The sequence below is a fragment of the Caenibacillus caldisaponilyticus genome, assembly GCF_002003465.1.
Lineage (GTDB): Bacteria > Bacillota > Bacilli > Bacillales > Sporolactobacillaceae > Caenibacillus > Caenibacillus caldisaponilyticus.
In genome coordinates, this window is record NZ_BDDQ01000002.1 from 115,343 (window position 1) to 173,013 (window position 57,671).

Annotated in this window: 38 protein-coding genes and 2 pseudogenes (1 of these 40 cut by a window edge); 12 read left to right on the forward strand and 28 right to left on the reverse strand. The window is 48.5% G+C overall.

Annotation, left to right across the window (positions count from 1 at the left end; translation table 11 throughout):
* Window positions 1-459: 459 nt before the first annotated feature.
* Both CCB157_RS00785 and CCB157_RS00790 read right to left on the reverse strand, forming a co-directional pair.
* Window positions 460-1,146: a response regulator gene (locus CCB157_RS00785; RefSeq protein ID WP_077614067.1), complete on the reverse strand. Its 687-nt coding sequence runs from the start codon at window positions 1,144-1,146 to the stop codon at window positions 460-462.
* Window positions 1,147-1,157: 11 nt separating this feature from the next.
* Window positions 1,158-2,327: a sensor histidine kinase gene (locus CCB157_RS00790; RefSeq protein WP_077614016.1), complete on the reverse strand. Its 1,170-nt coding sequence runs from the start codon at window positions 2,325-2,327 to the stop codon at window positions 1,158-1,160.
* 523 nt (window positions 2,328-2,850) lie between these two features.
* On the opposite strand from CCB157_RS00790, the gene CCB157_RS00795 reads away from it, so the two are divergent.
* Both CCB157_RS00795 and CCB157_RS00800 read left to right on the forward strand, forming a co-directional pair.
* Window positions 2,851-3,498: a YigZ family protein gene (locus CCB157_RS00795; protein WP_077614017.1), complete on the forward strand. Its 648-nt coding sequence runs from the start codon at window positions 2,851-2,853 to the stop codon at window positions 3,496-3,498.
* 168 nt (window positions 3,499-3,666) lie between these two features.
* Window positions 3,667-4,755 carry a glycosyltransferase family 4 protein gene (locus tag CCB157_RS00800; protein ID WP_077614018.1) on the forward strand — a complete coding sequence of 363 codons (1,089 nt, stop codon included), beginning with the start codon at window positions 3,667-3,669 and terminating at the stop codon, window positions 4,753-4,755.
* A gap of 756 nt (window positions 4,756-5,511) precedes the next feature.
* On the opposite strand, the gene CCB157_RS00805 is transcribed toward CCB157_RS00800, so the two are convergent.
* From CCB157_RS00805 to CCB157_RS00815, 3 genes are all read right to left on the reverse strand, one after another.
* Window positions 5,512-6,588 (reverse strand): LCP family protein, encoded by a 1,077-nt coding sequence (locus CCB157_RS00805; protein WP_158077154.1) that lies wholly within the window; start codon window positions 6,586-6,588, stop codon window positions 5,512-5,514.
* Window positions 6,589-7,171: 583 nt separating this feature from the next.
* On the reverse strand, window positions 7,172-8,311 hold the full coding sequence (locus CCB157_RS00810) for a glycosyltransferase (RefSeq protein ID WP_077614020.1): 1,140 nt from the start codon (window positions 8,309-8,311) through the stop codon (window positions 7,172-7,174).
* Window positions 8,308-9,744 (reverse strand): O-antigen ligase family protein, encoded by a 1,437-nt coding sequence (locus CCB157_RS00815; RefSeq protein ID WP_077614021.1) that lies wholly within the window; start codon window positions 9,742-9,744, stop codon window positions 8,308-8,310. Before CCB157_RS00815 ends, CCB157_RS00810 begins: the two co-directional genes overlap by 4 nt.
* Window positions 9,745-10,228: 484 nt before the next feature.
* Here CCB157_RS00815 and CCB157_RS00825 point away from each other — a divergent pair, with 484 nt between their 5' ends.
* A complete protein-coding gene (locus CCB157_RS00825; protein WP_077614023.1) occupies window positions 10,229-11,422 on the forward strand; it encodes a glycosyltransferase family 4 protein in 1,194 nt (397 codons plus the stop codon).
* Window positions 11,423-11,802: 380 nt separating this feature from the next.
* The gene (gene murJ, locus CCB157_RS00830; RefSeq protein WP_077614024.1) at window positions 11,803-13,464 is read left to right on the forward strand and encodes a murein biosynthesis integral membrane protein MurJ; all 1,662 of its coding nucleotides are present in this window, start codon (window positions 11,803-11,805) and stop codon (window positions 13,462-13,464) included.
* Between the two features lie 195 nt (window positions 13,465-13,659).
* Here the strand turns inward: murJ and CCB157_RS00835 are convergent, their stop codons facing one another.
* On the reverse strand, window positions 13,660-15,888 hold the full coding sequence (locus CCB157_RS00835) for an N-acetylmuramoyl-L-alanine amidase (protein WP_077614025.1): 2,229 nt from the start codon (window positions 15,886-15,888) through the stop codon (window positions 13,660-13,662).
* 1,312 nt (window positions 15,889-17,200) lie between these two features.
* On the opposite strand from CCB157_RS00835, the gene galU reads away from it, so the two are divergent.
* Window positions 17,201-18,103, forward strand: coding sequence for a UTP--glucose-1-phosphate uridylyltransferase GalU (galU, locus tag CCB157_RS00840; protein ID WP_077614026.1), 903 nt, complete (start codon window positions 17,201-17,203; stop codon window positions 18,101-18,103).
* Between the two features lie 82 nt (window positions 18,104-18,185).
* Here galU and CCB157_RS00845 read toward each other — a convergent pair whose 3' ends face one another.
* The 14 genes and pseudogenes from CCB157_RS00845 to CCB157_RS00910 all read right to left on the reverse strand — a co-directional run bounded on the left by CCB157_RS00845 (window position 18,186) and on the right by CCB157_RS00910 (window position 37,540).
* Entirely contained in the window at window positions 18,186-21,491 is a 3,306-nt protein-coding gene (locus CCB157_RS00845) for a CDP-glycerol glycerophosphotransferase family protein (RefSeq protein ID WP_077614027.1), read from the reverse strand.
* Window positions 21,492-21,578: 87 nt separating this feature from the next.
* Window positions 21,579-22,349: pseudogene (gene tagH / locus CCB157_RS00850) on the reverse strand (teichoic acids export ABC transporter ATP-binding subunit TagH); the annotation flags it as partial.
* Window positions 22,350-22,367: 18 nt separating this feature from the next.
* Window positions 22,368-23,177, reverse strand: coding sequence for an ABC transporter permease (locus CCB157_RS00855; RefSeq protein ID WP_077614029.1), 810 nt, complete (start codon window positions 23,175-23,177; stop codon window positions 22,368-22,370).
* Window positions 23,178-23,190: 13 nt separating this feature from the next.
* A pseudogene (locus tag CCB157_RS00860) lies at window positions 23,191-24,405 on the reverse strand (CDP-glycerol glycerophosphotransferase family protein); the annotation flags it as partial.
* Window positions 24,406-24,452: 47 nt separating this feature from the next.
* Window positions 24,453-25,661, reverse strand: coding sequence for a CDP-glycerol glycerophosphotransferase family protein (locus CCB157_RS00865; protein ID WP_077614031.1), 1,209 nt, complete (start codon window positions 25,659-25,661; stop codon window positions 24,453-24,455).
* Window positions 25,654-26,052, reverse strand: a complete 399-nt coding sequence (gene tagD / locus CCB157_RS00870; RefSeq protein WP_077614032.1) for a glycerol-3-phosphate cytidylyltransferase — start codon at window positions 26,050-26,052, stop codon at window positions 25,654-25,656. The genes CCB157_RS00865 and tagD overlap by 8 nt, the downstream gene beginning before the upstream one ends.
* A gap of 462 nt (window positions 26,053-26,514) precedes the next feature.
* On the reverse strand, window positions 26,515-28,605 hold the full coding sequence (locus tag CCB157_RS18175; RefSeq protein WP_274519602.1) for a glucosaminidase domain-containing protein: 2,091 nt from the start codon (window positions 28,603-28,605) through the stop codon (window positions 26,515-26,517).
* Between the two features lie 410 nt (window positions 28,606-29,015).
* On the reverse strand, window positions 29,016-30,884 hold the full coding sequence (locus CCB157_RS00880) for a CDP-glycerol glycerophosphotransferase family protein (protein ID WP_143286868.1): 1,869 nt from the start codon (window positions 30,882-30,884) through the stop codon (window positions 29,016-29,018).
* Between the two features lie 82 nt (window positions 30,885-30,966).
* Entirely contained in the window at window positions 30,967-32,130 is a 1,164-nt protein-coding gene (locus CCB157_RS00885; protein WP_077614033.1) for a CDP-glycerol glycerophosphotransferase family protein, read from the reverse strand.
* Window positions 32,131-32,177: 47 nt separating this feature from the next.
* Complete coding sequence (locus CCB157_RS00890) at window positions 32,178-33,203, reverse strand: ribitol-5-phosphate dehydrogenase (RefSeq protein ID WP_077614034.1); 1,026 nt, start codon at window positions 33,201-33,203, stop codon at window positions 32,178-32,180.
* On the reverse strand, window positions 33,200-33,913 hold the full coding sequence (locus CCB157_RS00895; RefSeq protein WP_077614035.1) for an IspD/TarI family cytidylyltransferase: 714 nt from the start codon (window positions 33,911-33,913) through the stop codon (window positions 33,200-33,202). The genes CCB157_RS00890 and CCB157_RS00895 overlap by 4 nt, the downstream gene beginning before the upstream one ends.
* A gap of 421 nt (window positions 33,914-34,334) precedes the next feature.
* Complete coding sequence (locus CCB157_RS00900; RefSeq protein WP_238594542.1) at window positions 34,335-35,066, reverse strand: WecB/TagA/CpsF family glycosyltransferase; 732 nt, start codon at window positions 35,064-35,066, stop codon at window positions 34,335-34,337.
* A 145-nt stretch (window positions 35,067-35,211) separates the two neighbouring features.
* Window positions 35,212-36,342: a non-hydrolyzing UDP-N-acetylglucosamine 2-epimerase gene (gene wecB / locus CCB157_RS00905; protein ID WP_077614037.1), complete on the reverse strand. Its 1,131-nt coding sequence runs from the start codon at window positions 36,340-36,342 to the stop codon at window positions 35,212-35,214.
* Window positions 36,343-36,535: 193 nt separating this feature from the next.
* Window positions 36,536-37,540, reverse strand: a complete 1,005-nt coding sequence (locus CCB157_RS00910; RefSeq protein WP_158077155.1) for a processed acidic surface protein — start codon at window positions 37,538-37,540, stop codon at window positions 36,536-36,538.
* Between the two features lie 199 nt (window positions 37,541-37,739).
* Here CCB157_RS00910 and CCB157_RS00915 point away from each other — a divergent pair, with 199 nt between their 5' ends.
* Window positions 37,740-39,005: an aminopeptidase P family protein gene (locus CCB157_RS00915; RefSeq protein ID WP_077614039.1), complete on the forward strand. Its 1,266-nt coding sequence runs from the start codon at window positions 37,740-37,742 to the stop codon at window positions 39,003-39,005.
* A gap of 48 nt (window positions 39,006-39,053) precedes the next feature.
* Complete coding sequence (locus CCB157_RS00920; protein ID WP_077614040.1) at window positions 39,054-39,998, forward strand: aldo/keto reductase family protein; 945 nt, start codon at window positions 39,054-39,056, stop codon at window positions 39,996-39,998.
* A gap of 247 nt (window positions 39,999-40,245) precedes the next feature.
* Here the strand turns inward: CCB157_RS00920 and CCB157_RS00925 are convergent, their stop codons facing one another.
* A complete protein-coding gene (locus CCB157_RS00925; protein ID WP_077614041.1) occupies window positions 40,246-40,605 on the reverse strand; it encodes a VOC family protein in 360 nt (119 codons plus the stop codon).
* A 365-nt stretch (window positions 40,606-40,970) separates the two neighbouring features.
* On the opposite strand from CCB157_RS00925, the gene CCB157_RS00930 reads away from it, so the two are divergent.
* Window positions 40,971-41,813 carry a DUF2785 domain-containing protein gene (locus CCB157_RS00930; protein WP_158077156.1) on the forward strand — a complete coding sequence of 281 codons (843 nt, stop codon included), beginning with the start codon at window positions 40,971-40,973 and terminating at the stop codon, window positions 41,811-41,813.
* Window positions 41,814-42,093: 280 nt separating this feature from the next.
* On the opposite strand, the gene CCB157_RS00935 is transcribed toward CCB157_RS00930, so the two are convergent.
* The 4 genes from CCB157_RS00935 to CCB157_RS00955 form a co-directional block, all read right to left on the reverse strand.
* On the reverse strand, window positions 42,094-42,909 hold the full coding sequence (locus tag CCB157_RS00935; protein WP_077614043.1) for an SGNH/GDSL hydrolase family protein: 816 nt from the start codon (window positions 42,907-42,909) through the stop codon (window positions 42,094-42,096).
* 707 nt (window positions 42,910-43,616) lie between these two features.
* Window positions 43,617-44,339, reverse strand: coding sequence for a C40 family peptidase (locus CCB157_RS18180; RefSeq protein WP_077614045.1), 723 nt, complete (start codon window positions 44,337-44,339; stop codon window positions 43,617-43,619).
* A 290-nt stretch (window positions 44,340-44,629) separates the two neighbouring features.
* Window positions 44,630-45,385 carry a flagellar motor protein MotB gene (locus tag CCB157_RS00950; protein ID WP_077614046.1) on the reverse strand — a complete coding sequence of 252 codons (756 nt, stop codon included), beginning with the start codon at window positions 45,383-45,385 and terminating at the stop codon, window positions 44,630-44,632.
* On the reverse strand, window positions 45,378-46,184 hold the full coding sequence (locus CCB157_RS00955) for a flagellar motor protein (RefSeq protein WP_077614047.1): 807 nt from the start codon (window positions 46,182-46,184) through the stop codon (window positions 45,378-45,380). Before CCB157_RS00955 ends, CCB157_RS00950 begins: the two co-directional genes overlap by 8 nt.
* A gap of 467 nt (window positions 46,185-46,651) precedes the next feature.
* Here CCB157_RS00955 and CCB157_RS00960 point away from each other — a divergent pair, with 467 nt between their 5' ends.
* Entirely contained in the window at window positions 46,652-51,286 is a 4,635-nt protein-coding gene (locus CCB157_RS00960) for a S8 family serine peptidase (protein WP_158077157.1), read from the forward strand.
* Between the two features lie 201 nt (window positions 51,287-51,487).
* On the opposite strand, the gene CCB157_RS00965 is transcribed toward CCB157_RS00960, so the two are convergent.
* Both CCB157_RS00965 and CCB157_RS00970 read right to left on the reverse strand, forming a co-directional pair.
* Window positions 51,488-51,973: an acyl-CoA thioesterase gene (locus CCB157_RS00965; RefSeq protein WP_077614071.1), complete on the reverse strand. Its 486-nt coding sequence runs from the start codon at window positions 51,971-51,973 to the stop codon at window positions 51,488-51,490.
* 354 nt (window positions 51,974-52,327) lie between these two features.
* Window positions 52,328-53,293 carry an ABC transporter substrate-binding protein gene (locus CCB157_RS00970; protein ID WP_143286869.1) on the reverse strand — a complete coding sequence of 322 codons (966 nt, stop codon included), beginning with the start codon at window positions 53,291-53,293 and terminating at the stop codon, window positions 52,328-52,330.
* Window positions 53,294-53,648: 355 nt separating this feature from the next.
* On the opposite strand from CCB157_RS00970, the gene CCB157_RS00975 reads away from it, so the two are divergent.
* From CCB157_RS00975 to CCB157_RS00985, 3 genes are all read left to right on the forward strand, one after another.
* Window positions 53,649-54,656 (forward strand): FecCD family ABC transporter permease, encoded by a 1,008-nt coding sequence (locus CCB157_RS00975; RefSeq protein WP_238594543.1) that lies wholly within the window; start codon window positions 53,649-53,651, stop codon window positions 54,654-54,656.
* On the forward strand, window positions 54,657-55,709 hold the full coding sequence (locus CCB157_RS00980; protein ID WP_077614049.1) for a FecCD family ABC transporter permease: 1,053 nt from the start codon (window positions 54,657-54,659) through the stop codon (window positions 55,707-55,709).
* A gap of 133 nt (window positions 55,710-55,842) precedes the next feature.
* On the forward strand, window positions 55,843-56,700 hold the full coding sequence (locus CCB157_RS00985) for an ABC transporter ATP-binding protein (protein ID WP_077614050.1): 858 nt from the start codon (window positions 55,843-55,845) through the stop codon (window positions 56,698-56,700).
* A gap of 771 nt (window positions 56,701-57,471) precedes the next feature.
* Here the strand turns inward: CCB157_RS00985 and manA are convergent.
* Window positions 57,472-57,671, reverse strand: the final stretch of a protein-coding gene (gene manA / locus CCB157_RS00995) for a mannose-6-phosphate isomerase, class I (RefSeq protein WP_077614052.1). Its footprint extends 751 nt past the window's final position; the window shows 200 of its 951 coding nt (coding positions 752-951); its start codon lies beyond the right edge, outside the window; the stop codon is at window positions 57,472-57,474.

Consider the following 57,671-nt stretch of genomic DNA (forward strand, 5'->3'; position numbering starts at 1 on the left):
GGAAAAAAGTGATTCTCCGATATCAACGCGACGACACATGCACTATAAAACGGTTTTCTTGATGATTGCTCTTGCCCCTTACCATTATCCGGAATATAAAGCCATTCGCCTACTTGCCATGGACATGCCGATCTGCTGAAAAAGACGCCATAAAAAACTCCGTTGCTATCCCCTCGAATCCGTGTACAGCATCTCTACCAGCAGGTCAGTGGAGAAACGCACACCAAAGGGGAACGAACGGAGCGATTGAGGGATAAAGCATTCACACATTCTCTTTTGTCATCCTTACGGAGGGAGATCGGGTATTTTTCCAACTGCTTCCCGAAAACCGCTCGTGGACGGTCACGGCCGCAGCGCGAGACGCTCGGCCCTCGGTAAAGCCTGTTCGGTAGATGATCGGAGGATTAATACAAAAAAAAGCTTGCCCTCCGAGAGAGCCAAGCTTGCCAAAAAGCGGGATCAGCCTACGCGCACCCAGCCGTTTTTTATGGCTTCCACAACCGCTTGCGTCCGGTCTTCGACATTCATTTTTTGCAGGATGTTGCTCACGTGGTTTTTCACCGTTTTTTCGCTGATGTAAAGCGCATCGCCGATCGCCCGATTGCTTTTGCCATCGGTCATCAATTGCAGCACTTCGCACTCCCGTCTCGTTAAAATATGCAGCGGCTTGCGGTATTCCACGTCTCGGAATCCCGATGACACTTGTTTGTTGCCGTTCGTCGCAAGGCGTCGGTATTCCTTGATGAGATTATGCGTGACCTTCGGATGGATGTATGCGCCTCCTTCGGCGACGACTTTCACGGCCTCGACGAGCGAATCCGCGTCCATCTCTTTCAGCAAATATCCCAAAGCACCGGTCTTCAACGCGTGCGTGACGTAGTTTTCATCATCATGGATGGATAAAATGATGACTTTCACATCGGGATAGCGGTTGATCAGGCGGCGGGTCGCTTCGACGCCGTTTAGCCCCGGCATGTTGATATCCATCAGCACGACATCCGGCTTCGCTTCCGTCACGATATTTTCCGCGTCGAGCCCGTCATCGGCTTCCGCGACCACTTCAAAATAATCCTCCATTTCGAGGATGCGTTTAACCCCTTCTCGGAATAGCCGGTGATCGTCAATGATGGCAATCTTCGTCGTCATTTGTCGGATGTTCATCGAACACCATCCTCCTCAAGAATCGGAATTTGGATCAAGATGGTTGTCCCTTTGTTAGGCGCTGAACGAATGTCCATTTTTCCTTCCAAAACTTCCGTGCGCTCCTTCATTCCGATCAATCCAAAGGTGTTTTCCGGAATATGGTTGGGATCAAAACCGATGCCGTCATCCCGAATCAATAAGATGACCGCTTTCAGGCGAAATTCGATGACCACATCCACTTGTTTCGGCTTGGCGTGCTTGCAAGCGTTTTGCACCGCTTCCTGAACGAGGCGAAACAGCGCCGCTTCCATTTTCCCCGGCAGGCGTTTTTCTTCCCCCAACCGGCGAAACTCAACGCGAATACCGGGATATTGTTCTTCGATCCGCCGCAAATATTTCTCCAACGTCGGCACCAAGCCGAGATCATCCAAGGACATGGGGCGCAGATCATAAATGATGCGGCGAACCTCATAAAGCGCGGATCGGATCATTTCCCTAAACTTAGAAATTTCTTTGGCCGATGCTTCCGGACCTTGATCCCGATAAACGCGCTCTACGATTTCAGAACTGAGCAAAACATGAGCCAAAACCTGAGCCGGACCATCATGGATTTCGCGCGAGAGGCGGCGCCGCTCTTCTTCTTGAGCTTCGATGATTTTCAGCCCGAAAGCTTGTTTCTGCTGTGCGTCCTCGATGAGTTCCCCCATCTTTTTTAAATCCCCGTTTAAATAATTGAGCACGACCGATGTTTGCGCAGCCAGCTTATCGGCTCTTTCCACCGTTTCCTTTAAACCTTTCAAACGGCGTTCGAGTTCATCGCGACGCTCCCGCAATTGCTTCTCTTTTTGGGCAACGATCGAGAGCTCCACTTGGATTTCATTGGCCTTTTCGTAAGCTGTTCGGATGGTTTCCTCGCTGTATTTTTGAAAATGTTTGCTGACTTCGGCAAGCCGAGATCGTGCCAATCTCGCCCGCTCTTCCAGCCGGTCATGGAGATGAATGGTTTCCGCCACTCTAAATTTTATGTCCGCCAATTCCCGCGATAATTCTTCGTATTCAGTGCGAGCCCGTTCGCCAATTTCAAAAATCTCCCTTTTGCTGCTGGATACGGTTTCAATCATTGTATTTAAGATGGTATACAAGCGTTTCACGTCCAATTTTGCGCGTTCGGGATTGGAAATCATCATAATTCCCCCAATTACAATTTACAAAAACGGCGACGGTCGGACTAGTTCCTCCATACCTATTTCTGAATAGGACTTCATCTCTAATTAATCGGGCGAAACCGAACTTCCCCACCTTGCTGCCGGCCCTGTCTGGTCGGCTACAAGTCCGGCCGGAGGCGACACTTTTATTGTATATGATTATACAACCCATTCGCGTAATTTTTAACCTGTGTTGCGGAAATAAACCTGCACGGGATAAATTTTCCTGGCTCGTATAAGGCAAAATCCTTCGCAGAAAAAACGCAAAAACGTTTTGGACAAGAATAAGTCGTTAATACATAAGCCCGCTCAACAAAGCATCTTTATGTGACGCATCCTTATCGCTTGACTAATAGGAACCGGCTTCCCCTTTTTTCAACGATTTTTCATAAATCCTGTTCAAAATAGGTGTGCTATGGGACAGGATCGTTCGCAAAAAAATTGAAAGTCGCTTCTATTCGACGTATGATGAAAGGAGATGCATTTGACGAGGCGAGACAGAATGAAACCTCATTATTCCGTAAAACAATCGGCCATCACCGAAATCGAAATTCAAAAATCACGGTTCATCGGCCGCGCGGAACGCGTCACATCGGAGGAAGAAGCGCGCGCCATCATCGAAAAGGTGACAAAAGAACATTGGAAGGCCACGCATAATTGTTACGCCTATGTCGTCGGGGAGAACGCCCAGATTCAAAAATCGAGCGACGACGGCGAACCGGCGGGCACAGCCGGCATTCCGATGCTCGAAGTCATTAAGAAAAAGCAACTTCGCGACACGCTCGTCATCGTCACCCGCTATTTCGGCGGCATTAAACTTGGAGCCGGAGGCTTGGTACGCGCCTATTCCAAAACGTGCGCACAGGCGATCGCCGCAGCCGGCATCGTTGAACACGTCCCCGTCAAAATCTTTGATGTCGTCATTGATTACGCCTTGTACGGCACGGTCGACAACGCCTTGAAGCATACCGGCTATCTCGTCCGCGACACGCAATTTACCGAAAACGTGACGATAAAAATCGCGGTTCGGCTCGAAGACATTGACACATTCACCTCCTGGATGACGAATATCTGTAACGGCCAATGCCAAATCATCCCGGTTGAAGAAACCTTTTTGGAAATGGACGTCAAGGATCAGGAAACCGGATGACCTTCACGCATAAATGATGTAAAAAATTTGACACCCTATGTACAACCAAGCCGTTTTGGTATTATGATGATTAAGAGCGCAGCATAACATAGGAAAATTCTTCAAAACATGAAGCAAGCGGATTTTACCCATCCTTATTTATAAGATGGATCGCAGGAAGGTGAAGGTATGAATGCGCTTGAGGTGTCCCGCTACGCCATTGCTTTTCTCCTCGCATTGGGCGTAACAGTGGCTGCCACACCGATCGTCAAAAAGATCGCCTTAAGGCTTGATATAGTAGACAAGCCGACCGGAGGAAGGAAAATCCATAAACGCACGATGCCGTACCTGGGGGGCGTAGCCATCGCGCTCGGTTTTTTTGTGGGCTACTTTTACATAAAACCGGACATCCCGGCGGCCGGAGCGTTTTTGACCGGAGCCGTTCTGATCCTCCTCACCGGCATCATCGACGATAAATTCACGCTGCCCGCCAGATACAAACTGCTCGGACAGCTGGCCGCCGCCGTTCTTGTCGTTGCGAGCGGCATTACGGTCGATTTCATTCAATTTCCCGTTATCGGGCGCGTCGAATTCGGCCTCTGGGCTTATCCCATCACGGTCTTGTGGATCGTCGGCATCACCAACGCCATCAACCTTATCGACGGTTTGGACGGCCTGGCCAGCGGCGTCTCATCGATCGCATTGAGCACGATGCTCATCGTCGGCATTCTTGAGAACCAATATGCGGCCATGGCGCTGTCGGTCATCCTTCTCGGCGGAACCATCGGGTTTTTGTTTTTCAATCTGCATCCTGCCAAAATTTTCATGGGCGATTCCGGAGCCATGTTCATCGGCTATACTTTGGCGATCATATCGATCATCGGTTTGTACAAAAGTTTAACCATCTTTTCTTTGATCATTCCGATCGTCATCTTAGCCGTTCCGATTTTTGATACATCGTTCGCCATCATCCGCCGCCTTGCCAAAGGCCAAAAGATTTCGACGCCTGACCGCATGCACTTGCATCACTGCTTGCTGAACATGGGCTTCAGCCATCGCACGACTGTCTTTATCATCTATACGATCAGTCTTTTCTTCGGCGTTTCCGCCATCGTTTTCTCGCGTTCCGTTCTTTGGGGATCGCTGCTCATTCTCATCCTTTGCATCGGATTGATCCGCTTTACCGTCGAACTTCTCGGCGCCTGGAACAACAAGCGGAAACCGCTCGTCAACGCGGTGAAGAAAATCGTCGTTCAAGGAAGCAAAAGCAAAGGATAACCCCCTCGTGACAGGATCTAATGAAGAAAGGAAAAGGCGTCGGAACCGTCGCTGCGAGAACCGAGCCGTCATTGATTCGCAATCATTTAAAACCGTCCCTTCCTAACGTGAAGGAACGGTTTTTTTATTGCGTTTGGCCGTTACAGCCGTCAACGCTCCGAAGCGCGGTAAATAAGACCTCATAAAGAACAAAAAACGGATCAGATCCTAACCTTTATGATGGTTTTAATGACTGGTAATCCTTTCGCCCAAGCGGGATGATGTTGGATTTTATTCTTGATACGAAAAGAGCTTATTGGCCGTTTTATAAATTCCAATAACGGCTTTAAAAATTGATTTACCGTCGATTCGCATTGAATTGTTCATCATCGTTGCCGTTGAATTCATCCGTTTTTCATTGAACGGTTAAAAAAGCGCCTTCGTCGTTCTATGACGCGGATTGAAGGGCGAAAAGAGTTAAAATAACTCATAAAAAAGCCGATCCCGCAAAAAGCAGGCCCGATAAAACGGCGGCAAAATCGCCCCTTTTATGAACGGCCAACCGCGCTCACGCCCCATTTTTTAAACATGATGATGCTCCATCGATCAGGAGCGTCCTCCGGCCATCTGCCGATACCGTTCGATCGCTTTCTTACCTTCCCAAATAACGTTGAACAGCCGATCATTTTCCTTCGCAGTGCATTTGATCATAAAAAACCGCACCTCAAACTGTTAGTGGCATCTAACAATTGAGGTGCAGCTCAGAAATTCGGGGCTTTACGGATTGGTTGCAGTGCCAACCGATCCGTTCCAGTTTTGTCCCGCATTTTCGTTTCCGGTCGTGCTGTCCGTGATTTGGCTTAAGCCCAGCTCCTGCCTGATTTTTGCGGTAACCTCCGCTACCCCCGCTTGATCGGGGACAAAATACCAGACACCATTGATCGTCTCGCCGCGCCCTTTATCATCGAGCCGGATCGATTCGATGTTCGAACTGCTGATGTTGGCATACGCCCGCTCCAGAGCATACATATCCGACGGTTTCAAGTTCGTTTCCACGTTTTTGCCGAAAATGTGCGAGAGCTCGTCCACCTTAAAGATCGTTTTCGCGCTGACCGCTTGGCTGATCGCCGCTTTGATCACTTGGCGTTGCCGGTCATTGCGGCCGAAATCGCCGCGCGGATCGCGCTTGCGCATGCGAACGTAAGCCAGGGCTTGTTCGCCGTTCAAATGCATCGGGCCTTTCTTGAAATAAATGGGCTTATTGTGGTTAAAAATATCTTTTTCCCAGAAGTCAAACGGGACGTCGACGGTGACGCCGCCGATTTCATCGATCGCTTTCGCGAATCCATTAAACCCGATTTTCACATAATAATCGACGGGCACTTGCAAAAAGTTTTCGACCGTTTCGATCGTCGCTCTTGTCCCGCCGTAGCCGCTCGCGGAACCATAGGCATAGGCGGAATTGATTTTATCGAGCACACCGTTGCGCCCAGCGATCGGCACCCGCGTATCCCTCGGAATACTCGTCATGGTCATCTTATGGGTATGCGGGTTTAACGTCACAAGGATGAGCGTGTCGGTCCGGCCGTTTTTCCCCCCGGTGGAATAATCTTCTACGCCCATCAATAGAATGGAAATGGGATTTTTTCCGATCGTTACGGAGCTTTCACGGTATTTGGAGTGATCGCGGCCAAGCGGTGTATAGGACTCTTTAGCCGCTTTGTATACATTATAAAAACCATAAGCTACGTAACCGCCGATAAGCAATATGATGAAAAGCAAAACGAAGGCAACGACTTTCAAGCGCCGTCTCCGTTTTTGCTTCTTTTTTACAGCCTGTCTTGTGATCCCCATGTTTTTCCCCTTTTCAACAGTTGGACTTACAACCTTTAATATATCACAAAAGACCCTCAACATGAGAATTAAATTTTAGTTATTTTTACGAACTGATTGTAACATTTACCGTAATTCTTCTATATATTACAAATATTGTTTGCGTGATGTATAAAACAATGGCATGGGCGCCGCGACAACCATTGATTAATCGCTAATATAGAGGCGGTATAGCCAGAGGAAATTCCGCCGCTCACCCTATCTTGTATTTTGCGGATGAAGCGATCGACGGATAAGGCGAGATTTCATGTACGGATGAGACCTGGATGCATAAATAGCGATGAAAAATGTAGTGAAAAGGACAAATATGCCGGCATCCAACCAACCGCTATGGATCGCCGGTAAAAATAAAAATCTTGGTTATTGCGATATCCCTCTTATTTGCGAAATTCTTGGGAAACCATGGCGGTTCATGCGAATGGTCGCTTCCGGCATGGTCCCGAATCTCCCCATTCGCTCTGGCACTCCACCACATCACGCCGCGATTCTCATGGCATACGTCAATCCTTTAGGCGCCGTCCCATATATGCGCCTATTCACCACATCACCGGCCTGTATGAGGCTCCGCTCGCCCCCCGAACAAAAGGTAGGTCTTGTTGATCCTTTCGACAAGGTGTTCGAGAGAAAAGTTTTGGCCGACTCTTTCCGCCAACCGGCTCCCCCGTTGCTTTAATATGCCCTGCTCCTTTAATGCGACGGCTTCTACGATCGCTTGATAAAGGGCCTCCGCATCTTTTGGCGGGACAAGCCACCCGTAACGGCGATCAATGATCAAATCCCCGACACCGCCGACATCGGTGGCGATGACGGGCACGCGGGCTTTGGCCGCTTCCAAAATCACGAGGGGAAAGCTTTCGCTGAGCGACGGCAGCACCATCACGTCGGCCAATTCATAAAAAGGCTGCGCATGTTTCTGATGCCCGAGCAAGATCACGCGTTCACCGAGCCCCCGGCGCCGCGCCTCATCGGCCAAGCGCTGTTTGAGCAATCCATCCCCGATGATGAGCCACTTTACCGAAAGATGCGGGCGGACGTCGACGACTTTTCGCAGCGCTTTCAATAAATACATATGGCCTTTGATCGGATGAAGCCGGGCCACGGTCAAGAGCACAAAGTCTTCATCGGACAAGCCGATGTCGCCCCTATGGAGGGGGGCAAAATTTTCATCCTCATTTTTAAAGGAAATGCCGTTGTAAATGACGGTAATCTTTTGAGAAGAAACGCCGAGGCTTTCCAATATGTTTTTAAAACGGCCAGAGATGGCAAAAAGATGATCCGCCTTTTTTAAAACGTGGACATTCATCCGGGTGAACAGCTGGCCTTTTAAGCCGCGGCCGATGAAATCGAGCCGGGGATCGCTGTGCACCGTTGTCATCCATGTGAAGCGGATGAACGGTTTCAACAAGAACCCGTACACGTTGGCGCGGGCACCGTGGGTATGCAGAATGTCGATGCGTTGGCCGCTTATGATTGCTTTCAGCCTGAAGAGCGCCGTCGCGTCATAGCGCGTGTTTTGTCGAAGCCAAAATACTTTGATGCCCAATTGTTTCGCCTCATCGTAGATTTCCCCGCGTTCGAAGACGCATAAATACACATTCTGCTTATCGAATCGCTCTAAAAGCGGGAGCAAATGATTTTTCGAACCGGCCGATTCCTTCCCGCCGATGAGATGCAAAACCTTCATGGCTTCGCCTCCTCACGCGCGCGCCGGATCGCCCCAGCCGCAAGGAAAAAGAAAAACGTGAACACCTTGTCTTCCCATATGTTGTAATACAAGCCTGCGAAAGAAGCGCCGAACAACAGCCCCAATAACATGACGGCGGAGCGGGCGCCGCTTTTTTTGATCTCCAAGATTTTCACCATGAATCCGAGCAAATATACGGCAAACAGTAGAACGCCCGCCGCACCGGTCTCCACGAGGATCTGAATGTATTGGTTGTCGGCGTACATTGACGCGGGAAGATGATAGCGCGGATAAAGCGGCGAACCGTACGCGTGGGCGGCGGAATCGCCGAACGTGCCAAAGCCGGCGCCGACCAACGGATGATCGCGAAAGACTTCCATCCCCTTTTTAATAATGAAAAGCCGTCCGCTGTCCATGCTTTGCGCGACCTGATTCCGGTCGAACGCGGAAGTGAACCGTTGCGGCCCCTGCGCCTGCTTCATTTTCGTTATTTCATATTCACCCATATGGCTGGCCGCGAGATGCACCGGGTAAGCGACGAGCACGATCCCTAAAAAGAGCGGAAGCAGCGCAGACAAGAGCGCCCGCTGCGGGCGGTACCAGAGCCAACAAGTGATAAACACGACGAAAAAGCTGATCACCGAACCGCGGGAAAACGTCAGCACAAAAACGCCCGCCATCCCGATAAGCCCCAAAAACAGGCCGCGACGCGTCCAGACCGCCACGCGTGAGCGTAATCCGGCATACTGGGCCAGCAAGCTGATCGTGAACAAATAGCAAAGCCCCAAGTAGTAGGCGAGGACGTTCGGGTTGCCTGGCATGCCGTAGATGCGGTTGCGGTTGGTCGCCGACAGGTTCCAGTTTTTCCATGCCTCGGGCACGCCCAGCGTCCGATGCGACAGCTTTTCCATCAAACCTTGCGCGCAAACGACCATGGCCGTCCAAAAGCAAACCCATAAAAAAAGGCGAAGATCTCCTTCCGTGATTCGTTCAAAACGCCTGACGATATAAAAAACGAGATACATCAATAAAAAAGCGCGGATTTCGAATAAAATCGCCGATAATGGGACGGATGAAACGAACGCCACAACCGCTCCCAAACCGATAAAACCGAGATACGCCCATTCAAAGGCGTTTAAGTTAAACAGCTCGCGCGGACGTCCCGCCCGCCATTTATCAAAAATAACCCTGACGAGCGCGGCGGCTACGACAACATCCGTCAACGCTTTTAAACCGGGGCTGTAAGCGACGAGCCATTCCCGGGCCGGCACGTAACACGCAAGCACCATAAGGCCTGTTTTCGGCTGCAAAAACGCCAAAACGCCGGCCGAGATGACCGCCACCACCCCCGCGGCGGATGACGCCAAAACGCTGGCCGCCGCCAAGAGAAGTAAAACAACAATGAGTGCACGAGCGTATGCGGGCTGAGGCATGTTTCCATTTTCCCTCCCTCCCCATCCTGGTTTGTGCAGAAAGCCGCTTTCTTAAACGTTCCATCGCATATGCGGCGAAAGGGCGATGTGCGTTATGGCCGCATTGCGAAAGGCCGCTTCTTTTTCCTGACCGTTTCGCGGAGAGAGAGAAACGTTTCTTCCCGCATTCTCCGAGCATGTTCCCTTCCGCTCGTCATCTTGCGGAAAAAGGGTTCCGAAAAGAGGCGGGACGAAAAGACTTGGTGACCAACGCCAACGTATAGAAGCCGGCCGCTTTGGACGACACTTTAACGAATGAAACGAAATGGAGCGAAACCAGTCGAAAGGCAAACGAACGGCGGCATACAGTTTGCCCGGATGGCTAAAATGTCCGAATGCGAACTCGATCCGAGCCATCAAAACTTTTTTCATTTCAATTTTTAAAGGCGGCATATAGCTGCATGTGAGGCTTTTTTGAACGTCTAAAAAGGGGAGGAGAAACCCCGTGCGCGTGCTCATGATGACCATTTTCGACTATCCGCACACCGGCGGATTATCCACCCATATGCAAACGTTAAGCGCCGGTTTGGAACATTATGGCCATCAGGTCGACATCCTTTCTTTCAGCGATCTTCCGCCCTACACGAGAAAAGGGCTTGTCCAAGGGCCGAGCTTTATCATGAACAAAGTCAAGCACGGGAGAGGGTTTGTTTGGAGTCAATTCCAAAGAAAGGCTCTGCTCGGCAAACGCCTGTACGGCCATATAAAAAACGCCCGATATGATCTCATCCACGCCCACGATGTGTTCGCCGCGCTGGCGGCCGCGGAACACGGCCGTTTAACGGTCTTGACCGCGCACGGATACATGACGCGCGAAGCCGTGAGCAAAGGGGCGATTCAACCGCAAACCGCCGAAGAAGCTCGGCTGTTGTCCGCGGAAATCCGCGCCTATCGAAGCGCGCCTCAAGTCGTCACCGTCGATGAACGCATCAAGCGTTACATCAAAGAAACGGCCGGCGTCGACGCCGTCGCGATTAAAAATTTTATCGACTTGGAGGTTTTTCACCCTGATAAACGACGAAGAGACGAGATCCGGGACGAATTGGGGCTCCCGCGGGAGGCTGCGCTTCTTTTTGTTCCGCGGCGGCTCACGAAAAAAAACGGCGTGATTTATCCCGTCATCGCCTTGCCGGAAATCTTAAAAAAATATCCCAATGCCCTCCTCCTTTATGCCGGTGATGGAGAGGAGCGGCCGGCCATCGAGCGAATCATCGAGGCGCGCGCTCTGCAGCGCCACGTGCGCCTGCTGGGCGCCGTTTCCCACGACCGGATGCAAAAGTATTACGCGGCGAGCGACATCGTCCTGATTCCCAGCGTGCATTCCGAAGGCGTAGAAGAGGCCACCTCCATCGCCGCCCTCGAAGCGATGGCGTCCGGAACCCCGGTGATCGCCGGCAACGTCGGCGGCTTGAAGGAGATCATTGCGGACGGCAGCGACGGCGTTCTCGTACCGCAAAAACAGCCACAAGCGCTCGCAGGCGCCGTCATCGAATTATTGGACCGGCCGGATTTTCGCGCACGCCTGGCGGAGCAAGCCCGGGCAAAAATGGAACGGGAGCATTCCCACCTCGCCGCCGCCCGCCGCTACATTGAGCTTTACCGGGAAACATTGGAAAAGAAACCGCCCGTCATGGAATGAAGCCGCGCCGAACCGATGTGACGAGCGATCCGACGGTGACTCCGCCTTCCCCCGTTTTCGGCACAGACGGCCTGGATCGGGTCGACGGAATAGGGCGAACGCCGCGACAAACAATGAGAGCACAGAAAATGGGGAGCGGAAGGACTCCGACCTTTCCCTTTTAAATTTTAGGCGCACGCATAGTAACATTTCTTTTGAGCGAAAACCGATAGACAAGTTTACGCATCGCATCCGTGGTTGAATCGGGCCGATCCATTCATGTGCCCGTTTTCGGGAATGGGCATGAAGAGAATCTGAACTTCCGCAATCTGAACAAACCGAAAGCGCCGGTCTTCATCGGCTCAAGAGACATAAACTTATAAACCGAATGGGAAGCACGTTTGGCCGAGCGGTCGGAAGGCGCCAAAACAAAGGAAGGCGAAATCTGCCAAGGGAAACACGGAAGCGGCGTGACTGAAACGGCCTGTTCAAATGCGCCGACGGGTTCCGTTCGGCCAACGGTCGGAACCGCGGAGGGGACGGTTAAAACCATGACCGCATTTAAAAAAACGGCATTTTACCTCTTATTGCTGTCGATTGTCTTGAAATTGGCGGGTTTTTTACGGGAAAGCGTCATCGCCGGCGAATTCGGAGCCAGCCGGGTGACGGACGGATTTCTGCTGGCTTATAACCTGCTGACCCTTTTCATGCTGATCGTCGCCACCGGCTTCAACAACGTGTTTTTGCCGCTTTACGTGAAAAGCCGTGCCGCCGACCCGACGGCGACGGAACGAAGCGCCAACGCGCTGTTGAACCGATCCTTGTTGCTGTTTTTTCTTCTCGGTCTCTTGTTTTATATTGGGCTGCCTGTGATCGCCCCCTATGCTCTGGGATTTACGAACGAACCGACGCGCTTGACCGTCGTCGAAGCCGGTCGCTTTTTCGGTCTGTTTCTCTTTCTTTTCGCCCTTACAGGGATTCTGGAATCTTATCTTCAAGCGCGCTACGTCTTCGTCCCGACACAAATCGCCAAACTGGCGGGAACGCTCGGCAGCGCCCTTTTCGGCCTCTGGTTCTCAAATCAGTACGGCATCATGAGCCTCGCGTACGGATTCGCCGTCGGAACGGCCGTCGGCGTAGCCCTTCAAGGTTTCTATCTTTATAAAACAGGGTTTAAATGGCGGCCGCAGCTGAATTGGAACCCCCGCTTCGGCGAGGCCTTTTTTGTGATGCTTTGGCCGGCGTTGCTCGATACGCTTGTCGGGCCGATCAATTCGTTCGCGGACAAGTTGTTCGCGACGTCCAGCGTCGCCGGCGCCGTGACTTACCTCAATAACGCTTCGCTTATCGCCAGCCTCCCGACCGCGCTCTATGCAACGGCGATCGCTTCGATTCTCTTTACGCAAATGACCGAAGCGGCACGTTCGCCGTCTTTTATTAACCTCATATCGAACGGTGTTCAATCCGCATTGCTCATTCTCGTTCCCGTGGCGGCGGGCCTTGTGATCGCGAGCGGCGACATCGTTTCACTCATTTATGAACGCGGCGCCTTTACCGCCCATGATACCGCGGAAACCGCGGACGTCCTCGCCCTTTATGCACCGCTCGTCGCCGCACAAGGGGCGCAAGCGGTGATCGCCAAAGCCTTTTTTGCCTTGGAACGCGCCCGGACGTTGCTGAAAATCAGCGTCACGACGATCGCGGCCAACTTGTTGCTCAACGCCCTCTTCATGCTTTGGCTTGGTTATAAAGGACTCGCTTTGTCGAGCTCGCTCGTATCGCTTTATTTCGTCACGGCATCCGCCTATGTGCTATACAAGCCGTACGACCGGCGAAAATGGAAAGCCTTATGGCAAGGGCTATTAAAGATTATCCCCCCGACCGCAATCATGGTTCTGTCCCTTGTGCTCACCCGACAAGCCGTTTTTTTGCCGCTGCCCCCGTTTTGGCGCGTGATGGCCGAATGCGCCTTTGGCGCCGCCGTGTACGGCCTCGCCACCTGGTTTCTGAACCGGTCGGGGTTTTGTTTAATTACGAGAGAAATTCGGGGTGGCAACCGATAAATACTACTTTTCCCTTCTGCATCCTAAAAAACATTGAGGATTATGATTTCATTAAAAAAGGGCTAGATCCAACTGGATTAGCCCAAAAACATCTTTGAATTTTGATGATCTTGTAGTGACATGGCAAGGCGTGTTTAATTTTTTTTGCTTTCGCGTCTAAATATCTTTTATAACTCGTCACCCTAAATAAAAGGTTTAATCTACGTCCCGGAAATATTCGGTTAATGCCTCAGTTAACGCATTAGCAAAGCGTGACCGAGTGGTACTGCTTTTAAGCCGTTTCAATTCTGAAGCATTGGAAAGAAAACCAAGTTCAATTAAAATGGCCGGGACGGTATTTTTTCTCGTGACATACAGGTTATCATCAATGACGCCTCGATTTTTGTTGCCTAGTGCAGGAACAATCTCTTGTTGGACGATTTTGGCAAGCAGCTTGCTCTTTTCGGGATATTTATTCACACCGGGATATTCAGGATCATTAAAGTCATTGTAATGCGTTTCAACGCCAGTCACCGAAGGATCATCAGAATGGTTGGCATGGATTGAAATATAAACATCCGCATGATATTTTGCTGCTAAATCCACGCGGCATTGAAGTTCAGCATGCCCCGTTGCTCCCGGTTTGCAATTTTCATCGCCATTTCGGGTCATGATGACTTTGGCGCCCTTCTTTTCCAATGCGGCTTTAACCGCTTTTCCGTAATCAAGATTAATGACTTTTTCGTAAGTGCCATCGACCCCTTTCGTTCCTGGATCAATGCCACCGTGGCCGGGATCAATGACGATTACTTTATCTTTTAACACTCCAGGTTTGGCATTAATATAACCCGTCACGGGCTTGCCTTTAATGTATACCGTACATTCGTACCAACCCGACGTAAAGGTTCTATATTTTATTTTCTTTCCTTTGGGATAACTTTTTAATACTTTGGATTTCGTCGAGGCCCTGGCATAGACATGCGTTGGATTTTCCTTTGCTGTCCCGTATATAACCTTTTGTGGTGAAACACTGTTTTCAACATCCTCAGCATCGATATATCCCGTCACAGCTTTTCCATCGATGTAGACGGTACACTTATACCAGCCGGTAATGAAAGTTTGATATTTTAATATAGAGCCTTGAACATAAGCCTTAATCACTTTCGAGCTTGTGTTAGGTTTTGCATAAATATTGGTTTTGTTGATCAATCCGACGCCTCGAAGCGTTTTGGGATGGGACACAGGAACTTCAACATCTTTAGCATTGATGTAACCTTTTACGGGTTTCCCATTAACATATACCGTGCATTCATACCAGCCGGTAACAAATGCATGGTATTTCAGTTCTGCACCTTGCGCATAACTTTTAACGACCTTTGAGCCTGTGAATGCTTTAGAGTAAACATTGATTCGATTTTTTATTACATATCCATGTATATCTTTAGGTTGAGCCACGGGAACTTCAACATCTTTGGCGCTAATATATCCCTTCACTGATTTCCCTTTTACGTAAACCGTGCATTCGTACCATCCGGTGACAAAATCGTGATATTTCAACTCCGATCCTTGTGCATATTCCTTAAGGACCTTCGAACCCGTAGACGCTTGCGAATAAACCTTTGTTGGGTTTTTCATTCCAATCCCGCGCCATTCTTTAGGATTAGCAATAGTAGTTTCAACATCCTTGGCATAGATATAGCCCGTGACCGGTCTACCATCTATGTAAACTGTACATTCATACCAATCAGAATTATATTGCCGATATTTTAAAACGGAACCTTGGCTGTAAATTTTAATAACTTTGGAACTGGTAGTCGCTTTTTCGTAAACTTTTGTCGGGCTTTTTAAACCGATTCCCTGCAATGATTGATTGATCGATAAGATTCTTTGTTGATTATCCGTATCGGCAACACTATTATTTTCTTCTTTACGATTCGCTGTGCGCATACCTTGCAGATTCGGGTTGCTTACGGAATCTTTTGCCTGTTCTGCTGACGAGGAAGCAACTTGCTCATTTTGGGGTTGTTGGCTTTTTTCTTTCTGATCACTAGTGCCGGCCTGAACATCATCCGATTCAGTCTTTTGAATATCACCAGAGTAATGCTCAGGATCAGTGATTAAATATTTTAGAGAATCATTTTCAACATATCCCTTCCAATTTTTCCCCGTCCTTTGATCGACATAACTTACATATGTATAATCTTGACCTATTTGTAGCACCGTCACTTCAGTCATCGATGGAACAGAGACTAATATTTCGCTATCTCTTTGCCCATCCCTGTAAATATTTACTGTTTTCTTACCTTCTTTATCATAAACAATGGCCGTGGATCCTGCAGTTTTATCATTTCCCGTCATGCCTGCGTCTGCTTTTGCGACAAACGGAACAGTTGAAAAAACTAGTATAAATGCTAAAAGACAATGAACTATCTTCCCAAATTTCACACTACCCACCCCTCATAGATTCTTTAATAAAATTTGATAGTTGATAGTTTTCCACCCCTTTTTTAAACGTCTCACTTGACAATAATACATGAAGCGATGCGTTTCGACATCCATTATTTTACCATATTTTATGATTGTTTTTTATATAAATTTATAATTTGTATAAAAATGTGATTATTATTTTATTTTAAAATTCTTTCATATGCTAATGCACATTCGAATAGAACCGGAAAACGGATTGGGCTTAAAGCATGATCATTGACTATCAAAGGCAAAGAGGCGAATAAAAAAAGATAGAAATGTATTTAAAAAAGCAACAATACCTTTTTAAATACTGACTGAGAATATAACAACACTAATCCTAAAAGCCCCTAAATAATTAGAAAAAGAGAAAAGTACCAAAAGCATCTAACCTAAGTTGATATTTAATTTAATTAGTTTTTTGCGTTTGATAGTTTTGGGAGGTGGACCCTCCCTTTACTTGGTTCGATTTCAGTTTAATTTTTCGTTTTTTACACTTCAACCTTTAAATCGCTCACCGATTTGGCCATATTTATAATGATAATGCTTGCTGAAACACGTTTCATTGCGGCACTTTGTAATAAAACAGATAAGTTTTAGGCCTACATAATTTTAGATCAATATCTTTTATCACTTATATAATATTTTTAAATTCATCTAAAAACCTGCATGGCAAGGGCCCTCGCTCAAATTTTTGATATTAATCAACCGTATGATTGTCATCGTAACTTTCTATACTGATAATATCAATATCTTTAAGGAACAGAAGAATTCCAGAAGTTATTGGCTAGGTTATGGTACCTCGAGGATTTCACTTGGCTTATCGAGGTCTATATGTATATAGATTTTTACCTCAACCAGTTTCTAATTCTTATGCCAATGACTCAAAAGATAGGAAAGTTACCAAATTCCTGACAAGAGAAATCTGACTTTGACCTTGCCAGACTATGGAATGATATCTAGACACACTGTAAGGCAAATCCATCACCATCTTGTTTTCCACATGTTTTTTAATTTAAAAGTTCATTAAACTTGCTCATAAAGTCATGTTCTCGTGGCTCATTATTTATTTCTCACCGTGAGGATTGCTTGTCAGTAATCGTTTGATGTAACTGCGCCATACATACTACGTAGTGATGATTAGGTAAAATATATGTTAAAAAACTATTATTTTTTAAAAGCCTTATCCATAACCAAGTTACTCATTTTGTACTTTTTATCGTGTGCGATTTAGAATGTTAACTGTATTTTATATTCAATAGGCATTTAAGATACGAAAGAGGTGACTATTTTGAACAAGGTACGTAAAGCCATTATCCCTGCAGCAGGGTTGGGTACGCGTTTTTTACCGGCAACGAAAGCGATGCCTAAGGAAATGCTACCCATTGTCGATAAACCCGCCATCCAATATATCGTTGAAGAAGCGGTTCAATCTGGAATTGAGGATATCATCATCGTTACCGGCCGCAATAAACGTGCAATAGAGGATCATTTTGATCATTCACCGGAATTGGAACATATTTTAAAAAGCAGAAATAAAACTGCATTGCTTGAAAAAGTTCAACGATCGACAAACTTAGCTGAAATCCACTATATTAGACAAAAAGAACCTAAAGGCCTGGGGCATGCGGTTTGGTGCGCCCGTAAGTTTATCGGCAACGAACCGTTCGCCGTTTTGCTGGGCGACGATATTTTTCGCGGAGAAAAACCGGGATTGCTGCAATTGATCGAGCAATATGAGCGCACCCACTCATCGATCATCGGCGTCCAAAAAGTCACCTATGACCAAACACACCGGTATGGGGTCATTGATCCTGCGGAAGAAAAGCAAGAAGGCCGTTTATTTGCCGTCAAACGTTTCGTTGAAAAGCCCGCCCCCGGAACGGCACCATCGAATCTCGCCATCATCGGCCGTTATGTATTAACGCCGGAGATTTTCGACTTCCTTGATCGCCAAGAAATCGGTGCCGGCGGCGAGATCCAATTGACGGACGCCATTCAAAAATTGAATAACGTCCAAAATGTCTATGCGTATGATCTGATCGGCGAACGATTCGACACCGGCGAAAAACTGGGATACTTAGAAACCATTTGTTCCTTCGCATTGGAAAACCCAGAAATCGGGACAGATGTTTTACAAATGCTCAAACGTCTTATTAACAAATATGAAAAGGTTAAAATGACAAAACGATAAAATGTTTCAGCTGTATAAACTCTCAATAAAAAAGTGCTCATAAGCCTTAGCGCTCATGAGCACTATATTTTTATTGGGAAGGTCAAGCGAAAAACCGGTCAACGACCCGTTTGGCGGCCTGGCCGTCTTCCAACCCGCAATATTTATTGTAGAATGCATCGTATCTTTCTTTATATACTTTCTCGACTTCCTGAATATTTTGGATGGCTGTGATGATGTCATCAGTCGTTTTTAATAAGGGACCCGGTGCTTCTTTTTCAAAGTCCATATAAAAACCTCTGAGATCATCCCGGTATGTTTCCAAATCATAGGTGTAAAACAACATCGGTTTTCTTGAGTTTGCAAAATCAAACATCACTGAAGAATAATCGGTTATTAAAATATCCGCAATCAAGTAAAGATCTTGAATATCTGGATAATCGGATACATTTTTAACAAAGTCTTTTATTTCCTCAGGGATCTTGATCTTATTGGTAATGACAACATGCATGCGCAGCAAAACAACATAATCGTCACCTAAAGTTTCTCGCATTTTTTCCAAATCTAATTGCAAGTCAAAAACAAACTTATTATTTTTGACGGTTTGGTTATCCCTGAAGGTCGGTGCATAAAGGATCACTTTTTTGTCTTTATCGATATTCAATCGATTACGCACCGTTCGCGCAACTTCTTCTCTTTCCGGTTTATAAAAGATATCATTGCGCGGATAACCGATTTCCAATATCTCTCCCTCAAAATGAAATGCACTCTTAAACGCTTTGGTCGCATATGGACTTGGGGAAATAAGATAATCCCAGGACTTTGTCGCTTGATAAACGCGTTCCAAGTAATCTTCGTTTCTTCCTTGTATTTTTTCAATATCAAAAAGCATTTTTTTAAGCGGCGTGCCATGCCATGTTTGAATATAGGTCGTCTGCGGACGTTTCTTAATATAGGTAGGGAAATTTTGATTATTTATCCAGTAGCGTGCTCTTGCTAAATAATAATAGTATTGCGGGCTTAAGCGCGTGATCCGCTTCGTCTTTGGATCCCTAAAGCGAATGTTTTTATTGCATACCCACACCTTTTTATAATCTAACTGCCTTCGAACGATTTCCTCATAAATGGCCCTTGGGCTATCCGCCACTTGTTTACCAACGCCGCTTTCAAAAACGATCAATTTACGATCGACTGGCAAGACCCGACGTGCGATATTATAAAACAATTTCATGCTCGGAAAATACAAGGGGCTCTTTCTATATCGACGAAAAAGCGTTCGCACCAAATCATCCCGCAACATACGATCGAACCAGCTCGTCACGGGTTTAAAGTGAAGGATCGTTTGATAGATGCGTTCACAGTTATTCCGATCGCGATGCTTTATCAATCGATCCGCGCGTTTGATATATTCTGCCTTGACACGGAACCCTCTTTCGGCATACTCGTTAAGCCGTTGGATCAGGTCTTCATGATCAAAAACGATTTCACCCGGCAAATCATTGTCCAAATCAAAATGCGAACGGCGCTTTCCGATAAAACGGCCGCGGTCAAATTGATAGTAAATGATCGGTTTATGCAAGAAACTAAAGTCAAAGGCGACGCTTGAATAGTCGGTCACCATCAATGCACTTTCTTTGATCAAACGTTGAACATCCACTTCTCCTTGGCTGATAACACGGATCGGTAAGTCTTTAAAATATGGCGTAAACTTCTGCATGTTCGGATGCAAACAAAAGACAATATCAAAACCATGCCGCTCCGCCATTTCATGCAAACGGGGATCGGATACAAAAGACTTCCAACGCGCAAAATACTCACTTTCTAAAAATTCTTCGTCGGTTAAAATCCAATCCCGCCAGGTCGGAATGACCAAAAGCTGTTTTTTTACGGCCACGTCGTCGGCGAACAAACCATCGAACCTAGAAAGCCCGGTCACGGCGACTTCGCGCGGATCATATCCAAAATCTTGTACAATCATATTTTTTTCGAAATCCGAACTGACCAAAAACAAATCGGTTTCAAATCCCGGCGCGTTTTTGCCGTAATTGGCGACCATGTTCTTAGTGCCCATGACGCCATGCTGAAGGAACACCTTTGTCGCCTTAACGGCTTTCTTAAAAGCTTTAGTACGTAAGGGATATAAATAATCCGGATGATGGGACCCGATCACCTTTGTGGCCATAAGAGTATGCCATATATGGGCTTTAGATTTGTAAATCAAAACGTTCCCGTATTTGTCGACATTCTTGCGTTCTGGCGAATGCTCTTCAATAACGTAGTAGGCCGGGTGATTCGGATGTTTTTCTCTCATATATTTGAAAAAATGAAATCCAGTATCTTGCGCCTTATACGGTCGCTCACCAATTATCCATATGTTTTTTCGCTTATTAAACAGTCTCAAGAACCAGGCCCAACGCAACATCCTGTGCAAATACACGAATGTCTCCCGATCAAAGCCGTCGATTTGGAACGATAAATTGAACCCCTTAAAAGTATAATAAGGCGTGACAACATACCATTTATCGCCGATGTTCGCAGAACCGGCGCGTATAAAATACCGTGCACGAAAACGGGGCTTGCCGATTCGGCACCTTTCAACTTCTTCTCGATCGTGCCATTTTATTTCAAAATAGGCGTCATAAATATCTTCATCCAACAAAAACTTTTGTACAATCGTATTCAAGTCCACATTCGCCTGAAAGAAATAACGACGAAGCCCAAACTTCTGCTCGGTGTCTCGTTCCAACTGACGGATGTTCACAGGCAATATGATTTCATTGTTTGAATCCCGACTTTTCAAAAGTAATCGGGCTTGTTCAATACTCTCGTGCAATGTGAAGACTTTTCCTTCAACCAACAAACGGTTTCTTTTTAATTTCAATCGGTTTACTTGTGTCTTGACGGAAACAGTCGTCTGTTGGTTGACGGCTAAGGAGAGGTTACCTTTTTTTGTGATATAGATCCTTAAACGATTGCCCGACGCCTCCATAGATTTCAAAACATTATGCTTTGTACGTTCAAATCTTCCCAGACGAATCGGGTATTCGAGATCGAAGCCGCCGTCTGTTCGCTTGACGTACTCTGCCTTTGGCTCAATTTTGAGGAGTTGTTTTTCAGTCAACGATTCTTTCGGCCTTCTGATCACAATAAAAAAATCATATACATCTTCTATGTTTTCCGGAATGGCAATACGCGCTAAATCTAGTGAAAAGTCGAATCGAGCGGAAGGGGAAGCAGCATCCACTCTGATGACATGTTCATTTGATCGTGAAATGAGCAGGAGTTGTGTGACGACGACATCAGGACGTGCCAACTCCCCTTTAATCTTTATTAAGCGATCCGCTTGTTCCAAAACAAGGAGATGTTTTAACCTTTTTCGTTTAAAGGAAAAGAATTTACCAAACTTCATAGGTGTCTCTCCTTATCCGTACACTCCCGAAAAATGCCTCATTGCATTTATACATTATCTGCTTCCATGACCTGCCGTCATTCGGACTTCATACCGTTTTTGCATGAATTGTTGTTTCATTTCTTTCGTCCACGTTTTATATTCTTTTAAAAATTTTTCGTATTTCGGCATAACCTCTTTAATCGGACCGTAATCCCGCAACTCTCCGTACTCCAGCCAAAGCGCTTTTTCGCAAAACTTCTTGACTTGCCCGAGCGAGTGGCTAATGAAAAAGATCGTCTTACCTCGTTTTTTAAAGTCGTTCATCTTGTCCAAACATTTATCGGCAAACGTCTGATCGCCAACGGACAAGGCTTCGTCGATCACCAAAACATCCGGATCGATGTTCACCGAAATGGCAAAACCGAGCCTTGACTTCATCCCGCTCGAGTACGATTTGACCGGCTGATCGATAAATTTGCCGATATCGGCGAATTCGATGATTTCCGGCTCCAGCTTACGGATTTCCTTTTTGCTGAAGCCGAGCATCAAGCATTTTAATTCGATGTTTTCTCTCCCGGTCAACTCGTTGTTCAAACCGGAAGCAATGGCGATGAGCGATGCTTGTCCCTTCACTTCGATCGTGCCCGATGTCGGCGGTATGACGCCGGCGATAAGGTTCGAGAGCGTCGACTTGCCCGATCCGTTTACGCCGACAACGCCGATAACGTCGCCTTCGTCCGCCGCAAAGCTGACGTTGCGCAAGGCATAAAAATCCTCGCCGCGGCCGCCGAATAAAATGTCCAACAGTTTCTCGGAATTCGACTTGTACATCTTATATTTTTTGGTGACGTTTTTAAGGACAACCGAATGCCCCATAATTTATCACTTCCGTAATTATAAATAATCAACGAAATGATCCCTGAACCTGAGATGAAGTACAGAACCGATGATCAACATGGCTAACGTCACTGTCCAGAAATAAATCGTATAGTGCCAATGTGCCACACCATACCACGATGTGCCGAGCAATGCCGCGCGATATCCATCGACAACATAAGTAATCGGATTAATCAGCATGACGGTTTGCACGAGCGCATTTTTTGATGTCCATAATACAGGCGTCAAATAAAGCAACATACGAACAATCGATTGAACGATCATTTGTACGTCACGGACAATGGTCGCCAACGTTGAGGTGATCAAGGACAACGCAATCACGAACATCAATACGGCAAACATAAAGTATGGCAGCTGAACGATGTACACGGACACCGATTCACCAGAAAGGAGAAGTATAACATAAATGACCGCTAAAAACATCAAGTGTTGATAAAACTTGGACACAATGACATACGTGGGAATAACGCTTAATGGGAAACTCATTTTGGCAATCGTTCGGATTCGGCTGTAAATCGATTTCGAGCCTTGAACGATGGCCTGGTTAATGAAAAACCAGATGACAAAACCGGCAAACAGCCAATGATGGAAGGGTATGGAGTCAATATTATAATGTTTTCCACTTCCGCGGATGCCAAATCCAAATACAAACCAATAAATGCCGATTTGTATCATCGGATTAATGATTTCCCATAAGATGCCCAAATAATTGTTACGGTTGGCGCTTTTCAATTCATAAAGCGACAGCCTGCGGACTAAGTAAAAGTTATTCACTTGTTCCTTCAAGATGATCCAAACGGAACGCATAAGTTGATCCTTTCTACCCATTGTTGACGTCATATTCCCGGGCCGAGCGGTTCAAAAAGACTTTTTCAGCGATTCGATGCGAGGATTCACCGCATTCCAAGTAGCAAAATCTTTGATAAAAAGCGTCAAATGATGCTGGAAGCCGGTAATTGTTCTTCTCCAAATCATTAATAGCGGCGATGATCTCCTCCGTCGTCGTCACGAGCGGACCGGGCGCTTCGTTTTCAAAATCAAAGTAAAAACCGCGGATTTTGTCCCGGTATGTGTCGATATCGTAAACATAAAAAATCATCGGCCGCTTCAAAATGGCATAATCAAAAAACACCGAGGAGTAATCCGTGATGAGCAGATCGGATATGACGTATAGTTCACGGATGTCCTCATGATTGGAAAAATCAAAAGCAAAACCGTTATAACGGCTTAAATCAAATTGCTCGGCGATGAGATAGTGCATGCGTAATATTATAACATATCGATCTCCAAGCTCTCTTTCGAGCAATTCCAAATCCAATTTCAGATCAAATTTGTAACGCCCTTTGGCATAGTACTCGTTATCCCGCCACGTCGGGGCGTACAAGATGACTTTTTTGTCTAATGGAATTCCATATTTTCGCTTGAGCGCTCCAATGGTTTCCGGTCGGTTGGCTTTAAAAAGAAAATCGTTGCGCGGATACCCAGATTCAATGATTTCTTTATCGAACTGGAACGCGCGGCGGAAAATTTCCGTGGAATACCGGTTAGGCGAAATCAGATAGTCCCAGTTTCGCGATTCTTTATAGAAATTTCTTTTATAAGTTTCGGTCGTCGTTCCCGGCATATGCACTTCTTCGATATCGGCCGCCAGTTTTTTCAGAGGCGTGCCGTGCCAGGTTTGCAAATAAATCGTGTGCTTCGGTTTGGGGATCCAAAGCGGCAGGCGGCTGTTGGTCACCCAATACTTCGCCAGCGCCATCAAAAATAACCATTTAACCGTAAAACGTTTGACAACTTTTACATCTTTATCCATGAAGTTTTTAAGATACCGAGGGTCTACACTCCAATACATGTTATACTCCGGGTAATTCTCTTTTAAATATTCGTAAATGGCCCTCGGATTACAGCTGTATTGTTTGCCGAGATAACTTTCAAAAATAATGAGGTTATCACGGGCCGGCAACAAAGAAACGATTTGAAAAACAAGTTTATATAGCTTTTTTATTATCGATAGCTTTTTTATTTTTCTCATCATGCCCATCCGAATTCACCAATTTGTCAATAAATAAGTGGGTTGAAAGTCTATAAGCCCTGTTCCATGGGTTCGAGAGGTTGCTCTTCCGATTTATCAGCAACAAACAAGTAATGAACAAGATTCCGGCTCGAATGACCGGTAGAGTACTGATTCCACGTTCTCGAAAATTCCTCGATTTTATCCAAATCAAACTTGCCGTTTTTTATGGTCTCTATAAGGTCATCCATATTATATACGACCGGGCCGGGGACTAATTTTTCATATTCACCCCACAGCCCCCGTGATCTTACATATTCCTTTAAATCATAAGGATAAAAAATCATCGGCCTTTTTAACAAGGCATATTCATATGGTACCGAGGAATAATCCGTTATTAAGATGTCAGTGACCAGCAATAATTCGTTGATATCGGGATACAAGGAATAATCATAAACAAACCCCGGATATAGTTTTTCGATTTCAATTGTATTTTTAATGGCGGGATGCAACTTTAGGAGAACAATATATTCATCCCCCAGTTCCCGATACATGCGATGCATGTCCAGTTTTAAATTAAAATGATGGATCTGATCATCCCGATAAGTTGGCGCGTATAAAATGACCTTTTTTCTTTTTAGCTCTTTATTTTCAGCGGTTAATTTTTTGATGATTCTGCTTTGTGAGTCGGAATCATAAAAAAGATCGGTTCTCGGAATGCCACTCCGCAAAATTTTTTCGGGGGGACACCCAAACGCGTCCATAAAAATTTTTGCCATAGCTTCCGAACCGACTACAATTTTATGAAAATTATTATAAACTTTTTTAAACCTCTTTCTGGCTCTTGCCGATCGTTCCGCAACCGAACGATCCCGAAACCCGAAGGTTTTGATCGCGCCAGCCGCATGCCATAATTGAATGCATTGAACTGTATTTTTAAAATTTACGGCGGCTAAAAAAGGATAATAATTGTCCACCAAAATCCATTGGGAAGTTGCCAAATGATAGATTAATCGCACCCAATTTACAGGATTTTTAAAATCCATACTAATGTAAATAGCATCGGGCACGTGTTGTCGGTTGATATGACTGTTTTTTTTACATATAAAAATAATTTTATATGGAATGTCTTGCCGCTTCATTTCATTATAGACAAAAAGACAATTTTGGCTGAAAGACGCCAATATGAGTGTCTTCTGACGAAGCGGAAAACATTTACATAAGTTAAACATCAACTTAAATAACAATAAGTAGGCCTCTATACATATTTCTTTAACCATTTTTAGCTTGGAATAGGTCGTTTTTGATTTTCGTCGTCGAGATACCGACAGTGCGCGGTAAATAAATCACTTCACAATAATCATTTAAGAAATCGAAACGACCTTTCCAATCGTCCCCCATTACAAAAATATCGACATCGTATTTTTTTATATCCTCAATTTTTTGATCCCAGCTTTTTTCAGGAATGACTAGATCGACATAACGGATGGCTTCCAGAATCAGCTTGCGATGTTCATAGCTGTGATAGGCTTCTTTATGCTTTTGTGCATTAAATTCATCGGTTGAAAGGCCGACAATTAAGTAATCTCCGAGTTCTTTCGCTCTTCTTAGCAGATTGATATGGCCCCAATGAAGCAAGTCATAGGTGCCATACGTAATAACCTTTTTCATGATCGATATCACCCTTTTAAAGGTTTACATTAATAGATTATAAATGTTCTATATCTTAATTTCAAATGCACATCGGCCTTCGCTTAAGTCAAGCTGCCATTGGCATTCTTTTATAATTCCTTTAAAAACATTTTGTTTAACCAAACCTTTAAGCACAATACACATGTTAGTCCTTCATAATCATGGCAGATGTTTAACTCGCCTTTTATGCGTGAAATCACAATTAATACAGACCGCGATGACAGCACATACATACCCGTGGATGATCGATCTGGCGTCCTAAAAAAGACTCTGATTATAGATTAGAACACTTACATCACAAGTTCCCAGAACAAAATAAAAACTGCATTACTATGAAACTCATAGCGAATGGTCATGGGTATCGAGTATCGGCCTTTAAAAAGCACAGTACAACAAAAAAAAAGGGGGCGAACATGAACCATCGCCCCCGAATGATTATATTTACTTTTTGTATTTCGGAACATCAAAAATAAGAGTGTATTGATCTAACAGACTATATAGGTTTACCATTGTAGACGTTTGTTTAACCGCCCAGCCGACATCTGTTGCGTATTGGTGACCTGCTCTACCATATTGCTCCATATAAGCCGGATTCCAGCGCATTTTATACAACGTATCTTGGCCGGCATGAATGTAATTTTCGGAAACAAATTGGGCTCCGCCGATGATTGCTTTTTCAATCGTTGTCCACCCGTGATTGTATGCAAATTGCGCTCCGCATGTATCGGCGCAACCATCTGTCGCCCCGACACCATAAACATTATAAACCGTTACCCCATTGACTTTAATTCCTTTTGCGAGCTGACTCGTTCCGTTTCCGGTCTCTAAAAGCGCATGGCTGATCAAATATATTTCATTGATATTGTATGTTTTAGCCGCTGTAATAAACGCTTCGGCTTTCCCAGCCAATACGCCCTTCCCTTCTAATATATTATTATTTATATCGGTTGCGTTTGTCCCGGAAAAAGCAGACAATTTCAGAAACTGAAAATAGGAACTGTCGGTCTGGGAAAAATTATCAGGATTTAGGTAATAAGCGACTTGATCCCGCGTGGCGGGTACCTTCCCTAGACCATCGGCCTTTGGATCCACCTTCATTTGCATATCAATCGCTTGATTGAGCGTAATGTTGTAAGAAGTATAGCTCGTGTAAATCCCGACGTTTCCCGTAAATTCCTTCAATCCGCTTTTGCTGATATAACCGGTTGTCGCTTTTCCGTTTATGTAAACCGTACAACTGTACCAACCCGATGTAAACGTCTTTAGTTTCAAGATCGCCCCCATGATATACGATTTGAGTATCGGGGCATTGCTGGATGCATAAGAACGCACGGTCACTTGATCAGCTATAACCATCGCTTGAACGCTTTTTGGAGAGGAAGTTGCGTTTTCGACGTCATTGACCTTAATATACCCGGTTTTTTTAGCACCGTTGACATACACAGTGCATTCATACCAACCCGATGTGAAGGTTTTATATTTTAATATGCTTCCTTTTACATACGTTTTCAAAACTTTTGAGCTTGTCGAGGCTTTGGAATAAATGTTGGTCGGACTTTGAAGAGCGATACCGGTTACCTCTTTCGGAGTGGCTGTAATGTTTTCCACGTCGCTTTTCTTGATATAACCGGTTTTCCTTACCCCGTTTACATATACCGTACATTCATACCAACCCGAAGTAAAAGTTTTATACTTCAAGATCGTGCCTTGGGCATACGTTTTTAACACTGAGGCTTGGGTCGACGCCCTTTCATATACCTTGGTAGGACTTTGCAAACCGATGCCGCGAACTTCGTTTTGCGTTGTAGTTGCGTTCTCCACGTCGCTTTTCTTGATGTAACCGGTTTTTCGTATCCCGTTGACATATACCGTACACTCATACCAACCCGACGTAAAGGTTTTATACTTCAAGATCGTGCCTTGGGCATACGTTTTTAACACTGAGGCTTGGGTCGACGCCCTTTCATATATCTTGGTAGGACTTTGCAAACCGATGCCGCGAACTTCGTTTTGCGTTGTAGTCGCGCTCTCCACGTCGCTTTTCTTGATGTAACCGGTTTTTCGTATCCCGTTGACATATACCGTACATTCATACCAACCCGACGTAAAGGTTTTATACTTCAAAATCGTACCTTGGGCATACGTCTTTAATACCGATGCTTGCGTCGACGCCCTATCATAGACGCGGGTGGGCGACTGCAGGGCAATGCCGCGGATTTCAACCTGTGGCGTTTGAATGTTCTCCACATCGTTGGCATTAATATATCCGGTTTTCTTTACGCCTCGAACATAGACGGTACACACATACCAAGTCGAATTATAGGGGCGGTATTTTAAAACGGTTCCTTGACTATAACTCTTTAACACGTTCGCAGTAGTCGAGGGCTGGGCATAAACGCGCGTCGGATCTTTCAAGCCAATTCCTTTAAGTGAAGGTGTTTCTTCAGCCGCCGCATTAACAGGCAGCCAAAGGAGATGGACCGCAAATACTATAGCAATAAAACAACAACCGGTTTTAAAAATTCTCTTCAAAAATACGTTCCCCCCACTTACGGAATGTAATGTCGCTATTTTTTCGCTCCCCTCCTTTCATAACAATAAATCTACCAAAATAACCTATATATCTCTACAATCTTTCATATTTGTAACCTTCAAGTAAAAAAATGAATCTTTTGTAGCAGGCCATTGGAATCACTGCTCACCTAAAGTCTTGACTTGATAGAAATCATGCGTACATAGAAAGTCTGGATCGATAGACTATTTGTTCATTAAATTTAATATTTTCTGTTATAATACACAAAAAAAGAGCCGACCCAAATCCTTTCATTCATTAAAAAAGTCAACGGAGAAAGGATTCGATAAGGCTCTTTTCAACAACATCTCTAGCTGGAGGTAAAGCACCAATTGATCAATTAATCGTTGCTGATAGAACGCGGTAACACTTAAGCCTTCATTTCATTGCTTCCCAATATTAATTGATCAACAACGCGTTCACTGGATCGGCCGTCCGTATGGTCAAAGAAATATTCGACAAATGGCTTGATTTTCTCCATTTTAAAATCTTTTTTGCGAATTGTTTCAATGATTTCATCCGTTGTCCGCACCAACGGACCCGGAATAAATGTATGATAATCGTAGTAAAAATCGCGCGTCTGCACATATTCCTCGACATCGAAGGCAAAAAACAGCATCGGCCGATTCAGAAGCGCAAATTCAAAACAAACCGATGAATAATCGGTAATCAATATGTCAGTGATAAAGAGCAAATCATTGATTTCTCGATAAGACGAAAAATCATAGAAAAAGTCGCTGTACTCATACGGAATGGTAATATCGTTTTTGACAAACGGATGGATCTTGTACAGAAAAACGTATTCATCCTTTAACGCATGATACAACTTTTCGAGATCCAATACTTCCATCGGATAATAAGCCGATTGCTGGCCGTTTCCTCTGAAGGTCGGCGCAAACATGATTACTTTTTTGCCGACCAAAAACGGATATTCTTGATAGAGCTGCTCAGTGACTCTTTTCTTATACTCTTCATCAAAAAAGACGTCGGTACGGGGAATGCCGGTGGCAACGACTTTTTCTATATCGATGCCGAAGCCTTCTGCGTAGTGTTTGGCAACATGATGCGAGCTGACAATCGCTTTCGTATAATTTCGATGGTTTTTCGACTTCGGCGACGGGCCTCCGGGCAGCCCCAAGCGGCTAAACCCGAACGTTTTGAACGCGCCGACCGCATGCCAAAGCTGAATCAATTCCGCGTTTTTCCGAATTTTTAACGGATAGACCATCGGAAAGAAATCATCAAGCAAAATGAACTTTGACGTCGCCAAATGATAGGCGAGACTGACGATTTCTTTATACGTTTTCTTCTGCCTGATCGAGCTTTTCAACATAAATTTATATTCGAAGTCCAGCTGCCGCCTTTGCATTTCCTGATAGACGAAATAGAAGTTTCCGCTCAGCTCCTCGCGGCTGTCGGAAGCAAATAAAACCTTTCTCTCATTGAGCGGGAGCAGGCAGAAGAAGCGGTAAAGCAACCGGAAAACTTTGGTTGAAAAGAAGCGATAGAATAACCCGCGTTTCTCAAGATTTTCAATATCAAATAAGGCCGGATCGAGATCTTTCAATTTGTTCGATTTAATTTTTAACGTTTTAACGTTCAAATCGTAGGTGGCCAATAAATTATATTTCATTTGTTTACGGGCCGAAAAATATTCCATTTTTGCTGAATGGAATCCTTTATCCAAGAAAGGTCTGACATTTCCAAGCGGAAAGGTTTTAAAATATTTTTTACCGCCCAAATCTTGCACTTCAATGTGGAGATAAACCTTATATTCGGCTTCAGGCAAAGGCTTATTACTATTGATCGTTGAAAAATTGAATTTCCCTTCAAATCCAGCCCATTTGTATTTATCGCTTATTTCTTCCTCCAACTGGAGTTCCTGTACAGGCACGTCCATTAAAGGCAATTCAATAACATGTTTTTTTTCATTCACCAAATAGAGACGTTTCTTAACAAAATCTTCATCTTCAAGCGGAATGCCTTCCAAATAAAAATACCCTTTAATTTCCATAATGGGCCCGTTCCATTTTAAATGGGTGACCTTCCGCCTAGGAATCAGCTGATCATCCTGCCCGGCCAGCTCATGGATGGCCGGTAGCGATTCCTCCAAGTAATCCTTCTTAATCACAATTTTTTCATCATCGACGAACACATAGTTTCCCTTGATGTATTCCCCGTTTGTCGAATTTTGCCGTTTGATCATCTTTTTTAATACCCGCTTAGCTTTTCTCAACATGATCTTGATTCCCACCCTTTATGCATAAGCACAGGAATATGGAATGAAGGGAGAACATTGCTCATCAATATCATTTTTTGAATCATTTTGTGAAAAAGTAATCGACAATGCGTTGACTGGCTTTGCCGTCGATTTTGTCAAAAAAACGGGAGCGAAACGCGGCGATGGCCCGGGCATCATATTCACCCTTTTTAATCCATTCAGCCAGTTCCCGTGTCTCTTTAAAAATCGGGCCTGGAACAAACGATGGATATTCAAAATAAAAGCCCCGCTCCCTTTCATATTCCTCCAAATCATGAGCAAAGAATGCCATCGGTCGGTCGAGCAGGCTAAAATCAAATATAATCGATGAATAGTCCGTAATTAAAATATCCGAAACAAGCATTAATTCTTGAATATCAAAACCGTTATTAATGTGGTAGACAAAATGGTTCTCGTTATCTCTTACATGCAAGTCTTCCCGCATATAGGGATGCAAATGAACGAGAACGGCAAACTGGCTACCAAGGATTTGCTGCATGGTTTGAAAGTCGATCGGAATTTGAAACGCGTCTTGTCTGTGGCTTTTCCCTCTGAAAGTCGGGGCATATAAGATTAATTTTTTGCCTTTTAACGCTGGATATTGTGCAAAAAACTTTTCATAAGCCTTCTTGTGATTTTCTTTGGAAAAAAAATAATCGGTCCTCGGCACGCCGAGCGGCAGAATATCTTTTTCCGGCATATTAAAGGCCTCAGCATAAAACGGAATAACCGCTGTGGAACTGACAATCGCTTTTGAGTAATTGGAATGCACTTTAACATACCGCAAATATTCTTCACTCGGTCCGAACGCCTTACCAACCGTGCTATAGCCAAATTTTTTAAAAGCGCCGGCGGCATGCCAAAGTTGAATGATCTCTGTTCCTTTCCGTGGTTTGATGACATAAACAGGAAAGTAATAATCATCAATAAAGAAATATCGCGACGTCGCTAAGTGATAACTGGCACGAAGCAAATGAAAAAAATATCCAAGTTTTCCTGCTAAGGAGGCACGATATTTTTTTAACAGAAATACGGAATGAAAGCCGTATTGCCGGCGTACGAGCTCTTGAAAAACATAGAGCAAATTCCCGGACAATTTTTCAGAACGATAAGAGGCAAAAGCCACCTTTTTTTCTCTAACCGGGAATAAAATTGTCGACAGGGCATAAATCGTACGGATAAACATGATTGCCGTCAACGTCTTTAACAGTTTTAATTTATTCACGGTTCAATCGACCTGCCATTTATATCCCTTACCATCAGACCCGATATTTAAATTTCCCATTGCATCACCGTTTTGCCCCAAGACGTTGTCAAATCTTGTTCAAACGCATTAATGATATCTTGAATCGTACGCACCGTCAGCACGGATCCGACTAAGACTTCGAGGTATTCCAACACGTCAGGATGTTCCTCTAAGAACTGGACAGTATTGACAAAATCGACGCGGCCGCTGCGGCTGCTTCCGATCAAGGTCAAGCCTTTTTCAAGCACCATGCGGGTGTTGATTTCAACCGGATTTTCGGAAACGCCCAAAAGCCCGATCGTTCCTTCCGGATGAATATGGTCGATCGCTTGATCGATGGCGTATTGACTCCCAATTCCCCCCGCACATTCAAACGCGTGATCGATGCGAAGTGTCGAGGGAATTTGGTCGATGAGATAAACATCATCGGCAAAAGAGAAATAATCCAGCTTATAAGGCGTTTTGCCGAAGACGATAATCCGGCTGTTTTGATATTTCTTTTTTAATATGAGTGACGTAATAAATCCGAGGTTTCCGTCTCCCCAAATGCCGAACGTTTGCCGCCTGGAATGGGCCGTTTTTTCAAATCTTGAAATGGCATGCATACTGACGCTGATCAATTCAATAAACGCGGCGACGTTCAAATTAATGCCAGGGAAAAGCGGAACAACCCGATCGCGCTTTAAAAATACATAATCTTGCATAAACCCATCGTAACCGCTGGATCGAAACTTGCTAGAGCGCAAATAATTTTCAGCGATGATGTCATCTGTTTCAACGGGAGTATTCGGGATCATGACCACGGGTGTTCCCACGGCCCACTCGCCCTTTGGATCACGCATGACTTTGCCGACGGCTTCATGGATGAGAGCCATCGGCAATTTCTTGGCCAAAACTTCTTTATCCCGTGAACCGGTGTAATACCTTTGGTCAGCCGCACAAATCGATAGATGAGTGGGACGGACGACGACATCATCTGAGTGAACCGAGCAATCTTGATAGGCCACTTCAAATTGCCTTGGTGAGACGAGCCGATAGATTTGATTAATCATTCTGTTGTCCGCTCCTCCAAAAGAGCATTCGCGATTTTCAAATCATACGGCGTGGTGATCTTAATATTGAACAGCTCGCCCTTTACGATTTTTACCTGTTCACCGTGCAAAACAAAAATCTTGCAAGCGTCGGTCAAAATCTCCTTTTGTTCATCCGTCAAAGCATAATACAATTCTTTTAATTTCTTAATATTGAAGCTCTGCGGTGTCTGTCCTTGGTACATAGTGCTACGAACTGGAATGTCGTGAACCATTTCGCCGTCGTTGGATTGGATGATGGTGTCGATCGCCTCAATCACTGTATCCACCGCACCAAATTTTAATGCGTTGTCGATATTTTCCTCAATAATTCGGTGGGTGAGGAAAGGGCGGACCGAATCATGGGTGACGATAATATCATCATCATTCAAGCCAATTTCGTTTTCGATATATCGAATGCCGCTCATAATGGATTCATTGCGGTTTTCTCCGCCCTCTACAACGACGAGCCGGTTATCATGACCGATAAATTTATTGAGGATATCCTTCGTATGATTCATCCATTGTTTCGGCGAGACAATAATAATCTTGTCAAACCGATCGTTAAGCATGAATTTTTCAACGGTATGGATAAGGATCGGCTTGTTCTTCAGCGGCAAATATTGTTTCGGCATATCAATGTTTCCCATGCGTGTGCCTTTACCGCCGGCAAGGATTTCGGCGTAGATCACTCTTCATCGACCCTCCAAGTACGAGACATTGTCACAATTTATTTTTACCGGCCGGAAACGTCCGAGCATTGGTATAAAGTGCACCTTAATAGGTCCATTCACCTAAATCTTTAGTCTTTAATACTCTTAGAATCCATGTTACGACAAAAAAATCTATTAATCAATGACCGATCGTGATCATCTGCTAATGCTTTCCATTTGACGTCCCGATGTTTGCCGCCGTTTAACGAAATGAAACATAATGTCGATTTAGGAGAAAGGCTAAAAATGATTTATTGACTGTCAAACCAAACATTAAAAACCCGCTTCAAGTTTGAAAAACCATCTTGAAGCGGGGGATTCGGGCCGTCTTACAAAATTTAATCGGTCCGTATGGCGTTCGAAACGTATTGGCCATTTCGCGATGGATGACGGCCGCTCCTTATTTTGCCCGAAAACGGATTTTAAAAATAGTCACGAGAAAGCGGGGCAGGGCGAGCATGCGGCGCCAGCGCGAAGGCTGCTGAATCAGGCGATAAAGCCATTCCAGATACAGCTTTCGCCAAATCAGCGGAGCCCTTTTTACCTTGCCCGCCAACACATCAAAACTTCCGCCGACGCCGATCATCAAACCTTTTTTCAATTCGGGGCCGAAGCGCGCAATCCATTTTTCCTGCTTCGGAAACCCCAAGCCGACAAGCAAGATGTCGGGTTCCCGCGCTTTGATCTCCTCGATCACGCGGCGGTCGTCAACATCGAAATACCCGTGGTGATACCCGACCAATCGGAGGCCGGGCACCGCTTCGACGGCGCGGCGGGCGGCCTCTTCGATCACGTCGGGCGCCGCCCCGAGGAAATACACTTTATACCCTTTTTCCGCCGACAGTTGAAAAAGGCGCCAGATGAGATCATAACCCGTCAAGCGTTCCTGGATCGGCGTGCCGAGCAGCTTCGCGCCGATGACGATGCCGATGCCATCAGGGGTGACGACATCCGCTCGCTTTAGAACAGAAAAATAGTCTGGATCCTTTAAGGCGTGCATGACAATTTCCGGATTGGCCGTCACGACAAACGTTTTCTCGCCGCGCGACAGCCGCCCGTCCAACATCTGTACCAAACCGTCCATGTCGGTATTGATAAATGGAATGCCGAGTACATCGACCGTTTTCGTCACGTCAATCTTTCCCTTGCCGCATGTTGACATAACGGAACGATTTTCATCGTCCGTTCAACCATACGCTTCGATTCTACATCATTCCAATGCGTCGCACCATGCAAAATCACGCGCTTGAGCCCGCTGGATTCCGGTTTGCCGCGATTTATTTAGCCCGTTTGGCCCCATCATAGTGTTCGAGAATCACCTTGACTATCCGCTCAGCGGCATGCCCGTCTCCGTACGGATTGGCAGCCTTCGCCATTTTTTCGTAAACCTCCGGATCGGTCAGGAGCTCCTTCGCCAGCCGGTAGACGTTCTCTTCCGACGTCCCGGCGAGCTTCAACGTGCCCGCTTCGATGCCTTCCGGCCGTTCGGTCGTGTCCCTTAAGACCAGAACGGGGACGCCGAACGTCGGGGCCTCTTCTTGGATGCCGCCGGAATCGGTCAAAATCAGATGCGCGCGGGCCATGAAATTGTGAAAATCGATCACCCCGAGCGGATCGATGAGGTGAATGCGCGGATGATCGCCTAACGTCGCGAACGCAATCTCCCGGACGGCCGGATTGAGATGAACCGGATAAACGAGGGCGATGTCCGCATGTTCGTCGACGAGGCGGCGAACGGCGCGAAACATGCGGCGCATCGGTTCACCCAAATTTTCCCGGCGGTGGGCGGTCATGAGCACCATTTTGCGCTTGCCGACCGCTTCCAGCACCGGATGGCGATAATTGTTCCGGACCGTCGTCTTCAGCGCATCGATCACGGTATTGCCGGTGACAAAAATCGCCTCGGGCCGCTTGTTTTCTTTTAAAAGGTTGTCAGCCGCCCACGTCGTCGGCGCAAAATGAAAGTCTGCCATGATCCCGGTGAGCTGCCGGTTCATCTCTTCCGGAAACGGGGAATATTTATCGCCCGTTCGCAGCCCCGCTTCCACGTGCCCGATCGCGATTTGATTATAAAAAGCGGCGAGGCTCGCGGCAAAAGTGGTCGTCGTATCGCCGTGGACGAGCACGAGATCGGGCTGAGTTTCTTTCATAATCCGGTCCAAACCGGATAAAGCCTTTACGGTAATATCGGCGAGCGTCTGGCGTTCCTTCATGATATGTAAATCGTAATCCGGAACGATTCGAAAGACGTCGAGCACTTGGTCGAGCATTTCCCGGTGCTGGGCGGTGACCGCCACGATCGTCTCGATCTTTTCGGGATGTTTCTTCAATTCCAGAACGACCGGCGCCATTTTCACCGCTTCCGGCCGGGTTCCGAAGATGACCATGATTTTGATCGGTTTTTGCATGGAGACACCTCTTCGCGTCATTCGACTGCCTGCATAAAATTGCGCATACCTTGTTTCGCACTTTAAAAATCTTCGGGCCTCTGCTTCACGCTCTGCAGCCCGCATCCAAAAACACCTCTTCACACATTACCCCTATGATACAAAAAAAAAGGCCACGGTGCCAGGCACCGTGGATCGTGAAAGGGGCAAGCGGTCAGCTCACCCCGGCTTGGCGTTTTCGCGCGCCCAACCATAAGAGCGCACCGCCGGAAGCGAGCAACCCCCCGCCGGCCGCCATCCAATCCCATACATGAGAAGCGGTGTCGGGAAGCCGTCCGCCCTTCGCTGTCGCTGAGGCCGCCTTTTTACCTGCGGGCGGCTGGGCGGGCAGGCTCTTCGCTGTGGTTTCTGCACCTTTTGCCGCTTGATTGATCAAATCCGGATTTAAGAGATCGGGCGTCACGTTCAGATCGGCCAAAAGGTTTCCATCTTTATCATAAAGCTCGATCAACAGGGTTGCATTTCCGATGTCCTTCATTTGAAAGAGTTCGGCCAGGGTGATGGGCTTTTTATGACCGTCGCTGACCAAATAATATTTCGCGTGCATCTGGAACACCTTCAACATGTCCTCAAAGATGCCGGCCAATGCCTCGGCCTGTGCTCGCGTCAACGACTCGGCGTTTTCATCGAGGGAATCGCTGAAAGCGATCAGGCGGTCAGCAATGCTTTCCATTCCTTTTTCGACTTGATCCGGATCCAAGGAATCAAGATACGTGAACACGCGTTCGATCTCTTCATCCGTCAACCCCAACGACTCAAAGATGGCGGATAAATCTTCCTCGTCCGTATCCCCCAGCGTATATTCATCGAGGTCAAACACCAGATCATCGACGAACTTATAGTCGTCCAGCGACCGCCCGTGGGCCGCCAACAGATCGATGAGCTCGGCTTTCGTCAAACCGTACTCGTCCAAAACTTGCTGCAGCGTTTGATCATTAAGAGGTTCGCCCAAAAAGTCCTTCAGTTCGGCAAACGAGCCGAATTCCTTTATGGAGGTGTCATATTCTTTCTCAAGATATTGCTCCAAATCGTTTCTCGTCCAATGAAGGCTTTTAAGATAGGCTTCGAGCTGCTGATCGTCTGCGGACGACCATGCCCAGGCATGGGCCGGGGCGAAAAAAAGGACAAACAAACCCAACAACGGTAAAAGGCGTTTCATAGAACCCTCCATCGAATAAGACTTAATAATTTAAATATATGACAAAATACATTTTTTGTATATGAAAAATTTTAAACTTTACTAATAGATCTTCGCCATCGGCGTTGAAACAGGATTGAGCCAAACATTTTGTTGGGGAAAATTCCTAAGATATTGTAAAATGGAAAAGGAAACGATACGACATAAGCGAGGGATGACCATGGAGACGAGTTTTTTCAAAAACAATCGCGAGCGTTTCTTCGAGCTCATGGAAGACCGGTCGATCGCCGTTTTCTTCGCCGGCGAAGCCCCGCAGTCTTCCGGCGATCAACAGCACCCGTTTGTCCCGAACCGAAATTTTTATTATTTATCGGGTATCACCGAACCGAAAATCGTCCTCCTGCTCACGAAATTTGAAGGAAAAAAAGAAGCGCGCCTGTTTGTGGAACGGCCGAATCCGGTTATGGCGAAGTGGATCGGCGAAAGCCTGACGAAGGAAGAAGCCGCAGAGGCTTCCGGCATTGAAGCGGCCAACGTGTCGTACTTGGATGAATTTCACGGCTTCCTCCAAAGCTTGCTACTGAGCCTGCCGTATGAACACGTGTACCTTGACTTGGAAAAACGCGCATGGAACGCTCCGTCCACACCGGCGGGACGCTTCGCCCACGGCATCAAAAAACGCTATCCCTACTTGCAATTACATAATGCGTATCATGCGATCTGCGACATGCGCCTGATCAAGACGAAAGAGGAAATCGAAACGATCCGGGAGGCCGGGCGCATCACCGTGGAAGGGATTAAACACGTCTTGCGCCACGCCAAGCCGGGCATGAAAGAATATGAGTACGAGGCTTATTTTGATTTTGTCTTGAAGTCTAACGGCGTCAAACATCACGCTTTCCACACCATTGCGGCCGGCGGCAAAAACGCGACCGTGCTGCATTACGAGCGCAACGATCAAACGGTGCGGGACGGCGAACTTTTGCTTCTCGACCTCGGGGCGCAGGTTGACCTTTACAACGCCGACATCAGTTACACCTTCCCGGTCAACGGCAAGTTCACCGAGCGGCAAAAGACGATTTACAACATCGTCTTAAAAGCGCTCCGCGAAGTGACCGCGCTCATCAAACCGGGCGTCCCTTTCAGCGATTTACAAGAGCATACGAAAAAGGTGCTCGCCGAGGAATGCCAAAAAATCGGTTTGATCAAAACGCCCGAGGAGCTGTCGAAGTATTATTTCCACGGCGTCAGCCACTCGCTCGGTCTCGACACGCATGACGTCGGGCGCCTCCGCGACCAAAAACTGGCCCCCGGCATGGTGCTGACCGTCGAACCCGGCTTATATATTGAAGAAGAAGGCATCGGCGTCCGCATCGAAGACGATGTCGTCGTCACGGAAGACGGCTGCGAAGTGCTGACGACCGGCCTGCCGCGCACCGTCGAAGAAATCGAAGCGTTCATGGCCGAAGCGCGCAGCGGTCAATGAGCGAACTTGGTCCATCAAAAAACATCTCTATTCGAGGAGGCATCATCTATGGAATATCGGCGTTTGGGTCGATCGGGTTTGAAAGTGAGCGAAATCTCGCTCGGCAGTTGGCTCACTTACGGCGGATATGTCGCCGCCGAACAGGCGATCAAAACGATTCACAAAGCCTACGATCTCGGCATCAACTTTTTTGACACCGCCAACGTTTACATGCACGGCGAGGCGGAAAAAATTGTCGGCCGAGCCATCCAAGCGTTTCCGCGCGAATCGTATGTGCTCGCCACCAAGGTGTTCTGGCCGATGGGCGACGGGCCGAACGACCGCGGGCTGTCCCGCAAACATATCATCGAGCAAGCCAACGCCAGTCTGAAACGCCTGGGCGTCGATTACGTCGACATCTACTATTGCCACCGCTACGATCCGGAAACGCCCTTGGAAGAGACGCTGCGCGCACTCGACGATCTCGTCCGCCAAGGCAAGGTGCTGTACATCGGCGTCAGTGAGTGGACGGCGGAACAAATCACCGAAGCCGTGCATCTCGCCGATAAAAAATTGCTCGATCGCATCATCGTCAACCAACCGCAATACAGCATGCTCGTCCGCCATATCGAAAAAGAAATCATTCCGGTTTGCGAAAAACACGGCATCGGGCAAGTCGTTTGGTCGCCGCTCGCCCAAGGGGTGTTGACGGGCAAATATAAAAAAGGCGCAAAACCGCCCGAAGGCAGCCGCGCCGCCTCGGACAGCAAATTCATTCAATCGCTGTTGACCGACGAAAATCTCGACAAGGTGGAAAAACTCAAGGGCATCGCGGATGAGCTCGGACTGTCGCTCGCCCAACTCGCCCTCGCTTGGATCCTCCGCCAGCAAAACGTTGCCAGCGCGCTCGTCGGCGCCAGCCGTCCCGAGCAAATCGAGGAAAACGCGAAGGCGTCCGGCGTCAAGCTGGATGACGAGGTCCTCGCCAAGATCGAAAACATTCTGGAAAGCTGAGCGCACGGGCCACGCCGCCCATTGGCGGTCGACTCCGCCCGTTTACGAGACGGGCGGAGATTGTTTTTTCACCGTTCTCCATCATGGCCGCTTTTCAAATCATACGGGTGCCTTGCAGCCGGCAGGGCACCCCTTTTTTTGCGCTATTTTTTTGGAACCGCATGGCTATAAATTGGCTGTAAGATATCCTAATGGGCTCTTCGAAACGCAACCGTGCCATTCACTCACGCACGAATGATTGCCATATTTAACGCCATTGCACATATTCGACAATGGTGCCGTCCGGGTGACGAACCCGCATGTTCCAGCCGGTCGGAACAGGCTTGATGTCTTCGAGCAATTCCGCCCCTTTGCTTATTAAGCTTTCTTTCGCATCCTGGATTTCGTCAACCAAACAAGTTAAAGCGGTCGCCCTCACCCTCGAAAGATGCTCTTCTTTACCGGCAATCAACAATAGCGGTCCGATTTTCGCCAATTCCAAGCGCAGTTCAGGGTAACGAAAGCGCAGACTCACGCGTTGACCCAAAACCGTCTCGTAAAACAAAATCTGTTGCTCCAACTTTTCCGGTTCCACGTACAGCCGAAACAACACTTCCCGAATGCGCATGGTTTTCCCCCCTACTTTTGGTCAGAATGCACCGAATCAAAGCGCGTCTGTTGGAAAGCTCCCATCAAAGATTTTACTTTAATTTTATAAATTCATCCCTATTTTCCGGCTTTCGCTCTCCCATTCGTTTGAACGCTTGCGGAGCATGATTTCGTACAAGGGTAGAAAGCCATGAATGTTTTTTGACGAACAGAATCCCATTCGGCGAGAACTGCCGTTTGCTTTAAGGAAATGATAATCCGCAGATGAATTCGCGGGTCATTGTATTGGCTCAAATGGCGAGATTTGGACATCCAAAGCAGGATCACTGCCTGAGAAAATCGAATACACCAATGAAAATCGCTTTTGAGGCGTGGGGGAGAATAATGGAGCTGAAAAAACAACTGATCGAATTAAAAGCGATGGCCAAAGAGCAAATATTCAATCTTGATATGGACGATTTGATCCATAAGATGCTGGTGAACATCGGGACGGTGGACCCGGAATTGCGCGATGCGCTCATTTATGCCACGTTTATAAGATTGATCGACGATGATTTTTTGACTGGGCGGCAGCTGCAGGCCGTCATGGAAACATGTTTAGACCATAACCATTTGTTTTATCGGATCGGTGAAACCAATAGCGATTCCGTCTTTACCCGTTCCTTTTCGTCCCTGATCATCGCCGCCGTTTTGGAAAAAGACAAAAAGGGTTCGCTGCTTCCCGCTCCCCTTGTGGCCAAAGCGACGGCGAGCGGTCATTCTTATTTGCGCCAAGAAAGAGATACAAGAGGGTACGTCGAAGGGAAAGGATGGGCGCACAGCATCGCCCACGGGGCCGATTTATTGGTTGCGGCCATCAACCATCCCCACTATCGACCGGAACAGTCCAAAGCCTTCCTGGATACCGTGCGCCATTGTTTGTTCAAAGACGCTGCCGTTTACACCGATGATGAAGATGAACGGCTTATTTTTGTCATTGAATCTCTTATTGATAAAGGTTTAGAGGAAACGGAATTCGTTGATTGGATCTTAAAAGTATTTGATGATTTGGAGATGTTGTTCGAAGAAGAGGGGCATGCGTTAACGTTTTATCGCAAAAAGCGGAACGTCACGAATTTCTTTAAGTCGCTCTATTTTCGATTGGGGTACAAAAACCGCGGTGATCAGGTGAGACGTTGTATAAAGGAGAATTTAAAAATCTGGCATCAGCGGTTATTTATCCTTTAGTTTTTTCGTGATATTCGTTCCTGGCGATGAATGGATGCGGTGTGCCTTATGCGGATGCAACATGCCCTTTCATCGGCCTCTGCATAGCCAAAAAGGATGCCGAATGACATCCTTTTTGGCTTTATTGATCACGGTTTGCCCATTCGCTTGTCAAAGCGGCCGCCGAATCGAAAGCTTCCCTCCTGAACCGAACCGTTACGCTTTTTCAACGCCGGTCGGCAAAACCCGCGCTATTATGCAAGCAAACCGCGCCTTTCATTCGGCGAAAGCGCCCGGTCCTTTACAACTTTTTCCCGGAGAAATAGGCGGTCAGATAGTCGGCCCAGAGCTTGATGCCCTTTTCATTCGGCAGGCGGCCGGCTTTGTCCAAATCGTTCGCCAACCCTTCGCCTTTCGGCCAGGCGGAGAGATGGTCCAGATAGACGTAACCGGCGTCTTTCGCTGTTTCCTTAAGCTCCTCGGCGCGGGCGTTAATGCCGTCATAAAACGTGACGGGATTCGGCGGTTCAATCATGAACGTCGCGTCCGGAAGGGTGTCTTTTAGATTGTTTCCGATAAGGACGGGAATGCGCGCCGAATCGTGCGTGCTGACCTTGCCGTTGTCCTCGATCAGCATGGCGGTAAAAATGATAACGTCCGGCTTTTCATCCGCCAGCGATTGATACAATTCCTTTTGATAAACGGTCAGCGAATTTTCGCCGGAAAACGTTTTCTCCTTCACATAAAAAATCGGGGACCCGTAGGCGTCATTCAATTGCTTTTGCAAGGGCGCCGCCAACCCCAGGACGCTTTCCCCGCCGGCCAACAGCACGCGGACGGACGATTTATTTTCCAACGCCGTTTTGATTTTATCCTGAAGTTTTTTCGGCAAATGTTTTGTCAACGCAGCGGGATCTGCCGGAGCGTCCGAGGCCAACGCGCCGTTTGCCTGTCCCCCGTCATTACCGGCCTTCCCGGCCGTTTCTTGATCCGCACGCCATTCGGCTTTCGCCGCCTTGGACATGCGCGCCACTTCGCCTTTCCAATGCAGGCGGCCGGCGATCACCGCCGCGGCGCAAACGATCACAGCAAAGATGACCAACAACCCTTTTTTCAAAGGTTCACCCCCTCATCCCACGTGTGAAAACCGATTCCAAGTATGTATTTTTTTATTTTTCTTTTTTATTGTATATCAGCACAAGGGCGTTCACAATATCTCATTGATCGCAAACCACGAGCCTGGCGAAACAAGAATTACAGGGCGGCGCTTATGCGTATCGATCCCTCGGTCTTCGAGCGCGTTTTAAAACGGTGCTCACGGCCATCACCGCATCAAATCGCTTGATGGAGACGTTTTGGACATTATATTCTTTACATTGAAAGAGGAAGGATTAAGAGGGCTCCATCCTTCCCGACCGGCTTATGGATTCAGGCATCCGGCTCGATCAGCCCGAGATTTCGCCAAAATACGAGCCATCCGTTGCGTGGACGGCACACCGTTGGACGAATGTCCGACAGACAACGTTTTAAATATAAAAAATGGGCCCGAAAAACGCCTAACGGGCATTTTTCGGGCAAACAAAAAAAATGTCCGGGCTCGCGGGGAGCCCGGTACAAAAGTCGAATGATTTGTCGGCAAAGACGGCGTTGGCTTGGCCTTTTCTTGATCACGCCTATGTAACTACGCCTTTGATCTCACGCCTCTGTTTTCATGTCTCTCATTTCTGCCATCTGCCATAATAACCGCTTCGCTTTGAACGCTCCACTTATTTTCTTTCAGCTTTGACCATTTTGCGCCAACGATTTCTGTTTGGCGCATCCGCCTTATTTCAGAACGGATTTCGCACCCAAGTAACGCGGTTTCCAATAAGAATTGTTCATGGGAGTGACGGTCACGCCTTGAGAGCTCGAAGCGTGGATGAACTTGCCGTCTCCGATATAAATCCCAACATGGGACGGACCGTCTTTATAAGTTTCAAAGAAAACGAGATCGGCTTTTTTCGGCGAAGAAACGGTCTTTCCGGCTTTCCATAATGTATCGGTCGTGCGCGGGACATCGACACCGTTTTTGTTAAAAACATATTTGACAAAGCCGCTGCAGTCGAAACCGGACGGCGATTGTCCGCCCCATTTGTAAGGGGTCCCGATGAGCGATTTGGCATTGGCGATGATTTTGTCCGCCAGCGCGCTGTTCGAATTAACGCTCACACTGGCCGCTTCGACGCGCATGTTGTTCAATGAAGCCCACGTCTTCAGACCGACGATGCCGTCCGGAACAAGCCGGTGCGCTTTTTGATAGTTGATGACAGCCGCGCGCGTATACTTCCCGAAAATGCCGTCGATCCAGTAGTGATAGTAACCGAGTTTGCTCAACTTATCTTGGAGCGTGCGAACGGCTTGTCCGCGCGAGCCGTAGGACAACAATTGTTGGCTTGCCGTGACCTTTGTCGGAGTTTTGGCCATGGCCCCATCGGCCAATGCCGGCGCGACTAACAAAGAGCAAGCCGTCAGCGAAGAGATGAAGATTTTACGGAACGGATGATGCATTGCTGTCTTCCCCCCGATGCGGTTGTTCCGTTTTGGTTGGTTGCCGTATCACGTTTGGTACTTTCATAGTAAAGGGGGAAGATTACAAACCTATAACATTGTTTTTGCGAGACTTTTAAAATGCGGATAAACCGGGTAAAAATTTTTACCCATACCGCCATAAAAAAGAATATATGGAAACATATGGTTTTTAACGCGCGACGGAACGTCCGGGCACGGCATGAGCCGATCGACCTCCCGTCTGGCGGCAAACGCTGGGCAAAGCTCCCTGCGCTTTCATGGGCGATGCATTACGGGTTATCCGACGCATTCCGCAACACAACGATGTTGACGCGCCGGTTCATCGCCTGATGCGCCTTGGTATCGTTTTTGACGCGCGGATGGTACTCCCCGTAGCTCGTATAGCGGATGCGTTCCGGGCGGATTTTGTCCTCATTGATCAGAAACATGGCGACGTTATGCGCGCGCGCCGCCGCCAATTCCCAGTTTGAGTGGAATTGATTGGAATAAATAATGGGGTTATTATCGGTGTGCCCTTCAACTTCTATCGGATTGTCAATCGATTGCAAGATGCCCCCGATCCTGCGCAACACCGGGATGGCGTTTTCTTTGATGTCCGCCTTGCCGAGATCGAACAAAATTTTCTCCTTAAAAGTGATCTGTACGCCGCGCGGCAAATTTTCTAATTCGATGAGCGTATCCAAGTGGTTTTCCTTTATGTAATTCTGCAATTTCACATACAGGCTGTCCAACTTTTGCTTGTCCGTTTGGCCGTTCTTGTCTTTCTTATCCTTCTTTTTTTCTTTATCGAGCAAATCGGTATTTTTTACCTGGGGAACGTTCGACTGTTCCACGATCGTTTCCCCGTGAAAAGCGGTTTTAAGCGACTGGATAAGCGCGTTAAAGCGGCTGTTCTCCAATTCGCTCATGGAATAAAGGACGACGAAAAACGCCAGGAGCAAGGTGATGAGATCCGCATACGTCACAAGCCAGCGGTCTTGTTTGTCGCGCTCTTGATGTGGGTTCCGTTTCCTCCTCCTAATCATTGATCAAATCCGCCTCTCCGAGAGGTCCATCGTCCCGATTTTTTTGACGGCCGTGTTTATCCAAAAAGGCTTGCAATTTATTGCGCAAAATCGTCGTGTTTTCGCCGAGCTGAATGGACATGAGTCCCTCCGCTTGCAGTTCCATCAGCAAAATGTCCTGTTCCAAGCGCGCTTTAATTTTATTGAAAATCGGCAGATAGATGAGGTTCGCGCTCGAAACGCCATAAAGCGTTGCGATAAAGGCGACCGCGATGGACGGCCCGAGCGTTTCGGGATTGTTAAGATCGCCCAAAACGTGAACGAGCCCCATGACCGTACCGATAATCCCCATGGTCGGCGCGAAGCCGCCCGCTGCTTCAAAAACGCGCGCAACGGACAAAATGTTTTCTTCATAGCGTTCGATTTCGCGGTTCAAGATGTCTTCGATCATTTCCGCTTCCGCGCCGTCGACGACCATTTGAATGCCTTCCTGGAGAAATTTGTTGTCGTCGTTCTCTTCCAGCCGGCCTTCAAGGGCCAGCAAGCCTTCGCGCCGGGAAATGTTCGCCAAATCCACGAGCTGTTCGATCGTCTCTTCGGGACGAAAAGGTTTCTCAAAAAAAGCGTATTTTAAGATGAAAGGAATTCTCTTTAACACACGAAAAGGAAAGCTGGCGATCACGGCTCCGAAAGTCCCGCCGAACACGATGAGCGCCGCGGTGCCTTGTAAGATGGCCGCAATCGACCCGCCTTCCAAAATAAACCCCATCAGTAAGGATAGTATGCCGAGCAAAAGTCCGATCACCGTTGCAAAATCCATGGTTGTTCACCCTCCAACCAATACCTGTATATATCTTTTATCGACGTAAACCCCCTTTTTCTTTAGATGAATGGCCGTGAAATGGGACTAAAATCCTAAGCCCATTCTGAAAGCCCCCGTTCAAGCCGAATCGGAGCGAAAAATGACCTTCCCGGCAAAACTCCCCCATTCCTCCCATGACCGCAAGCATAGCCGAGTTTTTCCATTCGCTTGGCAGACGGCCGCTGCGCCTTATCTCCTACTTTGAGGCATGAGTCTATTTACTTATTTTTTAATCAATTGCAAATTTTCTACTGACAATGATTCTCGTCTCGATTATGATGAACATAACATCTTGGATGCTAGGGAGAAAAAGGTCGAAAGGAGAGAGGGCTCCGAGAAAAAAGGTCATTCTTATCCTCGCAGCAAAAGGCTTCACCCGTCCCCAGGTCGCGTCATCTTATCATTCAAGAAAGGATTGGACAAGCATGCGGTCGAAAACACGCATCGCCTTCAAACTGTTCTGTGCGTTCATGTGCTCGATGCTGCTTATTCCGATGAACGCCTTCGCCGCTCCTGTGTCTAACGGCGGCGCTTCACCCGGCAAGGCGAGCGCATCGTTTCGCGACACGGCGAGCAAACCGAGCGCCAAGATCAGTTCACGGCTTAAGGAGCAGTTTTCTGACGACAAGTTCGTCACGTTCCTCGTCAAACTCAAAGATCAGGCGGACACAAAAAAAGCGGCGGAACAAACGACAAAACTCGCCGAAAAACAAAAGCTCTCCGCAGCCAAAACCAAATACACCCAGCGTTCCGCCGTCGTGAACGCCCTGCGCGCTAAGGCGAATGAAACGCAGGCCAACCTCCTCGCTTTCCTGCGCGACGAAAAAAGCGCCGGGCGCGTCAAAGACTATGAATCTTTCTACATCGTCAACGGCTTGGCCGTCACCGGAACGAAAGAAGTCATGGAAAAACTCGCCACCTTCAGCGAAGTGGACAAAATCTTGCCGAATGAACGGCGGCAATTGTTGCCGGTGACCAAATCGGAACAAGCGGTCAAAGCTCCTGATAAACAGCAGACAAGCGGAAAAGCCGAGACCAATGACGACAACGTCGAATGGAACATCGAGCGCGTCGGCGCCCCGGCGGTATGGAACATGGGCTATGACGGCACGGGCGTCGTCGTGGCGAGCATCGACACCGGCGTGCAATGGGATCACCCCGCGTTAAAAGAAAAATACCGCGGTTACGATCCGGCCCACCCCAACACGCCGAACAACCAGTTTAACTGGTTTGACGCGGTTACCGGCGCCTCGACGCCTTATGATGACGTCGGACACGGCACCCATACGATGGGCACGATGGTCGGCAGCGAACCGGACGGCACCGACCGCGTCGGCATGGCCCCGGGTGCCAAATGGATTACGGTTAAAGCGTTCACCGAAGACGGCGGAACCGATCAGGATCTCTTGGAAGCCGGCGAATGGCTGATCGCTCCGAAAGATCAAAATGGCAATCCCCATCCGGAAATGGCGCCCGATGTCATTAATAACTCTTGGGGCGGCGGGCCCGGCCTTGACGAATGGTATCGGCCGATGGTGCAAAACTGGCGCGCGGCCGGCATCTTCCCCGAGTTTTCAGCGGGCAACACGACCCTCTTTAATCCCGGCGGACCAGGCTCCGTCGCAGCGCCCGCCAACTATCCCGAATCGTTCGCGACCGGCGCGACCGACATCAACAATCACTTGGCGAACTTTTCGCTGCAAGGCCCCTCACCGTATGGAGAAATCAAGCCTGAAGTCGTGGCCCCGGGCGTCAACATCCGGTCATCGGTGCCCGGCAGCCAATATGACGGCACGTACAGCGGCACCTCGATGTCCGGCCCACACGTCTCCGGTGCGGTCGCTTTGATGCTCTCGGCCGACTCATCCTTGACCGTTGATGAAATCGAGCAAATTTTGCTCGATACGGCGACGCCTTTAACGGACGCGTCCTTCCCCAATTCGCCGAACAACGGATACGGCTACGGTTTGCTCGACGCCTTCAGCGCCGTCTCCGCCGTCACTCAAGGGCTCGGTACCGTCGAAGGGCAAGTCACGAAGGACGGCAACGACGACGAGGCGCCGACCTTCGAACACGATGCCGTTGCGGAAGCCTTCGTCGATACGGATCTCCCCTTGCAAATCCGCGCGCAAGACAACGTCAGCATCAGCAAAGTCGAACTCCAATATAAAGCGGCGTCCGCGGACGATTGGCAAACCGTCGAAGTCGAACAAACCGACGGCAACTATCGCCAGGGCGTCTGGCAAGCCGTCATCCCGGCCAGCGCCGTGACCGAGCCGGGCATCAGCTACAGATGGCACATCGTCGATTACGGCCATAACGACGTGACGTCCGATCCATATAACGTCACGGTTCACCCGCGCATTACCGTCGGATACCATCAAGATTTTGAATCGGAACCGTACGGTTGGGTGTCCTACGGGCAAAACAACAGCTGGGAATGGGGCGTGCCAACCTCAGGTCCGGGGCATGCGGCCTCCGGCGACAAAGTTTACGCCACCAATTTGGACGGCGTCTACGACAATTACACCGAAGCGACCTTGGTCATGCCGCCCGTCCGGCTTCCTGACGGACCGAGCTATCTGCGTTTCAAACAGTGGTATGAATTGGAGACTCGCTACGATTACGGCTATGTTTACATTTCGACCGACAAAACCAATTGGCAGACCTTGGCCACCATCAATGGAGCCAACGGCGCGTGGCAAGACGCGCAAGTGGATTTGTCCGCTTATGCCGGACAAAACGTCTATATCGCCTTCCACTTGCATACCGATGTGAGCGTCCAAAAACAAGGGTGGTACATCGATGACGTCGAGCTGACGAACACCCCGCTGAGCGGTTCGCACGCGAACCTCGCCGTTCAACCGAAGCAGACGAAATCATCGACCAAATCCGAAGCCGACGGCACCGGCAAAAAACCGATCGATCCGTCGACCATCAAACCCGGCAAGCTGGATCAAGCCCAGCCGCCCGCACCACTGTCAGTCAAACCGGCATCTTCCACCCAGTCGCTGCCGCTCGCCGCGACGGTCAGCGTGCTCGAAACCGGCCGTTCGGTCAACACCAATCCGGCGGACGGAAGCTTCAGCTTGTCGCATGCAGCCGGCACGTACACCTTGCAGGCGGAAACGTACGGTTACCGATCCGCCCGGCAAACCGTGGAAATTCCGCGCGACGGTACGGTCAGAGCGGATTTCCATCTCGACCCCATTCCGCAAGGGACGATTACCGGCACCGTCACAAACAAAGCGACCCATGAACCGATTGCAGGCGCCACGGTGATGGTCATGGAAGACGCCAATGTGCAGCCGGTCCAAACGGATGCCAGCGGTCATTTCTCGCTCACAGCTTATGAAGGCACTTACACGCTCCACGTCGCCGCGCCAAACTATTACGCGCAAGACGAGCAAGTGACGGTCCGCGGCAACGAATCCACCGATCTGGATTTGACGTTAAAACCGTTCATCGGCTATCCCGGCGAGATCGGCTATGACGACGGCACGGCGGAAAACGCCCACGCCTTCTACGACGCCGGCAACGCCTGGGCGGTGAAAATGGAACTCCCGGAAGGACGCGACAGCGCTTTGGTGACCGGCGGTATGTTCCAATTCTGGACAACGGATTGGCCTGAACCCGGGGGGACAAGCTTCGACGTCGAAATTTATGACGCCAGCGGCCCCGACGGCGCTCCAGGGCGGAAACTCGCCGGACCGGTTCACGCCACGGCGAAGCGCGACGGCACATGGACCGTCGTCGATCTGTCGGATCAAGGCATCGTGGTCAACGGCGACTTCTACATCGTTTACGTGCAAACCGCGCCGTATCCCAATGCTCCCGGGCTCGCCACGGATGAAAGCAGCGGAAGCGCCGGGCACAGCTGGGAACGCGTCGGCAGCGTCTGGGCACCGTCGCCCGAAGATGAAGGCAATTACATGATCCGGGCGCGCGTCAACTATGAAGTCACCCCACCCGTCATCACCGCCCCGACGGACAACACGTACACCAACAACAAGGCGGTAACCGTCACAGGCAAAGCCGCGCCGACAACGCGTGTGACGATCTTAAACAACGGCCAAGCGCAAACCACCGTCTCGACGGCCGACGACGGCACGTTCTCGGCGGACATCCAGCTCCAAGCGGGCGACAACGTGTTGACGGCCACGGCCTCGACGGACAGCGGGACGACCGAACCGTCGGCACCGGTCAAAGTCGTCCTCGACCAAGAAAAACCGAATGTGACGATCACCAGCCCCGAAGACGGTTATAAGACAAATCGAGAAGCCATCACCGTCACCGGCACCGTCAACGACGCCAATCTCGATACCGTTAAGGTGAACGGGCAAAAAGCCGATATCGGTGATGACGGCACATATAGCAAACGCATTTTGCTCGACAACGGTGCCAACACAATCCGCGTCGTCGCCCGCGATAAAGCCGGCAATACCCAAAGCCGCACCATCACCGTCAACGCGAAATTTGACGCGCCGGTTATCAGCCAGCTCGCGCCCGTTGAAGACCTCTATCTCGACCGCGGGGAAACCGTCCGCATTGAATTCGACAGTGAACCCGGTTTAAACGCCTCCTTCGTCGTGCAAATGCCGTTGACCAACCTGAAGCTGAACGGTTTGGCCAATGTCAACGAACTGCCGATGATGGAAACCGCACCGGGCCATTATGTCGGCTACTATACGGCCACGTCCAACGTGGTGGCCAACGGCGCGCAAATCGAAGTGAAAGCGGAAGACGATTACGGCAATGTCACCCGCGCCGTCGCACCCGGCAAGCTCTACTTAAATGTCCCGAACCAAAAGCCGGTCGCGCTCTTCGATGCGCCGGACAAAGTGAAGAAAAACACCGCCGCGATCTTCGACGCGAGCGCATCTTATGATCCCGACGGTTCGATCGCAGCCTACGAATGGGATTTCGGCGACGGCTACCGGGCTGTCGGCCCAAGAGTTCAGCACGCCTTCAATAAAAAAGGCAATTTCAACGTCACCTTGAAAGTGACCGATAACCGCGGGGCAACCGCCACGGTGACCCATAAGATCAAAGTCAATTAAAACCAAGCGCCTCGCCGGCTGTCGATCAAGAGAAAAGAGCGAAATGATGTTCTGCCGCGGCGTCTCCTTCCGAAGAGAACCGCCGCATCCCTTTTAACGGAGAGCGCCGCCAAATGAAAAACCTTGGACAACGTCGCTGACGTTATCCAAGGTTTTTCTTTTATTATGAACCTGTTGAGTTTAATAATGGTTTTCTCGACTTTATTCGTTATTTTGTTCGCTTTCCGAAGAATATTCCCACGGTTTCAGCGTCGTCAACGCTTTGGCGAGCTCCTGGCTCGCATGACGATGGCGCTTGCGGTTTTCCGCCCGCACGGCGGCCATCTCGTGGAGTTTCTTTTCTTCGGGCGTTTCCGGAATGACTCCCGGAACTTCTACCGGTCGGCGGTTTTCATCGAGAGCGACAAACGTTTGGAACGACGTCGCTGCGATTCTCCGTTCACCGGTTTTGAGATTTTCCGCGATGACCTTAATGAAGACTTCCATGGACGTCCTTCCGGTCGAAATAACATAGGATTCCAGGCAGACGGAGTCTTCCGTCGTGATCGGGTGCAAAAAGTCGACATGGTCGGTAGAGGCCGTCACGCACGTTCTCCGCGAATGGCGTTCGGCCGAGATGGAGGCGACATCGTCGATATAGCTCATCAAGATGCCGCCGAACAATGTGTCCAGGTTGTTCACATGCATCGGAAAAACGCGACTCGTTTTCACGACTCGTGATTCTCTGACGTACTTCTTCTCCTTCACCGCACTCCATCCTTTTCTTCTATGTTTTATTGCATGATATTTAGTATGCTACAAATAGTATGCCACGGGTTGGGTGTGAAAGTCATCTCTTTTAATTGTAAGCGATTTCCATCTGTTTGGATCTCTGTCCAGCTTTTGTTAGCCAATGATGGGTTCACCGTGCCCTAGCGACGCCCAAACTCATACCGAACCGGTCCATCACAAGCGAAAACTCCCCGGAATGTGTGCCGGGGAGTTGATCGCATCGGCCGCGGGCGTTAGGTCTTGCTGACGCGGCGTTTTTCTTTCAGCGCTTTATTCGTTTAACAAATAATGTTGCAGATCGTCAAGCATTTGGTTGGCGGCGAGCACCCCGCCTGCCGTGTTCCAGATCGCATCGTCCACTTTGTAGGCCTTGCCGGCTTTGACGGCTTTCAAATTTTTCCATAACGGATCGTTTGTCCACTCTTTTTCGGCTTGCGTGGCTTTGCCGTCGCCGGTTTCATAGTCGAAGTAAAAGATGACGTCCCCGTCCATTTGCGGAATGCTTTCTTTCGTCAGATGTTGCGCGGCAAAATCATCTTTATCTTGGCTGGCCGGGCGCTTCAATCCGATTTGTTTGAGAATGACGCCGGCAAACGTGTCGTTGTGATAAATGCGAACATCCCCGGGCATGAAGCGGACGAGCGACACTTTCGTGTTGATCTGATCGCCCAGTTTGTCATGGATTTGCTGCACGCGTTCATCAAACGCCTTCAGCACTTCTTCGCCTTTTTTCTCCCTGTGGATCGCTTTGGCATAAAGTTTGAAGTTTTCCTTCCAGTCGCCCCGGAGCGTCTCCGCAAAGACGGTGGGAGCGATCGCATTCAATTTGTCATAGATTTTTTCTTGTCTCATTTTGTTGCCGATGATCAGGTCGGGATGCAAGGCGGCGATCGCTTCCAGATTGACTTGATCTTCGGTTCCGACGACCTTGACGCCTTTCATTTTGTCCTTGATGTGGTCGTACCACGGATTGCCGGTCCACGACTTGACGGCCCCGACCGGTTTTAAGCCCATCGCGAGCAGCGCTTCAGTGCCTTCGTTGGTCAAAATGACGACGCGCTTCGGCGTGCCCTTTATCTTCGTCGTCCCCATCGCGTGCTTCACGGTGTAGGAACCCGCCGACTCTTCCTTCTTCGCCTCGTTTTTCGACGTGCCCGATCCGCCGCAGCCGGCGATGACGAGCAGCAAAGCCGCAAAGAGAAATATGTATTTCCATTTGCCCACAATATGGGTCATGCTTGAAACCTCCTTATTGAAAATGATTATCATTTACAATAAAAGCATACCGGGTCGTCATAAAACTGTCAATGATAAAATTGAGAATAATTATCAGTATCATTGACAATGATTCTCATTTAAACTAGACTGAAAATGAGCCATTATCATGTTATTTTGCAGAAAAAAATTCCAGATAAAATATTTTCTCTTGCCGCCGTTTCCGGGCAAACCGCTTTTCCCGGTTCCCCCATTGCCTGTAAATAAGCAACGACGAGAAAGCCTTGACGGCTTGAAAGCTTTTGATGAAATGATAAATGGGTCGACTGAGGGAATTGACAACGCATCGGGATGGCGGCCTGGAAGGATGTCAGAGGTGGCCGGTGTCTTAAAAAACCCTGTCGCGAAAGGAATCGGACTATTCCTGTGCGCGACGCTCGTCATCATTTGCATGTACTTGAGCGTATGGCTCGGCATCACGAATGTCGATTGGCGCGACATCTTGCACGCTTATACGCACTTTTCCGGCACGAACATCGAGATCATCGTCAGGGAAACGCGGGTGCCGCGCGCGCTCATCGCGGCCGCGGTCGGAGCGAGTTTGGCGATATCCGGGGCGCTGATGCAAGGATTGACGCGCAATCCACTCGCCTCGCCGGGCATTTTGGGCATCAACGCCGGCGCTGGGTTCTTCATCGTCATCGCCCTTTCGTTCCTTCACATCTCATCCATGAGCGCGCTGGCCTGGATCGCTTTTCTCGGCGCCGCCTTGACGTCCGTCATCGTCTACGGGCTGGGCGCCTTTGGTACCGAGCGACTGACGCCGGTGAAATTAACGCTGGCCGGCGCGTCGATGGCCGCCTTTTTTTCGTCGCTGACGCAAGGCGTTCTGACCGCCGACCAACAATCGCTCGACGCCGTCATCTATTGGCTTGTCGGCTCCGTCCAAGGCCGAAGCTTCACCCTGCTCTTGCACGTCTTGCCCTATTTCGTGATCGGCTGGATCGGTGCGCTCCTCATTGCCGCCAAAATGAACACGCTCGCTTTGGGCGATGCCGTCGCCACCGGCGTCGGGCAAAACCCGCTGATCGTCAAGATGGCGGCCGGGCTCATCGTCATTTTGCTCGCAGGAAGCTCCGTCGCGATCGCGGGCCCGATCGGGTTCATCGGCATCATCGTTCCTCACATGTCGAAATGGTTTGTCGGCCAAGATTACCGCTGGTTGATCCCGTACAGCGCGCTGCTCGGGGCGATCTTGCTGCTCCTCGCCGACATCTCCGCCCGCTTCGTCATGATGCCGCAAGAAGTGCCGGTCGGCATCATGACGGCGGTCATCGGAACCCCCTTTTTCATCACCATCGCGCGAAAAGGGGGGTGGCGCTGAATGGCGGGAAAATATATAAGTCTCCGCTACGGGAGATTTTCGCAGCTGATCGATAAAAAAGTCGTGCGGGTCAACATCGTGTTAATCTTTCTATTTTTAATAGTTGCCATCATCAGCCTCGGGCTCGGCGACTACGTCATCCATCCGTTCGATGCGCTGAAAGCGGTGTTCGGCATGGGCGACGCCATGCAAAATCTCGTCGTCCGAAACTTCCGGATGCCGCGCATCGTGCTGGCCGCGCTCGCCGGCATGGCATTGGCCATTTCCGGAGCAATCTTGCAAGGCCTCGTGCGCAATCCGCTCGCCTCACCGGACATCATCGGGGTGACGGACGGGGCGGCGCTCGCTACCGTCGGCTTTTTGGCGTTGTTTAATACGAGCGACAACGCGATGACGGTCAGCATCGAATGGCTGCCGCTCGCTTCTTTCCTCGGTGCGCTGGGTGTTGCTTGGCTCGTCCATGCGTTAGCGAAAAAAGGGTATTCCACAGTTCGCCTCGTCCTCATCGGCACCGGGATCGCGGCGCTCGCCAAAGCGCTTACCCAATTTCTCATGGTCACCGGGCCGATCTACTTGGCGTCCCGCGCCAACATTTGGATCACGGGCAGCGTGAACGGCGCCAAATGGAATCAGGATATCCTGCTCCTCGTCTGGTTTGTTTTCTTCTTCACCGTGAGCCTGTGGCTTGCGCGCCGTCTGAACGCCCACGAACTTGGCGAAGGGGTGGCGGCCGGCATCGGTGTAGCGCTGCGCGGCGATCGCACGCTTTTAATCATCGCGGCGACCGCGCTCGCCGGCGGAGCCGTTGCCTTCAGCGGCGGCATCGGGTTTGTCGGACTGATGGCTCCCCACATGGCGCGGCGCCTTGTCGGATCCGGGCACGGCGCGCTCCTGCCGACGAGCGCCCTGTTCGGGGGCATCATCGTCATGATCAGCGATCTTGCCGGCAGGATGCTGTTTTTACCGCTTGAAATCCCGGCCGGCGTCTTCACGTCCGCCATCGGTGCGCCCTACTTTATTTATTTGCTGTACAAATCGCGCGGCGGTAAATAAAAAGCCCGTCATCCCGGGCTCGACGTATGTCGTCATTACGACGGGGCTCTCAGGATAAAAGCGAAAATGGTAGCTTAAGAGAAGGCTCACATTCATAGAGGTTTGTCAATCATTCATTAGGAGGTTAAGGAGAATGGTTTTGGAAGCGCGTGCGATCACCGTTGCTTATGGAGACCATCCGATCATCGAGGCGCTGAATTTAGAAATTCCTAAAGAGAAGATTACCGTGTTTATCGGAAAAAACGGTTGCGGCAAGTCGACGCTTCTCTCTGCATTTGCCCGGCTCCTCAAGCCGAAAGCAGGTTCCGTCGTGTTAAACGGCAAAGACATCGCCAAAATGCCGACGAAGAAGGTCGCCCGCGATTTGTCGCTGCTTCCGCAGGCGCCAGTGGCACCGGAAGGCCTGACCGTTCTCCAACTCGTCCGCCAAGGCCGGTATCCTTACCAAAATTGGTTAAACCAATGGTCCACAGACGATGAAAGAGCAGTCCGGCACGCCCTCAGAGTAACGAATCTTGAAGATTTGGCCGATCGGCCCGTCGATTCCCTTTCCGGCGGCCAACGGCAACGGGCCTGGATCGCGATGGTGCTCGCCCAAGAGACGGATATACTCCTGCTCGACGAACCGACGACCTATTTGGACCTTTCCCATCAGGTCGAGATTTTAGACCTTTTGTTCGCCCTGAACCGGGCAGAAAAGCGCACGATCGCCATGGTCCTGCACGACATCAATCTCGCCTGCCGGTACGCCGATCATATCGTGGCGGTCCACAACGGGCGCATTTACGCGCAAGGCGCGCCGGAAGAGATCATCAACGAGCAGTTGATGCGCGACGTTTTTAAAATAGAGGCGAAAATTATTAACGATCCGTTGTTCGGCACGCCGATGTGCATTCCGCATGGACGCGGCCGCAACCTCATCAAGCAAAGGCAACAAGAACAATTCGAAAACCGGCAACCAACGAATCCAGTAGCGGTTAAAAACCGTTGAGCTGGATCATTCCGAAATGGAGGCGGAGCCAGGCCGGTGTGGGGCCATAAAGCTTGGCTCCATGCGTTTCCAGCGTCATCTTTGCGCCCAGCGCTTGATGGGGGGAGCGGCTTTATCTCTACGATGAAAAACCACATCGCGGCAGTGCTTTTGCCGAGCACCGCGGCATCGGTTTTAAAAAACGTTCATCGCAAAACGGCGCCATGACTCCATGGCGCCGTTTTGCATTGATCTCCAATTGACCGGGGCCCAACGGAATGTTGTTTTAATATGCGCAAGGGCCATTGCTTTTTCCCTTTCCCCAATCTTAATGGCGGGCTATTTTTTCAAAAAATATAGATTTGTTGAATCCCCGCCGACTTTTGTTGAATTCTCCAGCGTTTACATTGAATTTTTGCTTGATTTCGTTGAATTCAAGAGGCGTTTCGTTGAATAAAACAAACTTTTCATTGGATGATGACAGCGGTCCAGGGACAGTGCCCTGACCATCCGTTTAAATTTTCTTTTATAATGTATATCTACACCAAAATAATGATTTACCTTGACCAACTTGTTATTTTCCTATGCCTTCGCGCGCCGGTTTTTGATGGATGCTTATTTATTCTCTTCAAGCGTTTAATAAAATGTGGGAGCCATTTGGCTCAAGCCGTCATGCCAGCGCGCGAGATGGCACATGCCGCATCTCGCGCTTTTTTTTTTTACAATCATCGGGCCGGATTTGATTTGCATAAAAAACGCCTTCCCTCACCGGGAAGACGCTGCGTGCGAGATTTACGTATGCGAGGCGATGCACTCGCATTCGCCCACGATTTCAAATTCCCAGACGCCGCTCGGAATGATGAAATGATCGCCTTTTTTGATTTCATAACGGTCGTCATCAATGACGAGCGTTCCGCCGCCCTTAATGACGCTGACGAGGATAAACGGCTTGTCCATCGATCGGGTGAGATGACCGCGCACATCCCAGTGAT

Bases quoted from the DNA above. Each gene is read 5' to 3' on its own strand.
- CCB157_RS00785 (WP_077614067.1), bottom strand. From the start codon at position 1,146: ATGACGACGAAGATTGCCATCATTGACGATCACCGGCTATTCCGAGAA.
- CCB157_RS00790 (WP_077614016.1), bottom strand. From the start codon at position 2,327: ATGATTTCCAATCCCGAACGCGCAAAATTGGACGTGAAACGCTTGTAT.
- CCB157_RS00795 (WP_077614017.1), top strand. From the start codon at position 2,851: ATGAAACCTCATTATTCCGTAAAACAATCGGCCATCACCGAAATCGAA.
- CCB157_RS00800 (WP_077614018.1), top strand. From the start codon at position 3,667: ATGAATGCGCTTGAGGTGTCCCGCTACGCCATTGCTTTTCTCCTCGCA.
- CCB157_RS00805 (WP_158077154.1), bottom strand. From the start codon at position 6,588: ATGGGGATCACAAGACAGGCTGTAAAAAAGAAGCAAAAACGGAGACGG.
- CCB157_RS00810 (WP_077614020.1), bottom strand. From the start codon at position 8,311: ATGAAGGTTTTGCATCTCATCGGCGGGAAGGAATCGGCCGGTTCGAAA.
- CCB157_RS00815 (WP_077614021.1), bottom strand. From the start codon at position 9,744: ATGCCTCAGCCCGCATACGCTCGTGCACTCATTGTTGTTTTACTTCTC.
- CCB157_RS00845 (WP_077614027.1), bottom strand. From the start codon at position 21,491: ATGAAGTTTGGTAAATTCTTTTCCTTTAAACGAAAAAGGTTAAAACAT.
- CCB157_RS00855 (WP_077614029.1), bottom strand. From the start codon at position 23,177: ATGCGTTCCGTTTGGATCATCTTGAAGGAACAAGTGAATAACTTTTAC.
- CCB157_RS00865 (WP_077614031.1), bottom strand. From the start codon at position 25,661: ATGGTTAAAGAAATATGTATAGAGGCCTACTTATTGTTATTTAAGTTG.
- tagD (WP_077614032.1), bottom strand. From the start codon at position 26,052: ATGAAAAAGGTTATTACGTATGGCACCTATGACTTGCTTCATTGGGGC.
- CCB157_RS00880 (WP_143286868.1), bottom strand. From the start codon at position 30,884: ATGTTGAGAAAAGCTAAGCGGGTATTAAAAAAGATGATCAAACGGCAA.
- CCB157_RS00890 (WP_077614034.1), bottom strand. From the start codon at position 33,203: ATGATTAATCAAATCTATCGGCTCGTCTCACCAAGGCAATTTGAAGTG.
- wecB (WP_077614037.1), bottom strand. From the start codon at position 36,342: ATGCAAAAACCGATCAAAATCATGGTCATCTTCGGAACCCGGCCGGAA.
- CCB157_RS00910 (WP_158077155.1), bottom strand. From the start codon at position 37,540: ATGAAACGCCTTTTACCGTTGTTGGGTTTGTTTGTCCTTTTTTTCGCC.
- CCB157_RS00915 (WP_077614039.1), top strand. From the start codon at position 37,740: ATGGAGACGAGTTTTTTCAAAAACAATCGCGAGCGTTTCTTCGAGCTC.
- CCB157_RS00920 (WP_077614040.1), top strand. From the start codon at position 39,054: ATGGAATATCGGCGTTTGGGTCGATCGGGTTTGAAAGTGAGCGAAATC.
- CCB157_RS00925 (WP_077614041.1), bottom strand. From the start codon at position 40,605: ATGCGCATTCGGGAAGTGTTGTTTCGGCTGTACGTGGAACCGGAAAAG.
- CCB157_RS00930 (WP_158077156.1), top strand. From the start codon at position 40,971: ATGGAGCTGAAAAAACAACTGATCGAATTAAAAGCGATGGCCAAAGAG.
- CCB157_RS18180 (WP_077614045.1), bottom strand. From the start codon at position 44,339: ATGCATCATCCGTTCCGTAAAATCTTCATCTCTTCGCTGACGGCTTGC.
- CCB157_RS00950 (WP_077614046.1), bottom strand. From the start codon at position 45,385: ATGATTAGGAGGAGGAAACGGAACCCACATCAAGAGCGCGACAAACAA.
- CCB157_RS00955 (WP_077614047.1), bottom strand. From the start codon at position 46,184: ATGGATTTTGCAACGGTGATCGGACTTTTGCTCGGCATACTATCCTTA.
- CCB157_RS00960 (WP_158077157.1), top strand. From the start codon at position 46,652: ATGCGGTCGAAAACACGCATCGCCTTCAAACTGTTCTGTGCGTTCATG.
- CCB157_RS00965 (WP_077614071.1), bottom strand. From the start codon at position 51,973: ATGCATGTGAACAACCTGGACACATTGTTCGGCGGCATCTTGATGAGC.
- CCB157_RS00970 (WP_143286869.1), bottom strand. From the start codon at position 53,293: ATGACCCATATTGTGGGCAAATGGAAATACATATTTCTCTTTGCGGCT.
- CCB157_RS00980 (WP_077614049.1), top strand. From the start codon at position 54,657: ATGGCGGGAAAATATATAAGTCTCCGCTACGGGAGATTTTCGCAGCTG.
- CCB157_RS00985 (WP_077614050.1), top strand. From the start codon at position 55,843: ATGGTTTTGGAAGCGCGTGCGATCACCGTTGCTTATGGAGACCATCCG.